The sequence below is a fragment of the Chryseobacterium turcicum genome (genome assembly GCF_021010565.1).
Lineage (GTDB): Bacteria > Bacteroidota > Bacteroidia > Flavobacteriales > Weeksellaceae > Chryseobacterium > Chryseobacterium turcicum.
The window spans coordinates 910,001-967,671 of the sequence record NZ_JAJNAY010000001.1; the positions used below are offsets into that span (position 1 = coordinate 910,001).

Annotated in this window: 48 protein-coding genes, 2 tRNA genes and 1 pseudogene (2 of these 51 running past the window's edge); 35 read left to right on the forward strand and 16 right to left on the reverse strand. The window is 33.4% G+C overall.

Features of this window, described 5'->3' with window-relative positions:
• Positions 1–266: the 5' end (the start) of an acyl-CoA carboxylase subunit beta gene (locus LO744_RS04255; protein ID WP_230667341.1), read on the reverse strand. Its footprint begins 1,363 nt before the window's first position; 266 of the gene's 1,629 nt are visible here — the first part of the coding sequence; its start codon is at positions 264–266; its stop codon lies off the left edge, out of view.
• A 466-nt stretch (positions 267–732) separates the two neighbouring features.
• Between LO744_RS04255 and LO744_RS04260 the strand changes: the two genes are divergently transcribed.
• The 4 genes from LO744_RS04260 to LO744_RS04275 are packed head-to-tail and all read left to right on the forward strand — an operon-like array spanning position 733 to position 4,479.
• Entirely contained in the window at positions 733–1,674 is a 942-nt protein-coding gene (locus LO744_RS04260) for a hypothetical protein (RefSeq protein ID WP_230667342.1), read from the forward strand.
• Positions 1,675–1,726: 52 nt separating this feature from the next.
• Positions 1,727–2,605: a DMT family transporter gene (locus LO744_RS04265; protein ID WP_230667343.1), complete on the forward strand. Its 879-nt coding sequence runs from the start codon at positions 1,727–1,729 to the stop codon at positions 2,603–2,605.
• Between the two features lie 14 nt (positions 2,606–2,619).
• On the forward strand, positions 2,620–3,702 hold the full coding sequence (locus LO744_RS04270) for a putative type IX sorting system protein PorV2 (RefSeq protein WP_394799507.1): 1,083 nt from the start codon (positions 2,620–2,622) through the stop codon (positions 3,700–3,702).
• Positions 3,703–3,723: 21 nt separating this feature from the next.
• A complete protein-coding gene (locus LO744_RS04275; RefSeq protein WP_230667345.1) occupies positions 3,724–4,479 on the forward strand; it encodes a hypothetical protein in 756 nt (251 codons plus the stop codon).
• Between the two features lie 86 nt (positions 4,480–4,565).
• On the opposite strand, the gene LO744_RS04280 is transcribed toward LO744_RS04275, so the two are convergent.
• Positions 4,566–5,135: a fasciclin domain-containing protein gene (locus LO744_RS04280; RefSeq protein WP_230667346.1), complete on the reverse strand. Its 570-nt coding sequence runs from the start codon at positions 5,133–5,135 to the stop codon at positions 4,566–4,568.
• Between the two features lie 251 nt (positions 5,136–5,386).
• Here LO744_RS04280 and LO744_RS04285 point away from each other — a divergent pair, with 251 nt between their 5' ends.
• Together LO744_RS04285 and LO744_RS04290 are read left to right on the forward strand one after the other, a co-directional pair.
• Complete coding sequence (locus LO744_RS04285; protein ID WP_230667347.1) at positions 5,387–5,896, forward strand: RNA polymerase sigma factor; 510 nt, start codon at positions 5,387–5,389, stop codon at positions 5,894–5,896.
• Between the two features lies 1 nt (position 5,897).
• On the forward strand, positions 5,898–6,722 hold the full coding sequence (locus LO744_RS04290) for an anti-sigma factor (RefSeq protein ID WP_230667348.1): 825 nt from the start codon (positions 5,898–5,900) through the stop codon (positions 6,720–6,722).
• Between the two features lie 61 nt (positions 6,723–6,783).
• On the opposite strand, the pseudogene LO744_RS04295 reads toward LO744_RS04290, so the two are convergent.
• The 4 genes and pseudogenes from LO744_RS04295 to LO744_RS04310 form a co-directional block, all read right to left on the reverse strand.
• A pseudogene (locus tag LO744_RS04295) lies at positions 6,784–7,104 on the reverse strand (helix-hairpin-helix domain-containing protein); the annotation flags it as partial.
• Positions 7,105–7,651: 547 nt separating this feature from the next.
• On the reverse strand, positions 7,652–8,338 hold the full coding sequence (locus LO744_RS04300; RefSeq protein WP_230667349.1) for a hypothetical protein: 687 nt from the start codon (positions 8,336–8,338) through the stop codon (positions 7,652–7,654).
• A 44-nt stretch (positions 8,339–8,382) separates the two neighbouring features.
• A complete protein-coding gene (gene uvrC, locus LO744_RS04305) occupies positions 8,383–10,176 on the reverse strand; it encodes an excinuclease ABC subunit UvrC (RefSeq protein WP_230667350.1) in 1,794 nt (597 codons plus the stop codon).
• An 88-nt stretch (positions 10,177–10,264) separates the two neighbouring features.
• Complete coding sequence (locus tag LO744_RS04310) at positions 10,265–11,026, reverse strand: hypothetical protein (RefSeq protein ID WP_230667351.1); 762 nt, start codon at positions 11,024–11,026, stop codon at positions 10,265–10,267.
• A 126-nt stretch (positions 11,027–11,152) separates the two neighbouring features.
• Between LO744_RS04310 and hutH the strand changes: the two genes are divergently transcribed.
• Both hutH and LO744_RS04320 read left to right on the forward strand, forming a co-directional pair.
• A complete protein-coding gene (gene hutH / locus LO744_RS04315; RefSeq protein ID WP_230667352.1) occupies positions 11,153–12,643 on the forward strand; it encodes a histidine ammonia-lyase in 1,491 nt (496 codons plus the stop codon).
• A gap of 89 nt (positions 12,644–12,732) precedes the next feature.
• Positions 12,733–13,179 (forward strand): GNAT family N-acetyltransferase, encoded by a 447-nt coding sequence (locus LO744_RS04320; protein WP_230667353.1) that lies wholly within the window; start codon positions 12,733–12,735, stop codon positions 13,177–13,179.
• 59 nt (positions 13,180–13,238) lie between these two features.
• Here LO744_RS04320 and LO744_RS04325 read toward each other — a convergent pair whose 3' ends face one another.
• The 3 genes from LO744_RS04325 to LO744_RS04335 all read right to left on the reverse strand — a co-directional run bounded on the left by LO744_RS04325 (position 13,239) and on the right by LO744_RS04335 (position 15,802).
• Positions 13,239–13,997 carry a TIGR03915 family putative DNA repair protein gene (locus tag LO744_RS04325; protein WP_230667354.1) on the reverse strand — a complete coding sequence of 253 codons (759 nt, stop codon included), beginning with the start codon at positions 13,995–13,997 and terminating at the stop codon, positions 13,239–13,241.
• Between the two features lie 70 nt (positions 13,998–14,067).
• On the reverse strand, positions 14,068–14,466 hold the full coding sequence (locus tag LO744_RS04330) for a DUF6678 family protein (RefSeq protein WP_230667355.1): 399 nt from the start codon (positions 14,464–14,466) through the stop codon (positions 14,068–14,070).
• Positions 14,467–14,545: 79 nt separating this feature from the next.
• Complete coding sequence (locus tag LO744_RS04335; protein ID WP_230667356.1) at positions 14,546–15,802, reverse strand: putative DNA modification/repair radical SAM protein; 1,257 nt, start codon at positions 15,800–15,802, stop codon at positions 14,546–14,548.
• A 197-nt stretch (positions 15,803–15,999) separates the two neighbouring features.
• On the opposite strand from LO744_RS04335, the gene LO744_RS04340 reads away from it, so the two are divergent.
• The 15 genes from LO744_RS04340 to LO744_RS04410 all read left to right on the forward strand — a co-directional run bounded on the left by LO744_RS04340 (position 16,000) and on the right by LO744_RS04410 (position 33,275).
• The gene (locus tag LO744_RS04340; protein WP_230667357.1) at positions 16,000–17,328 is read left to right on the forward strand and encodes a hydroxymethylglutaryl-CoA reductase, degradative; all 1,329 of its coding nucleotides are present in this window, start codon (positions 16,000–16,002) and stop codon (positions 17,326–17,328) included.
• Positions 17,328–17,495 (forward strand): hypothetical protein, encoded by a 168-nt coding sequence (locus tag LO744_RS04345; protein WP_230667358.1) that lies wholly within the window; start codon positions 17,328–17,330, stop codon positions 17,493–17,495. Before LO744_RS04340 ends, LO744_RS04345 begins: the two co-directional genes overlap by 1 nt.
• Positions 17,495–18,565 carry a hypothetical protein gene (locus LO744_RS04350; RefSeq protein WP_230667359.1) on the forward strand — a complete coding sequence of 357 codons (1,071 nt, stop codon included), beginning with the start codon at positions 17,495–17,497 and terminating at the stop codon, positions 18,563–18,565. Before LO744_RS04345 ends, LO744_RS04350 begins: the two co-directional genes overlap by 1 nt.
• A 1-nt stretch (position 18,566) precedes the next feature.
• Positions 18,567–18,953: a DUF423 domain-containing protein gene (locus LO744_RS04355; protein WP_230667360.1), complete on the forward strand. Its 387-nt coding sequence runs from the start codon at positions 18,567–18,569 to the stop codon at positions 18,951–18,953.
• A gap of 69 nt (positions 18,954–19,022) precedes the next feature.
• Entirely contained in the window at positions 19,023–19,706 is a 684-nt protein-coding gene (locus LO744_RS04360) for a hypothetical protein (RefSeq protein WP_230667361.1), read from the forward strand.
• Positions 19,707–19,945: 239 nt separating this feature from the next.
• Positions 19,946–21,223, forward strand: a complete 1,278-nt coding sequence (locus LO744_RS04365) for a chloride channel protein (protein WP_230667362.1) — start codon at positions 19,946–19,948, stop codon at positions 21,221–21,223.
• A gap of 131 nt (positions 21,224–21,354) precedes the next feature.
• Positions 21,355–22,545 (forward strand): ADP-forming succinate--CoA ligase subunit beta, encoded by a 1,191-nt coding sequence (gene sucC / locus LO744_RS04370; protein WP_066680541.1) that lies wholly within the window; start codon positions 21,355–21,357, stop codon positions 22,543–22,545.
• 311 nt (positions 22,546–22,856) lie between these two features.
• A complete protein-coding gene (locus LO744_RS04375) occupies positions 22,857–23,357 on the forward strand; it encodes a hypothetical protein (RefSeq protein WP_230667363.1) in 501 nt (166 codons plus the stop codon).
• A 245-nt stretch (positions 23,358–23,602) separates the two neighbouring features.
• Entirely contained in the window at positions 23,603–24,799 is a 1,197-nt protein-coding gene (locus LO744_RS04380; protein ID WP_230670479.1) for an oxygenase MpaB family protein, read from the forward strand.
• Positions 24,800–25,135: 336 nt separating this feature from the next.
• On the forward strand, positions 25,136–26,143 hold the full coding sequence (gene recA, locus LO744_RS04385) for a recombinase RecA (protein WP_230667364.1): 1,008 nt from the start codon (positions 25,136–25,138) through the stop codon (positions 26,141–26,143).
• A gap of 256 nt (positions 26,144–26,399) precedes the next feature.
• Complete coding sequence (locus LO744_RS04390) at positions 26,400–26,945, forward strand: phosphodiester glycosidase family protein (RefSeq protein ID WP_230667365.1); 546 nt, start codon at positions 26,400–26,402, stop codon at positions 26,943–26,945.
• 95 nt (positions 26,946–27,040) lie between these two features.
• On the forward strand, positions 27,041–28,933 hold the full coding sequence (gene htpG / locus LO744_RS04395) for a molecular chaperone HtpG (RefSeq protein WP_230667366.1): 1,893 nt from the start codon (positions 27,041–27,043) through the stop codon (positions 28,931–28,933).
• Between the two features lie 103 nt (positions 28,934–29,036).
• On the forward strand, positions 29,037–30,173 hold the full coding sequence (locus tag LO744_RS04400; RefSeq protein ID WP_230667367.1) for a helix-turn-helix domain-containing protein: 1,137 nt from the start codon (positions 29,037–29,039) through the stop codon (positions 30,171–30,173).
• Positions 30,174–30,285: 112 nt separating this feature from the next.
• On the forward strand, positions 30,286–31,698 hold the full coding sequence (locus LO744_RS04405) for a serine hydrolase (RefSeq protein ID WP_230667368.1): 1,413 nt from the start codon (positions 30,286–30,288) through the stop codon (positions 31,696–31,698).
• Between the two features lie 74 nt (positions 31,699–31,772).
• Positions 31,773–33,275: a serine hydrolase gene (locus LO744_RS04410; protein ID WP_230667369.1), complete on the forward strand. Its 1,503-nt coding sequence runs from the start codon at positions 31,773–31,775 to the stop codon at positions 33,273–33,275.
• Positions 33,276–33,357: 82 nt separating this feature from the next.
• Here LO744_RS04410 and LO744_RS04415 read toward each other — a convergent pair whose 3' ends face one another.
• The gene (locus LO744_RS04415) at positions 33,358–34,155 is read right to left on the reverse strand and encodes an alpha/beta hydrolase (RefSeq protein ID WP_230667370.1); all 798 of its coding nucleotides are present in this window, start codon (positions 34,153–34,155) and stop codon (positions 33,358–33,360) included.
• 165 nt (positions 34,156–34,320) lie between these two features.
• On the opposite strand from LO744_RS04415, the gene LO744_RS04420 reads away from it, so the two are divergent.
• Genes LO744_RS04420 through LO744_RS04435 form a run of 4 tightly spaced genes read left to right on the forward strand, consistent with a single transcriptional unit; the run spans position 34,321 to position 37,120 of the window.
• Entirely contained in the window at positions 34,321–35,400 is a 1,080-nt protein-coding gene (locus LO744_RS04420) for a hypothetical protein (RefSeq protein ID WP_230667371.1), read from the forward strand.
• A 12-nt stretch (positions 35,401–35,412) separates the two neighbouring features.
• Positions 35,413–35,967: a LemA family protein gene (locus LO744_RS04425; RefSeq protein WP_230667372.1), complete on the forward strand. Its 555-nt coding sequence runs from the start codon at positions 35,413–35,415 to the stop codon at positions 35,965–35,967.
• A gap of 11 nt (positions 35,968–35,978) precedes the next feature.
• The gene (locus LO744_RS04430; protein ID WP_230667373.1) at positions 35,979–36,335 is read left to right on the forward strand and encodes a hypothetical protein; all 357 of its coding nucleotides are present in this window, start codon (positions 35,979–35,981) and stop codon (positions 36,333–36,335) included.
• A gap of 2 nt (positions 36,336–36,337) precedes the next feature.
• A complete protein-coding gene (locus LO744_RS04435; protein ID WP_230667374.1) occupies positions 36,338–37,120 on the forward strand; it encodes a hypothetical protein in 783 nt (260 codons plus the stop codon).
• On the opposite strand, the gene LO744_RS04440 is transcribed toward LO744_RS04435, so the two are convergent.
• Entirely contained in the window at positions 37,091–37,387 is a 297-nt protein-coding gene (locus LO744_RS04440; RefSeq protein WP_230667375.1) for an MGMT family protein, read from the reverse strand. The genes LO744_RS04435 and LO744_RS04440 overlap by 30 nt on opposite strands.
• 195 nt (positions 37,388–37,582) lie before the next feature.
• Between LO744_RS04440 and LO744_RS04445 the strand changes: the two genes are divergently transcribed.
• Entirely contained in the window at positions 37,583–37,729 is a 147-nt protein-coding gene (locus LO744_RS04445) for a hypothetical protein (protein ID WP_230667376.1), read from the forward strand.
• Between the two features lie 159 nt (positions 37,730–37,888).
• Here the strand turns inward: LO744_RS04445 and LO744_RS04450 are convergent, their stop codons facing one another.
• From LO744_RS04450 to LO744_RS04470, 5 genes are all read right to left on the reverse strand, one after another.
• Positions 37,889–38,980, reverse strand: coding sequence for an acyltransferase family protein (locus tag LO744_RS04450; RefSeq protein WP_230667377.1), 1,092 nt, complete (start codon positions 38,978–38,980; stop codon positions 37,889–37,891).
• Positions 38,981–39,260: 280 nt separating this feature from the next.
• Entirely contained in the window at positions 39,261–40,232 is a 972-nt protein-coding gene (locus LO744_RS04455; protein WP_230667378.1) for a deoxyhypusine synthase family protein, read from the reverse strand.
• Positions 40,233–40,260: 28 nt separating this feature from the next.
• Positions 40,261–40,905 (reverse strand): hypothetical protein, encoded by a 645-nt coding sequence (locus LO744_RS04460; RefSeq protein WP_230667379.1) that lies wholly within the window; start codon positions 40,903–40,905, stop codon positions 40,261–40,263.
• A gap of 57 nt (positions 40,906–40,962) precedes the next feature.
• Positions 40,963–41,355, reverse strand: coding sequence for an alternative ribosome rescue aminoacyl-tRNA hydrolase ArfB (arfB, locus tag LO744_RS04465; protein WP_230667380.1), 393 nt, complete (start codon positions 41,353–41,355; stop codon positions 40,963–40,965).
• A 14-nt stretch (positions 41,356–41,369) separates the two neighbouring features.
• Positions 41,370–42,401 (reverse strand): AMP-binding protein, encoded by a 1,032-nt coding sequence (locus LO744_RS04470; protein ID WP_230667381.1) that lies wholly within the window; start codon positions 42,399–42,401, stop codon positions 41,370–41,372.
• 98 nt (positions 42,402–42,499) lie between these two features.
• On the opposite strand from LO744_RS04470, the gene LO744_RS04475 reads away from it, so the two are divergent.
• The 7 genes from LO744_RS04475 to LO744_RS04505 all read left to right on the forward strand — a co-directional run.
• Positions 42,500–42,570: transfer RNA gene (locus tag LO744_RS04475), tRNA-Gln, on the forward strand.
• A 340-nt stretch (positions 42,571–42,910) separates the two neighbouring features.
• The gene (locus tag LO744_RS04480) at positions 42,911–44,200 is read left to right on the forward strand and encodes a DUF389 domain-containing protein (protein ID WP_230670483.1); all 1,290 of its coding nucleotides are present in this window, start codon (positions 42,911–42,913) and stop codon (positions 44,198–44,200) included.
• Between the two features lie 852 nt (positions 44,201–45,052).
• Entirely contained in the window at positions 45,053–54,409 is a 9,357-nt protein-coding gene (locus LO744_RS04485; protein ID WP_230667382.1) for a discoidin domain-containing protein, read from the forward strand.
• Between the two features lie 24 nt (positions 54,410–54,433).
• The gene (locus LO744_RS04490; RefSeq protein WP_230667383.1) at positions 54,434–54,982 is read left to right on the forward strand and encodes a hypothetical protein; all 549 of its coding nucleotides are present in this window, start codon (positions 54,434–54,436) and stop codon (positions 54,980–54,982) included.
• Between the two features lie 240 nt (positions 54,983–55,222).
• Positions 55,223–55,293: transfer RNA gene (locus tag LO744_RS04495), tRNA-Gln, on the forward strand.
• Positions 55,294–55,700: 407 nt separating this feature from the next.
• On the forward strand, positions 55,701–56,705 hold the full coding sequence (locus LO744_RS04500; protein ID WP_230667384.1) for a helix-turn-helix transcriptional regulator: 1,005 nt from the start codon (positions 55,701–55,703) through the stop codon (positions 56,703–56,705).
• 376 nt (positions 56,706–57,081) lie between these two features.
• Positions 57,082–57,671, forward strand: the beginning of a protein-coding gene (locus LO744_RS04505) for an autotransporter outer membrane beta-barrel domain-containing protein (RefSeq protein ID WP_230667385.1). It continues 1,189 nt past the right edge of the window; only the first 590 of its 1,779 coding nucleotides appear in the window; its start codon is at positions 57,082–57,084; its stop codon lies beyond the right edge, outside the window.

The window sequence follows — 57,671 nt, forward strand, 5'->3', positions numbered from 1 at the left end:
TAACCCATTACCACGACAACACCACCACTTGGGCAGCCACCATGTTCCTCATACATTTCGTAGCCTGCAAAAGCACCAATTTCTATGGAATCTGAATTTTTATCAAGAAGATATTCTATTCTTTCTCTGGCTGTCATTTTCCCTTCGTCACGAAGTTTCTGAAGTTTTTTTTCACCGCCTCCTTTTTTTATTTCGGTCAGCAAACGGTTTATTTCAGATAATTTTAATTTATTTTGATCTTCTCTTTTGTTAAATTCAATATCCATGAAATTTATATTTTAATCTGGCTAAAGATACTATTTTTAAAAAAAGTAATAAAATATGTTTATTTTGTTTTAATCGATTGATTATTAGAAAATTATGAATTTTTTAACAAATAAGCTGTTTTTTTTGGTGCATATTTTGCTAACTTTACAATAGAGTAGTAGAAATGAAAGTTTCTATATAAATACTCAATTCCTAGTTTATTTTTTTAATAGTTTATTATTTGAAGGCCCTGAAAGTTGCATAAGTTTTCAGGGTTTTTAGATTTTATACCTTTCTATTTTATGTTTATTGTTTAGAATTTCATTAATAAGCTAATTAACGGCTTAAATTTTTTGACTGAATCAGCAGCTTAGAATTATCATTAGAAATAATAATCGTAATCTGATATTTTTTTAAATTTAATGAAAAGCTATTTGTAAATTTGTATGTTTATATTAAAAACATTAAATAAGTGACAAACCTATAATGAAGAGCTATTTCGGAATTATTTTTTCAACTTTTTATGCACTAATTTTTAGAATTTTAGTTGAATTTGGTATTCTTGATATTAATTCATGGACGTACATTATTCTTGTACCATTCGTGATGGGATATATTCCGTTTTTGTTTGATAAAAAGGCTTTTATGGAAAGTAGATTAAAATCTGTATTCTTTCCATTATTAAGTGTTACATTATTTCTATTTATTGCATTTATCACAAGGCTGGAAGATTTGGGATGTTTTATTCTTCTGTTTCCACCATACGTATTTTTTTCGGTGATACTTAGTTTCATTTTCAGGCACCTTTTGAATGCAGATGATTCAAATTTTTCAAATAAACTTAACAAAAATAGCTTACTGATTTTAGTGTTGCCTATACTGTTGGGAAATATTGAAAAGCATATCGTTAAAAAAGAATCTCAGCTTACCGTTTCTCAAAAAAATATAATTAATGCTCCAAAAGAAAAAATTTGGAATCATTTATTTTCTGTTCCTGATCTTACACATTATGTAGAAAAGTCTACATTTAATTATTTTGGATTTCCAAATCCTATTAAATCTGAATATGATCAACAATCAAATACAAGATTAGGATATTTCAGTAATGGAATTATTTTGAATGAAAGTGTTGTAGAGTCAAAGCATCTGGAAGAATTGAGTTTTAAAATAAATGTTGAAAAATCTAACCTCAAAAGCAGTCAGACTTTCAATCATATTCTAAGAAATAAGAATTTAATTTTCGATAATATCACATACAAATTGAGAAGTTTAGATGAAAATACAACTGAGCTTACTTTGGTTTGTGATTATAAAGTGAAGTCTAATATTCCGTTTTATGGAGAGTTTTGGTCAAAAAATATTATTCTAGATTTTGAGCATAAACTTTTGAATGCCCTGAAAAGGCAAAATGAAATCCAAATCCATTAAAAAAGTATCTTAAAAAAACAAATTCAACAATTTAATTAGGTTAGACATTACCATGCAGAAATTAGCACTTTTCAGATTACATTTAATCGTTTTTTTATGGGGTTTTACAGCAATTTTAGGAAAGCTGATTACCGCCAATGCCCATATTCTTGTTTTCTACAGAATGCTATTTGCTGCCATATTTCTTTATGCATTTATAAGGATTTATAAAAAAGAAAGCATTAAAGTTTCAAAAAAACTATTCTTTCAATTATCAGGAGTTGGTTTTTTTATGGCGCTGCACTGGTATTGCTTTTTTTATTCGATAAAAGTTTCTAATGTTTCTATTGCTTTAAGTTGTCTCTCGTTATCTACTTTGTTTGCTTCGGTTTTGGAGCCTATTGTTTTTAAAAGGAAAATTGATATTTCAGAAGTGGTAATGGGAACGGTGATTGTAGCCTGCATCTTGCTTATTTTCAAAACAGAATTTCAATATAAAGAAGGAATTTTTTATGGCGTTCTGTGCGCTATTTTCGGAACCGTATTTTCAGTTTTTAATGGGAAACTTTTCGGTAAAACCAGTTCTGGAAATATTATTTTTTACGAAATTTTCTCAGGATGGTTTATTTTGATGTTATTTTACCTCGTGACGGGACAAATGATGCAGATGAAGGAAATAAATTATAGAGATCTTGCGTTAATAGGCTTATTGGCAAGTGTATTTACAGCGTATCCTATGTTTGAATCTGTGAAGCTGATGAAATATATTTCGCCTTTCACTTTAATTTTAACAGTTAATTTAGAACCAGTTTACGGAATTATACTAGCTTTTTTTATCTTTGGAGAATCAGAACACATGAGCCCAGTATTTTATGTTGCATCTTTGGTTATGATTTTGGCTATTGTGGTAAACGCACTGATAAAAACTAGAAAACAAAAAAACATTAACTAAGTATCCATTTCTACATGATGAAAAAATATCTATTATTAGTATTTTCCCTTTTATTTGGGTTTTCTCAATCTCAGATTATCAGAAAATATTCCAACGAATTTTTAAATATAGGAGCCGGCGCCCGAGGAATCGGTATGGGTGGTGCTGTGATGACTAGTCAGGATGATGTATATTCACCGATGTGGAATCCCGCAGGTTTAAACGGTATTACCCGAGATTGGCAAGGGGCGGCAATGCACGCAGAATATTTTGAATCTATCGCTAAATATGATTATTTGGCTTACGCAAAAGTTTTAGAAACAGGTGTTTTCGGAGTTTCTGTAGTTCGTTTAGGAGTTGATAATATTTTAAATACAACTCAGCTAATCGATACGGAAGGAAATATCGATTATGATAAAATTACTAAATTCTCACAATCAGATTATGCAGGAATTATTTCTTACGCATTCAATCCTGGTGGAAATCCGAAATTGGATGTCGGTGTAAATGCTAAAATTGTTTACAGAAATGTAGGAAAATTTGCAAGCGGATATGGTTTTGGTTTTGATGTTGGAGCTATTTATAAAGCTGATAATGGCTGGAAATTCGGTGGTGTTCTTCGTGACGCTACCACAACAGTCAACTTCTGGAGTGTAAATCAAAAAGAATTGTCTACCATTGTCAATGGTGAAGAATTTAACCCTGCTCCAACCGATAAAATGGAATTAACAATGCCGAAGCTAAATGCAGGAGCAAGTAAATTATTCAATATAAACAGCAGTTTGTATGTTTTACCAGAAGCCGGAATTAATGTAGATTTTGCTAAAACGGCGGCTCTTCTTTCAACAGATTTTGCAAGTATCACACCATATGCCGGAGCTGAATTAGGATATCAGAAAATGATTTTTGTGAGATTGGGAGTCAACAGATTTCAGTCGATTACAGATATTGAAGATCTTCAGCGAAAAGTTTCTTTTCAGCCAAGTGCAGGTATTGGAATCCGTTACAGAGGTTTAACGCTTGACTATGCGATCAGTAATTCTGGAATCGGAGGTTCTAATTTTTATTCTAATTTCTTCTCATTAAAACTAGATATGGGAGAATTTAGAAATGACTAATTTTAGGTTTAAATAAATTTTATGAAAAAGTTATCGATTATAATATCATCTTTTTGTGTCATGCTATCGTATGCACAGAAAGTATCAGATTATAAATATGTAGTAGTTCCAAGTTCGTTTGAAGGTTTTAAAAAGAATAATTATGGGCTTAGTGCATTTCTAACTAAAAATATGAAAGCTAAGAAATATGTTGTGATTTCTGAAAACAGAGGGCAATGGCCGGAAGAAGCCAATGTGAATCCTTGTAGTGTCTTAAACGCTGACGTTATTAACGATAGTAACTTTCTTAGAAACAAAATTATTTTAGAATTTAAAGATTGTAATAATAAAGTTATTTCTTCACAAAAAGGAATTACGTCTATTAAAGAATACGAAGAAGGCTTTAAAGATGCTTTATCTGAAACTTTTGCGAGGATTCCGGTTGCTAGCCCTATTGAAAATACAGAGTATAAAAAAGAAATTAAAGTTATAGAAGCTGTGCCGCAAATACCTCAAGTAAACGAACAAAAGCCTCAAACTTTAAGAGCTGTAAAATACAGTAATGGAAAATTAAACCTTCAGAAAATTCAGATTGATGCTGCTCAGTTTATTCTAGTAGACGGAAACAGCTCTGTTCCTTTTGCTACTTTCAAGGAAACGACTAAAAAAGACGTTTTCAGAGTTAAACTTAGTTCAGGTGAATCTACCACAGGTTATTATGAAAATGGAAATTTAGTGATTGAAATTCCAAGAAGTAATGATGAGTATTCTAAAGAAGTGTTTGCTCCTGTAAAATAATTAAAAAACTTTTCCACAAAAAATAAAAAGCCTTACCCGAAAATTTCAGGTAAGGCTTCCTTAAAATAAACCATAAAAAACTAAAATTAAGGCATCAATACCGTGTCAATTACATGTATTACACCATTTGATTGATTCACGTCTGCAATGGTAACTTTTGCTTTGTTACCTTTTGCATCGGTTACATATAAATCTTTTCCTTTCGTCCAGAAAGTTAATTGTTCTCCTTGTACTGTTTTCATCATTGCTTTACCATTTCCTGCTTTCACGGCTGCCCAAACTTGTTTAGCACTGTACTTTCCAGGTAAAACGTGGTACGTTAAAATCTTTGTAAGCATTGCCTTATTCTCAGGTTTTACCAGATTCTCTACTGTTCCTTTAGGTAATTTTGCGAATGCAGCATCGGTAGGAGCGAAAACGGTAAACGGACCTTTACTTTGCAATGTTTCTACTAAACCAGCTGCTTTTACTGCGGCAACCAAAGTTTTATGATCTTTAGAATTTACTGCATTTTCAATAATGTTTTTCGAAGGATACATTGCTGCACCACCTACCATTACTGTTTTTTCTTTCATTTGCTGTGCAGCTGCATTTCCACTGAATGCGAATGATAAAGCCACCATTCCGAATACTGCGATTTTTGATCTTGTGTTCATTTCCTTAATTTTTTTTAATTATTATTGAGTAAGTATTTTTGTTTGTTATCATCATCTACGAAGATCAAATTGTTTTAGATTTAAGAATTTTAATTTTAACAAAAATTAACTGTAATTGATTATTTTTTAATCAATTCTGTGTGGTATGTAATTTTTAAAAGTTTTTTCTCATTGTTTACTTTATTTCATTACATTTGGAATGAAATAAAATCACTATTAAAACAAAATATTCTGAAGACGAACTTATCGTTTTGTTGAGACAGCAAAATGAATCTGGTTTTCATCACTTGTATGATAACTATTCGGGTGCATTATATGGTGTAATCCTCAGAATTGTTCAGTCTAAAGAATATACAGAAGAAATTATTCAGGATGTTTTTGTGAAAATCTGGAATTCTATTCATCAATATGATGCTGCGAAAGGAAGATTTTATACTTGGATGATTAATATCGCCAGAAATACGGCCATTGATTATCTTAAATCTAAAAGTTTCCAAAACCAACTTAAAAACCAACCTTTACCAGATTTCGTATATGAGAATGCGGAACTTTCAACTACCAATAATTCAGATTTTATTGGGTTTAATAAAGTGCTCGAAAGTTTGGAATCTGATAAGCAAGAACTCATTGATCTTGCCTACTATCAAGGGTTTACGCAGAGTGAAATATCAGAAAAACTGAATATGCCTTTAGGTACTGTTAAGACAAAAATGCGAAATGCATTGATTAAATTAAAAGACTTGTTAAAAGATTATCAATAAATTGGATAGTAAAGAATACATATCATCCGGAATTCTAGAATCGTACATTCTAGGTCTTGCTTCTCCCGAGGAAGCAGGTATTTTGGAGTGTGTGATGAAGAATAATGCAGAAGTGAAAGCCGCTTATGAAGAAGCGCAGCAAACTTTTGAATTGCTTGCAACGGCGCAGGCGGTGACACCACCCAACGATTTAAAATCAAAAATCTGGGATAAAATTCAACTTGAACAAAAAGTTGTCGATGAAAAACCAATAATTCCAATCCATAATGTTGAGCCTAAAACAGAATCTCAACAGGCAACGCAGGAAATAAAAGTAGAAAAGAATAACAACTGGAAAAACTTTGCAGTCGCAGCGTCTGTTTTATTTCTAGTAAGTATCGGAGGCAATTTGTATTGGATGAATAGCCAAAGTGATATTAAAAAAGAACTGGCAGATTTAAAATCTGATAAGCAGTCTCAAAATCTTGCGATGCAGAATCTTGAGCAAAAACTGAAGATTACTTCAAACCCAAATATGCTTAAAATTGTTTTGGCAGGAGTTGAAAAACATCCTGAATCCAACGCAGTAGTCTATTGGGACAAAACGTCCAAAGATGTTTATTTAACGGCAAATAGTCTACCAAAAGCTCCGGAAGGAATGCAATATCAGCTTTGGGCAATTGCAGATGGAAAACCTGTAAGTGCAGGAATGTACACCGACGAAAAAGATGCTAAAATAGCTTTGTCAACCATTCCAAAGGCAGAAGCTTTTGCTATTACTTTGGAAAAAGAAGGCGGAAGTACAGTTCCTACCATGGAAAATATGTATGTAATGGGAGGGGTTTAATTTCCTTTTAAACAATAATAAAATGAAAATCTCTTATCATATCGATAAGAGATTTTTTATTCTATTTAGCATTAAAAAATTCCCAAATCACTTTCGCTTTAGATTTTCCTAAAATTTCTTCTAACGTTTCAAGGTTAGCTTCTTTGATTCTTTTTACTGATTTTAATTTAGATAAAAGCAACTCAATTGTTTTTTCACCAACCCCCGGAATTTCCTCCAGCTCAGATTTTATGGTAGAATTGGTGCGTCTTGCTCTGTGATGTTTTCCCCCAAAGCGGTGCGCTTCATCACGCACTTGCTGTAAAATTTTAAGAGTTTCAGATTTTTTATCAAGGTATAAAGGAATAGGGTCTTCGGGAAAGAAAATTTCTTCCAGTCTTTTGCCACTCTAACAACGACTTTTTTTGAATTTTCAGGCATAAAAAAAGTTTATAGAAACAAAGTTCAATAAACTTTCTGTATCATTCGTAATAATCGGCATTACAAATAATTTTACCAACTATCTTTGACTATTAGATTGAAAACAGATTCAGTCATAATTAATTATGAATGTCCGTTTTCAGTCATACGCCTGTAACACCTATTATTACAAGGTTATCGACGATTTTATTGCAATATATGTCTGATTTAATCTGTGAAATGAGTTCATTAAGGTGTAATTTAAGATATTTTCGTTTGATTTCAGGGTGAAATCTTAAAAAATAAACAACGTATCTTGTTGAATTATAGGGTAGTAGTCAGTAAATTGATTAATTACGGATATACATATAATTAATAATAGTTAAATGATGATTGAGTAATTTATTTTGAGCTTGTTTCAAAATACAGATTATTCAGTGTGTTTTTAATTTAGCAATGAAATAAAATTACGAAAATAAAAATCAAATTTATCCGATATAATAGTGAGTAAAATTTAAATAGAGATTTAATTATTGATTAAGAAATAATATTAATTTAACCAAACTTTCTTCTCTGTTGAATTTTATTTTATTACTGTCGAAAAAAGAATTGAGTTCGCTGTTTTTTTCAGGATATAATTCTAATATTTCTTTTTTCCCTTTTAAAAGTTTATAATTTCCTTTTTCAGTTTTCACATAATATGTCGGTTCATTTTCTTTGAAACTAATTATTTTATCCTTTTTACCAAAAGAATTTTTTTTAGAATCTGAAAAAGATTCGACTTTAATAGATTGTTTTTTAAGAAGAGAGTTTTTCCCATCTACAAGTAGAAAATAATAACCAGGCTTATTGTCATTATTTACATCAGCTAAAACAAGAGTTTTATTAATAGGGTTTTCAAAAATAATTTTAGAATAGGGCTCTTGTTTTAATAAAGTATAATTTATATTATCTTTCTGATACTGGATTTCGTCAGTATAAATATCGTACCTCATGAGAGAAGATTCATTACAGCAAGTAGATTTAGCTATTACAAAATCTTTTGTAAGAAAAGGAGAGCCTTCAATTGCATTATAATCTAAAGTCTCTTCTTTTACTCCTGTAAAAGTATTTGCTTCTAGTGCCACACCAGGACGTACACCTGCTTCTAGGCTTGCAATTTGTGAATGAAAAATATTAATAGAACAAAAAAAGGAAAGTACAAGTGATTTTTTCATAATTAATTTTTATCAAACAAATATAATATTTTTTTTAATTCTAATTAGTTACAATTAAAAAATTCCCAAATTACTTTCGCTTTAGATTTTCCTAAAATTTCTTCTAAAGTTTCAAGGTTAGATTCTTTGATTCTTTTTACTGATTTTAATTTTGATAAAAGAAGTTCAATTGTTTTTTCACCAACCCCCGGAATTTCTTCAAGCTCAGATTTTATAGTAGAATTGGTACGTCTTGCTCTGTGATGTTTTACCCCAAAACGATGCGCTTCGTCACGTACCTGCTGTAAAATTTTAAGAGTTTCAGATTTTTTATCAAGGTATAAGGGAATAGGGTCTTCGGGAAAGAAAATTTCTTCCAGCCTTTTGGCAATTCCTACAATGGTAATTTTTCCGTAAAGACCAAGTAGTTTTAAACTTTTTACTGCAGAAGAAAGCTGTCCTTTTCCACCGTCAATCAAAATTAACTGGGGTAAACTTTCGCCTTCCTCCAGCATTCTTTTATAACGTCTGAAAATTACTTCTTCCATTGTTTTAAAATCATCGGGGCCAACAACTGTTTTTGGATGAAAAATCCTGTAGTCAGCTTTACTAGGTTTTCCATTTTTAAAAACAACACACGCCGAAACAGGATTTGTTCCCTGAATGTTTGAGTTGTCAAAACCTTCAATATGTCTAGGTTCAACAGGCATTCTTAGTAATTTCTGCATCTCCGCCATAATTCTGTTAGAATGTCTTTCTGGGTCTACAATCTGTACCTGTTTTAGTTTTTCAATTCTGTATTCTTTGGCATTTTTCTCTGAAAGCTCCACAATTCTTTTCTTGTCACCTACTTTTGGAACAATCAGCTTTACATTTGGAATTTCAACACTTAAGTGAAATGGAAGCAAAACTTCTTTAGAATCAGAATCAAATTTCTGACGAATTTCAATCAATGCTTCTTCCATGATTTCTTCATCGGTTTCTTCAAGCATTTTTTTGATTTCGGTCGTAAAACTCTGTATGATATTTCCGTTTCTGATTTTAAAATAGTTAACGTATGCCGCCGTTTCATCACTCGTCATTCCGAAAACATCTACATCATCAATATCCGGATTTACGACCGTATGTTTTACCTGATAGTCTTCTAAAATATCCAGTCTTTCTTTAATTATCTGAGCATTTTCAAACTGAAGATTAGATGCATATTTCGTCATTTGATTGATGAGATATTCTTTTGCTCTTCGGAAATCACCTTTTACAATTCCACGAATAGCATCAATTTTTTCGTCATAATCTTCCTTGCTTTCCAAATCTTCGCAAGGTCCTTCACAGTTTTTAATATGAAATTCGAGACAAACTTTGTATTTTCCTTCCTCAATTTTTTTTGGAGATAAATTTAAATTACAGGTACGAAGTTTATAAATATGCTTAATGGTATCTAATAAAATCTTTGCCGGACGTACTTTTGCGTAAGGCCCGAAATATTCAGAACCGTCTTTTATTTTATTTCTTGTAAGGAAAATTCTAGGAAAATCTTCATTTTTTATACAAATCCAGGGGTAGGTTTTGTCGTCTTTCAACATCACATTGTAGAAAGGCTGATGTTCCTTAATCAGATTATTTTCTAATAAAAGAGCGTCATATTCGCTGTTGACTATTGTAGTTTCCAGACGGTTTATTTTTCCGACCATTATTCTGGTGCGGTATCCAGAAAGGGTTTTGTTGAAATAAGAAAGTACCCTTTTCTTTAGATTTTTTGCTTTTCCCACATACAGCAGATTTTCGTTTTTATCATAATATCGATAAACACCGGGTTCTGAAGGTAAAGTTTTAAGCTGTAATTCTAAAGAAGGATTCATAAGACAAAAATAAGCATTCTCAATATATTTAAAACAACAAAAAAAGCTGCAGAAAATTCTACAGCTTCAGATTTATAGTTCAATAATTTTATCCGTTTGTCATTTCGGTATATTTACTTACCAAAAAGCTAAAATAATCCCATTCTGCTGATTTTTTAGGATACTTTTTCATGAATTCTGCATTGTCACCAAATAGGAAATCATAGTTGTCTTCAAAATCATCTTTGTGAAGCCACATTACTTTATCCCCTTTTTTTACGTAAAAAGATTTGATAACGCCACCTCCTAATTGAGGTCCACCAAAAGAAACACCTCCAGTTTCTTTAGCTCTCGGATCATGATAAACAGAGATGATATCGCTAAATTCAGGGTTAATAAGTTGCATCAAAAATTCTTTATCTTCTTTTTTATTCTTTAAAGAAACAGTTTGATTGACAAAGTGAATATTTTCGCCGGTTGTATTTTTGGTCAATTTTTTGGTTCCAAAATTTCTGATATTTCCAAAATATTTTCCAACTTTTGCAATCTTCTCAGCATTACTTGGATAGATGTACATTTCACTTACATTTTCTGCATTAAAAGTCATTTGCTTTTTTGTTGCGCTGTCTTTAATGGCAATTTCGTAAATCTGTCCTTTTTTAGAGTCTACTTTGCTGCAGTATCCTTTGTTTATCGTGCCATCTTTCATAATAATGGTAGATATTTTCTTTGGTGATGGGATATTGAATCCTTCATTGAAAAGATACGTTTCCATTTTTTTGATGTCTTCCTTAGAATACTTCACCTTGTCTTGGGCAAATGAGAATGCACTTGTCAGCGAAAGTGCCAATAATAGAGCTTTAAATTTCATATAGATTAGTTTTAAAATGGCGATAAAAATAAGAAAATAATTGTCTGTTTCTGAAAAAAAAATTCCTTGAAAGATGACTTTTTATGTATGATTCAAAATGTGTACTTTTAGGCAAATTTTTTAAAAATGATTTACGGTATAGATACTTTCAGTTTCCATGATGTTTTAGAAATCTGTAAAGACCCCAATAAAGCGCAGTTGAATGATGCGGCGAAAGAACAGATTATAAAATCTCAGAATAATGTAAAACAGATTGTAGAATCAGACAGAACGGTTTATGGCATCAATACAGGTTTTGGACCACTTTGTGATGTGAAAATTTCTGAGGAAGAAACAGCGCAACTTCAGTACAATTTAATTATTTCTCACGCAGTAGGCGTTGGGAAACCTATTGATAAAGAATTTTCAAAAATCATGATGATTGCGAAGGTTCATGCTTTGTCTAAAGGTTTTTCGGGAGTTTCTTTGGAAGTAATCGAAAGATTTATTTTAATGCTTGAAAAAGATATTATTCCTGTAGTTCCAGAGCAAGGTTCTGTAGGTGCTTCAGGAGATTTGGCGCCTCTTTCTCATTTGGTTTTACCTCTTCTAGGACTTGGGCAAGTTTGGGTAGGAAACGAAATCTTTGAAACGGCTGAAATTTTAGAGAAAAATAATATTGAGCCTTTGGTTTTAGGACCAAAAGAAGGCTTAGGATTGATCAACGGAACTCAGTTTATTCTGGCTCACGCGATAAAAGGTTTAGAAAAGTTTGAATATTTATTAGACTTAGCAGATATGACTGCTGCAATGAGTCTTGAGGCGTACAGAGGTTCTGCAAGCCCGTTTAAAAAAGAGCTTCACGACATCAGACCATTTGAAGGAAGCAAAAAAGTAGCCGCAAGAATGGTGAAATTTTTAAAGAATTCTGAAAATTTAAAAGCTCATGAAGAGTGCGAAAGAGTACAGGATCCTTATTCGATGAGATGTGTTCCGCAGGTGCATGGTGCAAGTAGAAATGCTTTCGAACATCTTAAAATGATGGCAGAAACTGAGCTTAATTCAGTGACAGACAATCCAATTGTATTGAGTGCTGAAGAATCTATTTCGGGAGGTAATTTCCATGGACAATTGATGGCGATGCCTTTAGATTACGCAACTTTGGCGGTGGCTGAATTAGGAAATATTTCAGACAGAAGATCTTATTTATTATTAGAAGGAAAATACGGTTTACCAAGATTATTAACAGAAAGCTCAGGATTAAATTCAGGGTTTATGATCCCGCAATATACTTCTGCAGCTTTGGTAACTGAAAATAAAACGCTTTGTTTTCCGGCTTCGGCAGATTCTATTCCTACAAGCTTGGGTCAGGAAGATCATGTTTCGATGGGAAGTATTTCTGGTAGAAAATTTAATCAGGTTCTTGGGAATTTAGTAAATATTTTAGCCGTTGAATTAATGTTTGCAGCACAAGGTTTAGAATTCAGAAGACCAGCAAAGTGCTCTCAAATTATTGAAGAAAACTTCTCTATTCTACGTTCAAAAGTAGCAAAATTGGAAGACGACCGATTGATTGGAAAAGATATGTTGGCCATTGCTGAGTTGATTAATGATAGAAAGTTTGTTGTCAATTTTTAAATGAAATCTCTCGCAGACTAAACAGATTGAGCTGGCTTTATGATCAGCGAAATTTGCTAAATCTGCGAGAAAAATTTTAATACGAATAAATGCAAATCCTCAGAACAACTTCCGAGAATCCCGAATTTCAAAATCTTGTAAAAAAGCTGGATGTCTATTTAGCTTTTATGGATGGCGAAGATCATGCTTTTTATGATCAGTTTAATAAAATCGACATGCTGAAAAATTGTGTGGTGGTATTTGAAAACGATGAAGCGGTTTCTTGTGGCGCTATTAAAGCGCTTGATGAAGATTCTATGGAGGTAAAAAGAATGTTTAAACTTCCTGATTATCGCGGAAAAGGTCTTGCAGTTTCCGTTTTAAAAGAACTCGAAGTTTGGGCTAAAGAATTAGAATACAAAAAAACAGTTTTGGAAACAGGAAAACTTCAGGTTGAAGCTGTCGCACTATATAAAAAATGTGGCTATGAAATGATTCCAAATTACGGTCAGTATATAGGAATTGAAAACAGTATTTGTTTCGATAAAATTTTATAAAATATCAATAGGGTCGGGCTTTAGCCCGACTTCTTGTTTTAGCCAAAACTTAATTGCAATTACCATTTCTCTGTCAAATATTTCCAATATCGTTTCGGAACCTGCTGAATGTGGAGTTTTGTATTTTTCCTTTCTTTAATATTGGTTTTCGTAAAATAACTTTGCCAAAGCGTTTGATATTTCTTTTCTTCCTCGTGAAATTTCTGCTGATATTGGTTTAAATCTAATTTTTCACCAGGATAAAAGAATTCACAGTTTTCTAAATCATAAAACAAACCGTAATGTCTTCTCAAATCATAAATCATCCATTTTTGGTCTGCATATCGGTCTTTAAAATGTTTTCTAATTAAAGGTAAAACATTAAAATCAGGGTCGATTTTCGCAAAATAAATATCATCCTGCAGTTTTTCAAACCGTACAAAAGCAGTCATCCGATGTCTTTCACGGCTTACAGATTTGCAAATTTTTGAGATTTTCAACATATCAGAATCAACAAAATTCTGCAGAATATTTTCTTCAGGATGTTTGATTGATTGTTTTACAGTAGATAAAATCAGATTTTCCATTTCTTGGTCTTCCGATAAAAAAACTTTTAGGAGTTGATTAATTCCTGATTTGCCAATATTTTGCTCTAATTTATTTAAAACTCGCTCCGACTTTTCTTCTTGGGTAATCACTTCTTGAATTTCCGCAAACATATTTTCTTGCTGAAAATTTTCTCTATTAAAAATTTCTACATCTTTATATCGATACTCGAAAACTTCAAATATCGCTGTGAAAAGTCCATCGAAACTGCCATCATAGAGGAGCGTAGTCATTTTTTGAGTGGGAGGGTTTTAGAGTTTGAGTATTTGTGTTATTTGTGAAAAATATTTGTGGAGTTTGAGTTTACTCTTTATAACAAATTAGTTTTAGGTTATCTTCATTTAGTTCTATGGAAAAATGCCCAATTTTTTCTATAATTAATTGAATTTCTTCTAAATTTTGAATAACATTTTTTGAATCAATTATTTTAGGGAAAATTAAATATTCAATTTCTCTGAATTCCAGCCATTCTCCGAAAGAATTATTTCCTTTAAAACCACTATGCCAATAATCGTGTTCATAAATTGTATTTTCATCCAAAAATAACTCACCGATTTTATCATTTTGAATTTTTTTAAATTGAATTTTCCTTATTTGTTCAATATTATCAACTAACCCATCAATCAATCTTACCCATTTTGAATTTGACATCAAACGCTGTGAGAACTGTGAAATTGCACTGTCAATTTTTTGAATCTGCAATTGATCATGGATGAATGCTTTCTTGGTTCTCATATTTTAAGGTTGTGTAGTTTGTGAAAAATATTTGTGCAATTTGCTTTTAAAAAAGCGTCAATTGCTGTGAAAATTGATTCTGAAATTTCGACTGACTTCCACCAATAATTAGTTTTCTTAAATTCAAATCTGTTAAATGTTTCAAGAAAGGGTTACCATAAGTAAAATCAATAAAATACTTTGCTCTGTTTACCGCAGCTCCCAATTTTTTAATATGGTCAATATTCAAAACCTGAAAACGTCTTGCACTCACAATTTTCTGTGCAGTTTTTACGCCAATTCCAGGGATTCTAAGAATCATTTTGTAGTCTGCAGTTTGCAAATTAACAGGAAATTGGTCGAGATGTCTCAATGCCCAACTTAGTTTTGGGTCAACTTCCAAATCAAGAAATGGAATATTAGAATCTAAAATTTCATCGGCTTTAAAACCATAAAAACGCATCAGCCAATCTGATTGATATAAGCGGTTTTCTCGTAAAACAGGAACTTCCGCCGTAATTGCCGGTAAACGATTATCGACTGTCACAGGAATGTAACCCGAATAATAAACCCGTTTCATTCCGTAATTTTTGTAAAAATGGTCGGCAACTTTAATGATTTGTAAATCGTTTTCATTGGTAGCCCCCACAATCATCTGAGTAGATTGTCCAGCTGGAGCAAATCTAGGAACACTTTTGATGAGTTTTTTCTCATCTTTATATTGCTGAATTCCCTTTTGAACAATCCGCATCGGCTGAAGCATATCTTCACGATTTTTATCAGGAGCCAATAATTTCAAACCAGATTCTGTTGGAATTTCAAGATTGACAGAAAGTCGGTCTGCATACAGCGCTGCTTCATTCATCAAATCATCACTCGCTCCGGGAATTGATTTCAAATGAATATACCCGTTGAAATTGTGCTCGGTTCTTAGTTTTTTTGCAACACGCACCAAACGTTCCATCGTGGTATCTGCATCTTTGAAAATTCCTGAACTTAAAAATAAACCTTCAATATAATTTCTGCGGTAAAAACTAATGGTTAAATCGACCACTTCTTCCACCGTAAAAGCAGCACGTTTGATGTCATTTGATTTTCGGGAAACGCAATAAATGCAATCGTAAATGCAATGATTGGTCAAAAGAATTTTGAGAAGCGAAACACAACGACCGTCTTCTGTATACGTATGACATATTCCACTTGCTGAGCTGTCACCTAAACCGCCATTGTTTTTTCTTTTTCCACCGCTTGAAGAGCACGAAACATCATACTTTGCAGCATCTGCAAGTATTTCCAGCTTTTCTTTTACACGGTCAAAATTCATTTTATTTTAGATTTAAATGTGATTGAGATATTTATTTTCTTTAGCAAAATTAAGTCCAAAATTGAGAAAAGTCAGGCTTTTTAACGCAAACTTATCCACATATTTCCAAAGCAAAATTAGTATATTTACGGTCATCAAATTTATGAGTGAAATCGTAAAAATTACGATTAACGATATAAAAAATAAATAGTATCCATATGAATCATAAACCGGTAGAAGGTTTTTCTAAATTAACCAAACAGGGAAAGATTGACTGGCTAGTTAACGAATATCTCGAAGGAAACCAGGATTATCAAAATATACTCAATCAATATTGGAACGAAAATGCAGATTTACAGAAGCTTCACGACGAGTTTTCTGAAAACACAATTTCCAACTTTTATATGCCTTACGGAATTGCGCCTAATTTTTTAATCAACGGAAAATTATTCGCATTGCCAATGGCAGTAGAAGAGAGTTCGGTTGTTGCGGCAGCTTCAAAAGCAGCAAAATTTTGGATTGATAAAGGAGGTTTTAAAACAACCATTATCAACACCGAAAAATTGGGACACACGCATTTTATTATTGATGTTGAATCTCACAAACTGCAGCATTTTTTTAATTTCAATTTAAAGAAAAAACTGTTTGAGGCAACAGAAGCGATTACAGCAAACATGAGAAATCGTGGTGGTGGAATTTTAGATATAAAATTGATTGACAAGACTTCCGAAATGCCCAATTACTATCAATTGAAGGCAAGTTTTGATACGGTAGATTCTATGGGAGCTAACTTTATTAATTCTTGTTTGGAGCAGTTTGGGAAAACATTAAAACAGGAAATCGTCATCAGTGAAGATTTTACACAGGAAGAGAAAAATTCTTTGCAGATTGTGATGAATATTCTTTCCAATTTCACTCCGGATTGTGTGGTTAGAGCCGAAGTTTCTTGTAAGATAGAAGATTTAAAAGATGATAGCGGAATTTCAAACGAAGAATTTGCAAGAAAATTCAAACAGGCGGTTACGATTGCTGAAATTGAACCTTTCCGTGCAACCACACACAACAAAGGAATTATGAATGGCGTAGATGCGGTAGTAATTGCAACCGGAAATGATTTCAGAGCAACCGAAGCTTGTGCGCATGCTTATGCTGCAAAAGACGGAAAATATTCTTCGTTGACGCACTGTACAATTGATAACGGAGTTTTCAGATTCTGGATTGACCTTCCTATTTCTGTAGGTGTTGTGGGCGGTTTAACGAATCTGCATCCTTTGGTGAAATTCTCTTTGGCACTTCTTGGTAAGCCTTCTGCTCAGGAATTGATGAGTATTTTGGCTGTTTCAGGATTGGCTCAGAATTTTGGGGCACTTCGTTCTTTGGTAACAACAGGAATTCAGAAAGGTCATATGAAAATGCATTTGCTGAATATTTTAAACCAAATGGGCGCAACGGAAGAAGAAAAACAACATTTCGTAACCTATTTTAAAGATAAAACGGTTACGCATCATGAAGTTATTAATGAATTTAACAGATTAAGAGAAAAATAATGATACAGATTATTTTGGCTGTTTTATTCATGGTATTTGGAGTCTTTCTTAAACAATCTAATCATCCTGGTCTTAGAAATTCTAAAAAGTTTTGGAAAATGTTTATTATTCTGGGAGTTGTGATATTGATTAGCAGATTGGTTGCATCATTTTTAAGTCCATTGTAGTGAAAAAGAAAATTCTATTTTTCCTGTTAATTTCCGGTTTAAGTTTTTCGCAACAGAAAAATTTAAAAATAACTGATTTGCAACCGAAGTCTGAAGATTTTGCTTTTCCAAAAGTTTCTTATGCTGAAAAACCTTTGGTTGAAAATAAAATAAATACCTATTTGCAGGTCAGTCAGCTTGAATATATTCCCGGGTCAGAAGGGAAACCTTCTCAATTGGTATCTGCAGGAAAAACTTCGTATTCCAACTACGTATATTTTTACAGTTGGGAAAAACTGGAAACTCCGAAAAATATCTTGAGTATTGCCATTAGTGGTGAAGCTTCTGGAGCTTATCCTGAAGGTTTTGATATTTGGAAGAATTTTGATTTGAGAACAGGGAATTTAATCAATGCTAAAGATTTATTTCAGCCTAATGCTATAAAAACAGTTGAGAATTTAATTAAGAAAAGGATTAAAACAGAAATTAATGATTATCTCACAGAATTAAAGTCAGAAAAAAAACCTTCGGAAGAAGTTTTAGACCAAATTGCTATTTATGAAGGCTGCTTTACCGATTTTACTTTAGATGGGATTGAATATTATTTTGCGAAAAATAAAATCAGATTTATTGCCGGAAGATGTTCTAATCATGCGATGAGAGCGTTGGATGAATTGGGTAGTCATGTTGTGGAATTTCAGTATAAAGATTTGGAAAAGTATTGGAATTCGTACGCAAAGAATTTATTGTCAGATTCCGAAAAAGTTGATAAAACAAGCATTAATAATAAACTGTATAAAGGAAAAATCGATGGTAAATATCCTATCACTGTTTTGATAGATAAAGTATATGAAGACGGTTCTTTTTCTGCAAAATATTGGTACGATAAAAATAAAAAACTAATCGAGTGGAACGGGAAATTGAATGGGAATCATCTGTCGATTATTGAGAATGATTACTATAGTGAAGAAACGAATCAGTGGATTTTTAGAGCTTTGATAGAAGCCGATTTACAAGGGAGTAAAATCTCAGGTACCTGGCAGGATTATAAAACAAAGAAATATTTAAAACTAGAATTAGAAGAATTATAAAATGAAAACAATTACTTTAGTCTTCGGTGCCGCATATGGAATGTTATCCGTTATTTTAGGTGCTTTCGGAGCGCATGCTTTAAAGAAAATTTTATCTGTGGAAAGACTGGAAAGTTTTGAAACAGGTGTAAGATATCAAATGTACGCTGCTTTCTTTTTGCTGATTGCAGGATATATTTTAAAATTTGACACTTCATCTCAAAAATGGATTTCTATTTTGATGATTGCCGGAACGATGCTGTTTTCTTTCAGCATTTATTTTTTAAGTCTGCAGGATTATTTGGGAATGAATCTTAAATTTTTAGGTCCGATTACACCACTTGGAGGTTTGTTTATGATTTTAGCTTGGCTGATGCTGATTTTTTATTTTGTGAAGAATAAAATTTAATCAATGCGATTGAAGCTAAAAGTAAAAACTGCGATATTTTGTGTAGATTGTCTACTGAAAAATCACACTATGAATCAGCGGTCTATATTATTTTTTGTAATCCTTATTATTTCTTTTTTTAGTGTTTCGAAAATAAATGCTCAGGAGAAGAGAAAATTAATGAATAGGGGGATTTTAACAGAAATTAAAAATATTCAAAATCGTTTTTCTGATAGTGTTAAACATTACGATTACAAGAAGGATGCAGCTTTATATGGACAAAAGTATAAAAGCTTTTATGGTGAAAAATTAAATAGCCTAAAAGAACTGTATCAAAGCATTTATGACAAAGAAGGGGTGGTTGGAAAAATAGATTCAAGTCTTTCGTTTAAAACAACAAATGCAATACAAGCCGAAAAAAACACTCAAACCGGAATCACTTCTTCGGAAGAAATAAAAAATAAATCTATTGATATTACCGAGGTTGAAAACTTCCAACAACTTCAAGAGTTACAAAAACAATTGACGCTTAATTTTCCTACTTATTTAGTAGAAGAGCTTGATGAAGGAGTTTATCGTTGTAAATTGACTTTTATAATCGATGTGGACGGGAAATTCAAAAAAGTAAAATACAGTGAAGCATCTAAGGCCGAATTTGGAATTATCAGTGCATTATTCCTTTATGCAATCGGAGGTTTAGAGAAACCTTTGCTATATAATCAAAAACCAATTGTACAAAATTTTACACAACCTATCGTTTTAAGATTTGAATAACAACAACCTTTTTAGGCTATTTCTTATTTTAAACATTAAGATTATTTAGTTTTTAAGAATACAAACGATTCAGTTTTTTTAAGATTTACTAAAGTAAAAAGTAAGAGGATTGCTTAAGTCAATTTCATTGATTCTTAAAAAATATTCACTTTTTAATTAGCCTTAGTGGTTTAAAAATGCTGTATTTCAAAAAGATATATTATAACAAATGATGATGGTAATTTTAAAAATAAATTAAAATGAAAATCAACAGAAGACGTCGCTTAATACGAACTTTTAATCTTTTGGATCAGCCGATGAGGTTTAATCCTTTCGTATTCAGTCGTTCTTTTTTTATGTGGGCAATCACCGGTTTAGTGGGCGGAATTATCGCCGGATTATACTGGATTGTTCTTGAGCATTTCACGGAGTTTTTACATCAATTCCAAGGTTGGATGGTGATTCCAACGATGGCAATTTCTGGTCTTTTGGCAGGTTTGGTCATTCATTTTATTGGCGACCCGGGAGAAATCCATTTAATTGTCAATAATATCCGTTTTAATAAAGGGAAATTAGACCCGAAGAATAATCCTTCCATGATTTTGTCATCACTATTTTGTGTGGCATCGGGAGGAAGTTTAGGTCCTGAAGCGCCTTTGGTTCAGGTTACCGGTTCTACAGGAACTTATTTGGGGAAACTTTTTAGGCTGAAAGGAGAAGAATTGCGTTCTTTAAGTATTGCCGGAATGGCTTCGGGTTTTACAGCACTTTTCGGAGCTCCACTTGGAGGAAGTTTATTTTCTCTTGAAATTCTGCATCATAAACACGCTGTAGAATATTATAAAGCGATTATTCCGGCTTTGGTGGCGAGTTGTTTCAGTTATCTGATGTTTGCGTTGATTATTCATCTGGGAATTGGGGCGACATGGGATTTGAAAGCTTATCATTACACCGGAGTTTACGATTTTGCGTACGCAACAGCTTTTGGAATTGTAGGAACTTTATTTGGCTGGATTTTCATTTTTGTCGTTAAATTTTTCAAAAAAGCTTTCGAATACAGAAAATTTCCTATTTACATCAAGACTTTGGTGGGCGGAATTTTATTAGGAGTTATTGCGTTTTATTTTCCATTGACAAGATATTTCGGGCATCATGAAATAAATGAATTAATTAACGGAGAGTACACGCTGAATTTTTTAATAATCATTTTAGTTTTTAAAATTTTAGCCATTGCCATTACTGTAACTTCAGGATGGAGAGGTGGTTTTATCATTCCGTTGTTTTTTGTGGGAACGACTTTAGGATTGATTATTCATCATTTATTTCCAACGGTCGATACCACTTTAGCGATTGTAAGCTGTATGGCGGCAATTAATGCTTGTGTCACAAGAACGCCAATGAGTACAACAATTATTTTGGGAACTTTAACCGGATTTACCTATTTCGTTCCGATACTTTTTGCAAGTTTGACGGGATATTTCTTGGCTCCCAAAATTCCATTTATCGGTTCGCAGTCGGAAAAATTAACTGAAGAATAGAAATATTTGAGGCAAAAAGTAAATGAAAGAAGAAATATCATCTTAATTTTTAGTCTAATAAACTTGGACTTCCGTGTCTTTTTATTAAATTTGTCAACCTTTAAATATTAAAATAAAATAATAAAAATAATATGAATCTTCACGAGTATCAATCAAAAGAGATTTTATCAAAGTATGGAGTAGCTATCCAACGTGGTCACGTAGCAAACACTGTTGAAGAAGCAGTAGCTGCTGCTGAAAAATTAACTGCTGAAACAGGAGCTCAGGCTTGGGTTGTAAAAGCACAAATTCACGCAGGTGGTCGTGGTAAAGGTGGTGGTGTAAAGTTCTCTCCAAACATGGATAAACTTAAAGAAAACGCTACAAACATCCTAGGAATGCAATTGATTACGCCTCAGACTTCTGCTGAAGGTAAATTGGTAAATTCTGTGTTGGTTGCTGAGGATGTATATTATCCTGGAGAATCTGAAACTAAAGAATTTTATGTTTCTATTCTTTTAGACAGAGCTGAAGGTAAAAATACAATCGTATATTCTACTGAAGGAGGTATGGATATTGAGCACGTTGCAGAAGTAACGCCTCACTTAATCCACAACGAATTAATCGATGCTACTTTGGGTCTTCAAGGTTTCCAGGCTAGAAAAATTGCTTTCAATTTAGGTCTTGAAGGAAATGCGTTCAAAGAATTTACAAAATTCATCTCATCTCTTTACAATGCTTACGTAGGAATTGATGCATCTCTTTTCGAAATCAACCCGGTTTTGAAAACTTCAGATAACAAAATTATCGCGGTAGATGCTAAAGTAACTTTAGATGGTAACTCATTGTTCCGTCACAAAGACTTAGCTGAACTTAGAGATACAAGAGAAGAAGATCCTTTGGATGTTGAAGCTGGTGAAGCAGGGCTTAACTTCGTAAAACTAGACGGTAACGTTGCTTGTATGGTAAACGGAGCTGGTCTTGCAATGGCGACTATGGATATCATCAAATTATCTGGTGGTAACCCAGCTAACTTCCTAGACGTTGGAGGTACTGCAGATGCTGCAAGAGTACAGACTGCTTTCGAAATCGTTTTGAGAGATCCAAACGTAAAAGCTATTTTGATCAACATCTTCGGAGGTATCGTAAGATGTGACAGAGTTGCTCAGGGTGTTGTAGATGCTTACAAAGCAATGGGAAGCCTTCCTGTTCCATTAATCGTAAGATTACAAGGTACTAATGCTGTAGAAGCTAAAAAATTAATTGACGAGTCTGGTCTTCCGGTACACTCTGCAATTACTTTAGAAGAAGCTGCAAACAAAGTAAAAGAAGTTTTAGCTTAATTCTAAAATTTTTATATAAATTTAAACCGTTCCATTTTTTGGAGCGGTTTTTTTATAGATTAATTATTATGAATGTCCGTTTTCAGTCATACGCCTGTAACACCTATTATTACAAGGTTATTGACGATTTTATTGCAATATATGTCTGATTTAATCTGTGAAATGAGTTCATCAAGGCGTAATTGAAGATATTTCCGTTTGATTTCAGGGTGAAATCTTAAAAAACAAACAATATATCTTGTTGAATTACAAACTAGTATTTGACAACTTGATTAATTACGGATATACATATTAATTATTAAGACTAAATGATGAAAAATATACAGATTCCAAATCCGTGTTCTGAAAACTGGGAAATAATGTCTCCTCAGGAAAAAGGTAGATTTTGCGAAGTCTGCAGTAAATGTGTGATAGATTTTACACAAAAACAGCCTGAAGAAATTCATCAGATTTTCATAGAAAATAAAAATACAAGCATTTGTGGAAGGTTTTATAATCATCAATTATCCGATAATAGAAAAAATAATATCGATCAGATAAAAAGAAGTTTCTTTAAATATATTCCTTCTTATTTTCAGAATAACAGAATTATCCTGACTGTTTTGTCTTTTATCTTATTTTTGACAGGATGCTCGAAACAAAAAGAAGAATCCTGTATAACAACCACAGGCGTAGTTTTTGAAGATATAGAAATGGATACACTTACAAATAAAAATTTTGAAATGGGAGAAGCTGTTTTAATTGATAATGACTCAGTCGCTAAAATCCATAAAAAAGAAGATGACTTTAAAAGAAAGAAATCTCCAAAATAATTTTTTCAATATTAAAATATTCATCCAATAAATCTTTCAATCTGCTTTTTGTAAGGTAAAACTTGTTACTCTTAAATCATTTAGTCAAACGACTAACTATCAACTATTCTTACAATTTTGTAAACTTTTGAATTTCTCTTTTCTTAATCATTTCATTCTTTTACGGTGAAAAATATCATCTACTAAATGATAACTGACAAATCTCACAACCCATTTTTGATCTAAAACTTGTACCTTTATCATTGATGGAAGACTACATTTTACAACCAAGATTTAAAGATGCTCCTCATTTCAAAGATTTTTGGACGAAAGGAAACGGAAAACAGCTGATTGATTTTTCCGGTGCAGAAGTGAGTTTTAAAGATTTCGAAAAATTTGCTCCTTTCTTTTATCATGTAGATGAAATAGGAGATGAAGTTGTGAAAGAGGTTTATTTTACCAAAAAATACAGTGAAGCGTCACGAGAAATCGAGCAGTACATAAGAAATGGATTTTCAGAAAATGAAAATGTCCCCGAAAGTGTAAAAAAGCTTTTTACTCAAACTCAAAAACTTCCTGATTGGCTTGATTATAACTTAATAAAAGCCGGTGCTGAACTTTGCATGCGAAGCAATCTCGATTCTTTAATTTCGCTCAGAGATTATTGTTTAATTGGCGGTTACGATTATGCTTATCTCAACAAACCGTTGGTGGCAACAGAAGCGCTTAAAAAAGGAGCCGTAAAAAGACTTTCTGAAACACTAGATTTTTGGGTGAATGTAACAAGATATGATGCTTTGGAAATTCATAAAAAAGGATATGAGTTTGCGATAAAAACAAGACTTATCCATTCCTATGCAAGGCTTTCAATTAAAAAGCATTACAAAAATTGGGATACCGAAAATTGGGGTCAACCCATCAATTCTTGGGATATGATGGCAACGTATATTGGCTTCAGTCTTGTTTTTTTGCACAGTCTTCATAAATTTGGAAATACTTTTTCAGAAGAGGAAGAAAAAGGGCTTTTTCACCTTTGGAAGTACGTAGGATACTTGCTGGGAATTCCTGAAAACCTGCTTCCCAACGATAAAAAACAGGCAACAGAGTATTTTTATTTATGGACCTCCGTTCAGCCGTCTTCAGATAAAGATTCTATTCTGTTAGCGCATTCTTTACTAAACGAATCTTTAGAAAATCCGATTTTGAAATATGAGTTTCAAAGAAAGAATCTGCGTTATCTGCATATTTGCTGCACTTGGTTTTTATTGGATGATGACGTCTGCAAAAGACTTCAAATTCCTGACGTACCTTTCAAAAAAGGATTTCCTATTACAAAAAGAATCATTAATAAAATATACGATTCTACGGTAAGCCGAGAAGCCAGAATTAAAAAAGGAAATAAAGACCAGATGAAAGTGTTGGAAGACTATTTGAGAATTACACAGAACTCAAATTTCCATTAATGGATTATTCATTACCCCATTACTTATTACCTATACTTTGTGAGTAATCTTTCTTAATAGCCGCGATTGTAGCGACATCCTTTTTCTGAATAAAGATTGTTAAAAAGCGTTGGCGAAAAAGATACAGCGGAAAGCGGGATAAAGCTCTTGAGAAAATGTATTTTAGAAAAAAAAAGATATCTATTTTCTGAAATTCTAATCGTTTCAACATTGACTTTTCTTTTTTAATTGGAGTGAAATTTATTATTTTTTTAACGCAAAAAACAAATTCCGAGGACAAATAATATGAACTTTTAAAATTTAATTATGTATTTTTGATAAATTATTTAATACGATATGAGCAACATAGATGATAAGAAAAAAGCACTTGCCTTGGTGCTTGATAAGCTAGATAAAACATACGGAAAGGGAACTGTAATGACGTTGGGAGATAGTGAAATCGATACTACGATTGAGGTTATTCCTTCAGGGTCATTAGGGCTAGACATCGCTTTAGGCGTTGGTGGATATCCAAGAGGTAGAATCATTGAAATCTACGGACCTGAATCTTCTGGTAAAACAACTTTAACGCTTCATGCAATTGCAGAAGCTCAAAAAGCGGGCGGAATTGCTGCTTTTATTGATGCAGAGCACGCTTTCGACAGAGGGTATGCAGCAAAATTAGGAATCGACTTAGAAAACCTTATTATTTCTCAGCCAGACAATGGTGAACAAGCTTTGGAAATTGCTGATAACTTGATTCGTTCAGGAGCAATTGATATTGTAGTAATTGACTCAGTGGCTGCATTGACTCCAAAAGCAGAGATTGAAGGGGAAATGGGAGATTCTAAAATGGGTCTTCATGCAAGATTGATGTCTCAGGCATTAAGAAAATTGACTGCGACTATTAACAGAACAAAATGTACGGTAATTTTCATCAACCAGTTGAGAGAAAAAATCGGAGTAATGTTCGGAAACCCTGAAACAACAACTGGGGGTAACGCTTTGAAATTTTACGCTTCGGTAAGATTAGATATCAGAAAAGCAAGTGCACCGATTAAGAACGGTGATGAAGCTGTTGGAAGCCGTGTGAAAGTGAAAGTTGTAAAAAACAAAGTTGCTCCACCTTTCAAAATGGCAGAATTTGACATTATGTATGGTGAAGGTGTTTCTAAAACCGGTGAAATTTTAGATACTGCAGTTGATATGGGAGTTGTGAAGAAAAGCGGTTCTTGGTTCAGCTACGGTGAAACTAAGCTAGGACAAGGTCGTGATGCTGTTAGAGATTTGTTGAAAGACAATCCTGAATTGGCTGAAGAGCTTGAAAACAAAGTAAAAGAAGAAATCATCAACAACAAAAAGTAATTTGTTTTGATTAAAATACAAAAAAAGACAGCTGAAAGGCTGTCTTTTTTTGTATTTTGAAAAATAGTAAATTCAGATGATGAGAAATAGATTGTATAGCCTCTTGACCATGTTGGTATTTGTTTTTTTATTTTCCTGTAAAAAAGAGAACCCGATAAACTCTGATTTTATTATTTATCAGACCAATTCGAAAAATGATAAGGTTACCTTATTTTGGAAAAATAACAAAAATGAACCTTTAAAAAGTTTCAAAAACTTGAAAGAACTTACTGATTCTAAAAATGAAACTTTAAAATTTGCAATGAATGGTGGAATGTTTATTAAAAATAATATGCCCAAAGGTCTTTATATTGAAAACTACCAAAAATTAAATGAAATTGATACCTTGTCTGGTGAAGGGAATTTTTATCTTAAACCAAACGGTATTTTTTATATCACTACATCGAATGATTATAAAATTCTAACTAGTGAAAATTTTCGCTTCAATTCAGAAATAAAATATGCTACTCAATCTGGGCCCATGCTCATTGTCGACGGGAAAGTAAATTCAATTTTTCAAAAAAAATCAAAAAATTTAAACATTAGAAATGGTGTAGGAATTTTGAAAAACGGAGAGGTTGTTTTTGCAATGTCAAAAAAAGAAATTAACTTTTATGATTTTGCCGAATTGTTTAAAAATTTAGGTTGCCAAAATGCATTATATCTTGATGGCTTTGTTTCTAGGTCGTATTTTCCTCAAGAGAAATGGATTCAGGAGGATGGTGATTTTGGAGTAATGATTGGCGTTACAAATAAAAATTAAATATAAATTCTTATTCAATTAGTGTCAATCTGTCACTTTCTTTTCAATGGTATTTTTTTTGAGATTTGAAAACCATATTTAAAAAATAAAATAAAATGACAAAAGGAAATATTAATGTTTCGGTGGAAAATATTTTCCCGCTAATTAAGAAGTTTTTATACAGCGACCACGAAATATTTTTGAGAGAATTAATCTCTAATGCAACAGATGCAACTTTAAAATTAAAACATTTAACATCAATCGGAGAAGCGAAAGTAGATTACGGAAATCCGAAAATAGAAGTTAGAATAGATAAAGAAAATAAAAAGCTCCACATCATCGACCAAGGTTTGGGGATGACAGCTGAAGAGGTTGAAAAATACATCAATCAGGTTGCTTTTTCAGGAGCTGAAGAGTTTTTAGAGAAATATAAAGATTCTGCAAAAGATTCAGGGATTATCGGTCATTTCGGACTTGGTTTTTACTCTGCATTTATGGTAGCAGAAAAAGTAGAAATTATCACAAAGTCTTTCAAAGACGAACCGGCAGTTCATTGGATTTGCGATGGGAGCCCAGAATTTACTTTAGAAGAAACAACGGCAAAAACCGATAGAGGAACAGAAATCGTTCTTCATATCGCTGAAGATTCTTTAGAATTTTTAGAAGAAAATAAAATCCGTGAATTGTTGACGAAATACAACAAATTCATGCCGGTTCCTATTAAATTTGGAACAAAAACAGAAACACTTCCTTTACCTGAAGCAGCTGCAGAAGATGCTGTTGCAGAAACTGTAGAAGTTGATAATATTATCAACAACCCAACTCCGGCGTGGACGAAAGCGCCAAGTGAGTTGAAAGATGAAGATTACAAAGCGTTTTACCACGAATTGTACCCGATGCAGTTTGAGGAGCCCTTGTTTAATATTCATTTGAATGTTGATTATCCGTTTAATTTAACGGGGATTTTATTCTTCCCTAAATTGGCGAATAATTTAAATATTGAAAAAGATAAAATTCAATTATATCAAAATCAAGTTTTCGTAACCGATGAGGTGAAAGGAATTGTACCAGATTTCCTAATGTTATTAAGAGGAGTTATTGATTCTCCGGATATTCCGTTGAATGTTTCACGTTCTTATTTGCAGGCTGATGGTGCGGTGAAGAAAATTTCGTCTTACATCACTAAAAAGGTTGCCGATAAAATGGCTTCTTTAATCAACGAAAACCGTGAAGATTACGATAAAAAATGGAACGACATAAAAATCGTTATAGAATACGGAATGATTTCGGAAGATAAATTCTTCGAAAAGTCTGACAAATTTGCGCTTTACCCAACAACTGGCGGTAAATATTTCCTTTGGAATGAATTAGAAGAAAAAATTAAGCTTAATCAAACCGACAAAGACGGAAATTTGGTTATTCTTTATGCTACGAATGCCGATGAGCAACATTCTTACATTCAGTCTGCGGAAGATAAAGGCTATGAAGTTTTATTGTTAGATTCACCGATTGTTCCGCATTTAATTCAAAAACTGGAAACTTCAAAAGAGAAAATTTCTTTTGTAAGAGTAGATGCAGACCACATCAATAACTTGATTAAAAAAGACGAACCGGCAATTTCTAAATTAAATGAAACTGAAAAAGAATCATTGAAGAAAAATGTTGAAGAATCTATTAATGATAAAAAATTCACGGTTCAGTTGGAAGATTTAGACAGCAATGATGCTCCGTTTACGATTACTCAGCCAGAATTTATGCGTAGAATGAAAGATATGCAGGCAACCGGCGGTGGCGGAATGTTTGGAATGGGTGGTTTCCCCGAAATGTACAATTTGGTAGTGAATTCAAACAGTGAGTTTGCTACTAAAATTTTGGCTAACGAAAATTCAGACGAGAAAAGTTCTCAAATCAAACACGCTTTAGACTTGGCTAAGCTTTCTCAAAATTTATTGAAAGGGAAGGAGTTGACAGACTTTATTCAGAGAAGTTATAAGCAACTGGAGAAATAATTTAGACTAATTTATATTGTAAAACCGGAACGACTTTGTTGTTTCGGTTTTTTTATGAAAAAATTATCTCAGAAATACTAAATTTGGCTTTGCTTAAAAAAATATGGACAAGTTCGACTTTTTACATCTGGTTTCCTCTATTGGGATTTTCATGGTGCTTTTGCTTGCCCTGTTTTTGATTACCGTAAAAACAAAACACAGACTTTCAAATTGGCTTCTTGCCTTTTTTCTTTTTACAAATGCCGTAGATGCATTCAAATTTTTGCAACGGGAATTTCCTGTTAATCATATCAACCTCGAAGCTTTTCGTTGGAGTATTGTCTATTTGGTTCCGGCATCTTTTTATCTTTATGTATTGTCGGTTTGTTACACTAATTTTCGACTAAAACCGAAACATATATTGCATGTAATTCCTTTTCTTGCTTACAATTTATATTTAGCTTGGGGGATTTATTTTGTAGATAGAGACTCCAAAATAGAGTTTATAAATGGCATATATGAAATGCCTATAACACAGTTTTTTTACTTTCTTTTCGAATTTTTGTTTCAAATTTATTTTATTGCTTCATTTTTGGTGATTAGAAAGTCCAAAACGGTCTATCTTGAGAATTACGCAAACCCTAATATTTCTAATCTTAACGCACTTTATAAAATAACAATTCTGTATTATGCCATACATTTTATAGTTCTGATAAGATGGCTGGTTACTTTTATTTTTGGCCCAGGGGAAATCCGGGCCTGGATTGTAACTCTTGATGGGTTTGCCTTTTTATTTTGTACGTGTTGGTATCTGTTTACTGCGTTAAACAATCCTGAGTTTTTCCGAGGTGTGAATTCTAATCTAAAACCTATTACAGAAACTGTTCCTAAACAAAAAGCTTCTCCTGTAATTGATGACGAAAAAAATAGGCAAATAGAATTTTTGAAAAAGTTTATGATTGAAAAAGAACCTTATCTGGATTCTTCATTAACCATTCAGGATTTAGCGGAGCAAGTAAACATGCCCGTTAAAGATTTATCTACTTTGATTAATTTGTATATGGATAAACACTTTTTCGATTTCGTCAATGAATATCGAATTGAAAAGGCTAAAGAAATACTGAAAAATCCTCTACAGAAAGAATTAACAATTTTGGAAATTCTCTATGAGGTCGGTTTCAATTCCAAATCATCATTTAGTACTTCTTTCAAAAAACATACAGGAAAAACCCCGACGGATTTTCGTAAAAGTTCATTTTAAGTATCGAATTTATTGAAAAATGCGTTCGACTTTTTTTAATCGGTCGCGTATTAATGTGTTCTGACGCATTTTTGCAGCAAAATTAAAATGTTTTTTTAAGAAATTAAACTTTATGAAAATATACAATCTTGCAAAGAATATCGGTTACTTTTTAGTTTTATTGATCGTATTTAGCTGTAATTCTAGAAATTTTAAAGCAAAAGAAAATCCTACTTCTATCAATAAAATTGATTCCTTAATGGCAAAATCCTACGAAAGAGGTTTATTCAATGGGAATTTTCTTATCGCTAAAAATAATAAAATTATTTATCAAAAATCGTTTGGTTTTACTGATGAGACGAGACAAACTGCTTTAAATAATCAATCAATATTTAACATCGGTTCTATTGCAAAAGAATTTAATGCGGTTTCCATCATGATTTTAGTGGAACGTGGTCTGCTTAATTTGGATGATAATATATCTAAATTTAATTTAGGATTACCAAAATGGTCAGAAAAAGTGACCATAAGACAGCTTATCAATTATGCGAGTGGCATTCCCAGTATTGAGCCATCACTACCAGAAAATGACACAGAAGCTTGGGGGATTTTGAGAAATACTGATAATCTGTTATTTGAGCCCGGAACTAGCTACAGCTATAATAACAGCAATGTATTTTTGCAAAGAAGAATTATTGAAAAGGTAACTGGAATATCATTTCAAGAGTTTGTTACTAAAAATATAATAGAGCCGTTGAAAATGACAAATTCGGTATTTGACCCAAAATTTGGGTATAAAAACCGAACATCTTGCTATGATTTTGACAATGTAAAATGCCAAGAATTGAAATTTATAAGCGGATGGCTTTGGGTGGACATCAATGATTTATATAAATGGATTGAAGCGATGAACTCTAATCGTTTGATATCAAAAGAATCCTTTCAAATTTTATTAAACAATCCATACGCAAAAGATGAAGGCGGGTCACTTGGGAGATATTTTGAAAAAGATGAATTGCAAAGACACAATGGAGTATCGTATAAATTTGAATCCATCTTTTTAAATGATTTTAAAAATAATATTACAATCATTCTATTGTCTAATAACCTCAATAGAGTATGGGATTTAGGACATAGTATTCATAACCTATTGTTAGGAAAAGATTACGAAATTCCAAAAAAATCTATTTACCTGACGATAAGAAAAGAAGCTCTAAAAGACATAAATACAGCTATAGAAACATATCATTTACTCAAAGAAAATTACAAACAAGAATACAGTTTTGAAAATCCAAACGAACTGAATAAATTAGGATATGAACTATTAAGGCTTGGGAAAAACAGTGAGTCAATAGAAATATTTAAACTGGCTATAAATGAGTTCCCTAACAATGCTAATCTATTCGATAGTTATGGAGAAGCTTTACATCAATTTGGCAAAAAAGATGAGGCGATAATCATGTATCAAAAATCTATTAAATTAAATCCTAATAATGAAAACGGAAAACAAATGCTGTTGAAAATTGAAAAAGAAAATGATAAGTAAGATTCTACCGAGTGTAACAAAACTCTTGTATTAACTGTCCTATTATAGAAAATCATAAATTTAATTATTCCAAAATGAAAAAACTAGCCCTCATCATCATCTTTTTATCGCTTAATACCTTTGCGCAAAATGTAAATGATAAAATCAAATTATTCGAAACCAATCTCAATCATTGGGACAAAACGAAAAAAAAGTTTACTTTAAAAGATAGAATGGCATTTTATAATGCGAATGCGGTAAGCATTGCCGTCATCAAAGATTACAAAATAGAATGGGTGAAATCTTACGGCCTTGCAGATGTTTCAGAAAAGAGAATGGTAACACCTCAAACCCTTTTTCAAGCGGCTTCCATTAGTAAGTCTATCAATAGTTTGGGGATTTTGAAGTTAGTTGAAGAGGGAAAATTAGGATTGGATGATGACATTAATAATTATCTTAAAACCTGGAAGTTTCCTTATGATGAGACTTCAAAAGGTAAAAAAATTACCATTGCTAATTTGCTGTCCCACAAAGCCGGGCTGTCTGTACATGGTTTCGGAGGGTATGAAAAAGGAGTAGAATTACCAACAATAACACAGATTTTGGATGGGCAAAAACCGTCCAATTCAAAGGCTGTTCGTTCCATTTTTGAGCCAGGTTCTAAATTTGAATATTCTGGCGGTGGAACGACAATCAGTCAATTAATTCTTGAAAATACGACTGGGGAAAAGTATGAAGATTACATGCTGAAAAATATATTAATTCCGTTGGGAATGACGAATAGTTCTTTCAATCAGCCTCCTGCAAAAGATAAAGAAAATTTGCTTGCAACAGCTTATATCAATGGGAGAGAAGTGAAAGGGAAATACCATGTTTATCCTGAAAAAGCGGCAGCCGGTTTATGGACAAACCCCACAGATTTAGCAAATTATATTATCGAAACTCAATTGTCTTTAGTAGGAAAATCAAATAAAATTTTGTCTAAAGAAATGTCTGTAAAAAGAATAAATAATAATCTTGGAGTATTTTTGAATGATTTCAATGGTACAAAATATTTTGGACACAGTGGTGGAAACGAAGGCTTTGTTTGTCACTATATAGGCAGTTTAGAAGATGGAAATGGCATCGTTGTAATGACAAATGGGAGCAATATGAAAATTGTGGAAGAAGTTGTTTCTAGTATTGCAAGCTTGAATCAATGGAAAAACTATCCTTTAGAACCGATTAAAGAATCAATTGCTTTAACCATCAAAAAAGAATGCGAAAAGAATATCGATAAAGGAATTGAGCTTTACAAAAAGCTGAAGAAAACTCAACCTGATAATTATAATTTCTCTAATGAAGGCGAACTAAATACGCTTGGCTATGAGTTTTTGAATAGCAATACTATAGATTCTGCCATCAAAATTTTCACTTTAAATATTAATGAATTTCCAAAATCGGCAAATGTTTACGATAGTCGTGGCGAAGCTTATTTTAATAAAAAAGAATATGCATTATCTAAAGCCGATTATCAAAAAGTGATAGATTTAGACCCTTCAAATCAGAATGCAAAAGAAATGCTTGTGAAAATTGAAGAGATTTTGAAAAATAAATAAGCTGAAAAAACTCTTGATTAAGAGTGATATATTTCAATAATTTGGGCAGAGTCTTTGGCTCTGCCCAAATTATTTTAAGATTTTATTTAATTAAAGCTTCAATAGCTTTTACGACATCGGCAGGTTTTTCAGTTACTGCACTCAAGTGGTCATCGGTAAACTCAAAAAACTGTTTAGGTTCTGCAGCATTTTTGTACATTTCTTCTCCCTGAGAAAACGGAACAGTATTATCATTTTTACTGTACATAAAAAGCTTTGGAAGACCTTCTGTTGCTTTGATATCTTCTTTTGCAGAGTAAACTGATGCTAACATTTTTGCCAGAGCATTTTTAAACTGAGGAGCAAAAACGGCTGCAATATCTGCAAATGAAGACATTCCGCCATCGATGACCAACCCTGAAATTTTAGCTTTATTATTTTTAGCTAAATGGGTGGCAACCTGAGAACCGAGAGAAGCCCCATAGATTAAAATCTTGGTGTTTTTAATGTCTTTACGGTTGAGCATCGTGTCAAAAAACTTTTGTCCGTCTGCTGCAACATTGAGGTGAGTAGGAGTTCCTGTAGATTTTCCGTATCCTTGGAAATCGACCATGGCAACCTGAAATCCGGCTTCCACTAATGGTTTAATCATAAAAACATAGGTTGAAACATTTCCAGCTGCTCCGTGGAAAAACAGAATCGTTGCTTTAGGTTTTGCTGTATTTGGTTTTAATAAAATAGCTGTAATGGTATCTTTCTCAACCGGAGTTGAAATATTTTCAAATTTTAAATCAATTGGTTTCATTTCTTTGCTGGGTTGATAAAATTTATCATCAATCTGAGCCTGAAAAAGTTGAGTGAAAATAATAAATAGAAATGTAATAGTCGCTTTAGCTTTCATAATATTGTTTTTAAATGATGAAGCAAATATAGTTACTATAAAGTTTTTTTTAATAAATTAAATCACCGAACCGTTACTTTTGACTACTGAACTGTTAGTTTTAAATAATATAAAATAAAATGTGATTCTGAAAAATATTATATTTGTAAAAGACACCAATAGCAAATGTTTGAAATCACTATTCAAATGCTTCCTTTTCTGGTTTTATTCAGTTTAGGAATCGCACTTTTTCATACTTTAATTTTATCTGCTCTGCTTGAAATAAAGCTCAAACCGGGCTGGATTATGTTTTTAATCGATCCTTTGATTATCACTGGAGGATATTTTTTATTTCCGAAATACTCGGGTTTGATATTTATAGGATTGTTTCTTTCAGTTTTCGCATTGGCAATTATTGCTATCATCACGAAAGGAATTAGAGGAATAATTGATAGTTTTCGAGAGGCGAGAGCTGCAAAAAAGCCTTTGTGGAAAATTGTTTTGAGCGGTTTCGGTATTTTGTTGGCATATTTGGGATTCTTTTATTTCGGAATTTATTCCATATTCATTATTGCTTTTGTAATTATTATTGGTTCGATTTTACCCAACAATAAAAACCGATTCTTCTTTTATCAGCGGAATCTTCCTACCTCAAAAATTCAGAGCGTTGCAATGGGGTTAGCTGAAATTTGTGGAAAAGCAAAAGCTTTGAAAACGGTTGTTTCACCACTTTCTTACACGGTTTGCGTTGGCTATATTTATACAGTAGATGAAGTGAGTGAAAGTAGAGATGATGATGGAAGAACAAGCAAATCGTATCGTGAAATTCAAAGAAAACAAGAACTTCACAGGTTTCTTTTGAAAGATGAAACCGGGAGTATTGAAGTGGAACCCGAAAAACTCAACTGGATTAGTTTTTATCCTGAAAAAGAAACAGAAACCGGAAGTCGCCGTTACCGTGAATATATTCTCAATGAAAAAACTGAAATTCTAATTATTGGGCAGGCTTTTTATGAAGATGCCAAAACAATTTTCAGGTACGATGAAAATAAACAAGTCTTCGGAATGGCGCCTCTGGAATGGGTGAGTTTTGCCAATAAATGGAGACCCTTAAAAATAAAGTCTGTAGCTACGATTTTGTGTATTGCTCTTTTTTCTGCATTTGTAATGATTGCTCCAATGAAAATCAACGGTAGTAAAATTACCATAGAACCTATCAACTGGAAAGAGAAATTCTCAAAGAATCCTTTTGATTTTTTTAATTAAAAAATTTTGTAAATGCTTATTCCGCTATTTGTTTTAATCATCGTAATCGTTGCTGTTGGTGCTTTTTTTATAAGAGCATATAATCAGATTGTACTGACGAGAAATAATGTTGATAAATCTTTTTCAAATATTGATGTGATTTTAAAACAGCGCGCCGATGAGATTCCCAATTTGGTTGAAACGGTGAAAGCGACCGCTCTGTATGAAAATAATGTATTAACTCAACTGGTAAAACTTCGTTACCAATATTCACAGACAGAAAATATCAATGAAAAAATAAAAATTGCCGGAGAACTTGATGGGAATTTAAAATCTTTATTGATTTCCATTGAAAATTATCCGGAAATAAAAGCAACTCAATCTTTTTTGCAGCTTCAGAAAAGATTAACAGAACTGGAAAATATGATTGCTGACAGGAGGGAATATTTCAATGAATCGGTCAATTTATACAACACCGGAATTCAGGTTTTCCCGGATGTTATTTTTGCTAAAATGATGAATTATAAAAAGATGCAAATGCTGAATTTTGCTGAAAAAGAAAAACAACTTAAACCCGTACAACTTTAAAAACATTAAAAATGGAAATAGATTTAGGTGCTTTTGGAGATTTCGTGATGTCCCGAAGATTTTGGGGAAGTTTGGCCATTGGTTTTCCTGTGGTTACAATCGGGCTTTTTGTTTTGTACAGTTTAGTGCGGAAAGTTCACTTTCTGAAAATGATTGTTCAGTACATTCTCCTCACTTTTGGATTGTCTGTCATCGTTTTTGCTCCAATTCTGTTTTTCTCAGCATTTATTGAAGCCGAAAAACTCAAATTGGCTTTGGTTTTCCTGATTATTGTATTTTTTGTAGCGATTTATACCTTGTTTAATCAACGGGAGATTATTTTGTTTTTTAAAGATTTTTCAAAATTAAAAAACCTCAATAAATCTTAATTATGTACACCTTGATTATTTCAGCAATTATTTTGGTTTTACTGTTTCTGAAAAATAGAAGGAGTAGGGGAAATATTTCTGCAGCATCATTTGTTTTGCCCACTCTTGCAACACTTTTCGTTGTTGCAATGTTTATTTTCCTCGCAGAAATTGTTGGAACTTATACGTATGCTTATTTTTTTGGCGAAAAATATCAAGCTAAAGTCGTAAGATATGATTATACAGATGGTGATTCAGAATCGGAGCCGACAAGTATTGCGATTGTAGAGTTTAAAAATAATAAAAATCAAACTGTTCAGAAATCTTTAGGCTACGGAACAAGCATCCCTATCGAATTGGGAAAAACGATTCTTATTTCTTATGATGAAGGGGATAAAAATGTAAAAAACTTAAGTTTTTGGGAACAGAAAACAATTACCGGGCTAGTTGTTTTTTTCTTTGCCGTTTTTGCATTGGCATTTCTTGGAATTCTGTTGTATGCTCTCGGCAGAGATATTTCTTTTATCTGGAAAATTCTCTTAGGTTTTGTGAGCTACATTGTTTTTCCGGGAGCAATGCTGTTTTTTATTATTGTGCTTTCTTGGGTAATCTGGGAATATTTTGAGGGGAGAAGAGATGATATGCCAATTTGGGCATTGGGAATCTGTAGTCTTTTTGTTACTCTTCTTATTCCTGCCTTGATAGGCTATTTTAAAATGATTTTTGAGAAAAAAATTGTGTTGAACAAAAACTCAAAAAGAATAGATTCTCGAAAGTCAAAGTTCAGTAAGCGGATTCCAAAATAGATTTTTGAAATTTTTTACTCTGAAATTATCAACGATAATTCCTTCTGCTTCTAGTTTTGACTGAAATTCAGGTACTGATAAAGTTCCCGAACTGGAAATCACCCGATGCGCTGGAACATCTTTCGGACAACCGCCCATCGCTTTTCCTACATGACGAGAATGGTTGGGAAAACCAACCGCTTTTGCAATCGCTCCATAACTTGTTACTCTTCCTTTGGGAACTAGTTTGGTGATTTCCCAGACTTGCTGTTTGAAAATTTCGTTCATTTTTTTAATTCAAATATGAATCAAATGTAAGGAATAAATAATGTGTTTTTTACATTTTCGAACTTTGAAACCAACTTTGACAATGTTTATAGGTAAGAATTAAATTTTAATGATGATTGTTTGAGAGAATAATTTCTTTGATTTCAAAACCGCACAATTTTTGAATAATAAAAGTAACCCCTAAAATAGTCTGTTATGAAAAAGTCAATTTTCAGAATTTTGAATACAATAAATAAAGCTGTTTTACCGAAATTGAGTGATAAAGACCCTTTGAAACTGACAAAGTTTCAAAAAGGAATTTTGGCCTATCGTTATTTTGTCCTGACCAATTCTTTAGATTAAATATTTTCCACAAATTTCACAGATTTTTTTCTTTGATTTTAAGTTTAATGACTGTATTAAATCCAATGTGTTGATTCTTAAAACTGTGCGGGATTTTGCTTAAAATTTTAATGTTTTAAAATCTGCATCATCCGCTAAATCCGCGAGAGATTATCAAAACTAATTAATTTTAGAAATCAACTTCCTGCAAAGCTCATACAAAGGTTTTTCAATTAAAAGATAAATGATAATCGAGCAAATCCAAAGCAAAACAAAATTCTTGTCAGGCAGATAGATGTATGATTTGAGTTTCATGTTGAAATAACTCAAATGTATCAGATAAAAAACAAATGATGCATTTCCTAAAAGAATAAAAAATTTCGTCGAAAGTATTCTTGAAACCCAAGTTTTTTCGGTTATCAATCCCCAAAAGAAAATAATAATTGCAACGGGCAAAAATAATTCGTGAATCAAGCGACCTTCCCATCTTTCAATACCGTGAACGAAATTATTTCTGGCAAAAAATCTGATACAAATAATTAAAATTAAAATCGAAATTCCACCCCAAAGTGTAGGTTTTTTAATCTTGTTTAAAAATTGAATTCCTTTTTCTTTTTTCATTAAATAAGCGAGTAACATTCCGAAGAAAAACTCAAGACTTCGCCCGAAAAATGTACTCCCAATCATAAACTGTAAAGGATATAGAAAGCCTTTAGGGTTTCCGTTAAATTCTTTTAAACCCATTCCAATTCCCCAACCTAAAAAGAAAAATCCAATTAAAAACAGTATGCAGTATTTCCAGCTTTTCTTTAATAATAGAAATAAAAACGGAGCCAGAATATAAAAGAAAAACTCAACGGTCAATGACCAAGCCTGAACAATTCCAGACACAGAATATCTTTCAAAAAGTGAATAAAATAAAGAGTATTGCAGAAAATAAGTATCAACACCTTTGGAATATGAGGTGTCGAGAAAATAAAAACTCAATAAAATCCAATACAATGGGAATATTCTTGCGATACGAAGGAGAATATATTTTAAATATGATTTTTTTGATTCTAAAGGCTTCTCTTCATAGCGATAGGCTAGTAAAAATCCGCTTAACACAAAAAATACAGTTACGCCAATATGCCATTCACTGATGAAACGCATGATTTCAAAAGGTAAATCGTGGCGCCAATATTTTCGGTTGTGATATACAAAAACCATGATAGCAGCAATGGCACGCATTCCGGTTAAAGCATCGAATTTATTTTTTTGAAGAGTTTCCAATTAGAGTAAATATATAAATGTATTGGTTTTTTGAACACAAAGTTCACAGAGTTTTTTATCATCTAAAACTGTTTTGTCTCACAAAGCCGCTTCGCTTATAAAAGATGAAAAAGTTTAACATTTATTAAATGATACTTTGTGGTCTTATAGAAGCAGAGCGTCTCTGTGAACCTTGAAAGATTTATTTTTTTAAAAAACTTTGTGAACTCTGTGTTCATTTAAAAAAACAAAAAGGCTTATTGCTAAGCCTTTTAAGTATAATTAAATTTAATTGTAAAATTTAGTTTTCCAAAATGTAAGAGAACATCAATGGTGCACAAATCGTAGCATCACTTTCAACGATAAATTTCGGTGTAGTAATGTCTAATTTCCCCCAAGTAATTTTCTCATTCGGAACTGCTCCAGAATATGAACCATAAGAAGTTGTAGAATCTGAAATCTGACAGAAATACGACCAGAACGGAATATCATGCATTTCCATATCCTGATACAACATCGGAACCACACAAATTGGGAAATCTCCTGCGATACCTCCACCAATCTGGAAGAAACCAACACCTTTTCCAGCTGAGTTTTTAGTGTACCAATCTGCCAAATAGGTCATGTATTCGATACCAGATTTTGTAGTTGTAGCCGTTAATTCACCTTTAATACAGTAAGAAGCAAAGATGTTACCCATGGTAGAATCTTCCCATCCTGGAACTACAATTGGTAAGTTTTTTTCAGCCGCTGCAATCATCCAAGAGTTTTCTCTTGGAATCTCATAATACTGCTCCAAAACTCCTGAAAGAATCATTTTATACATGAATTCATGCGGGAAATATCTTTCACCTTTCGCTTCAGCATCTTTCCAGATTTCAACGATGTGTTTTTGCAATCTTCTGAAAGCTTCTTCTTCAGGAATACAAGTGTCTGTAACTCTGTTTAAACCTCTTTCCAAAAGAGCCCATTCGTCTTGAGCTGTTAAATCTCTGTAATGAGGAACTCTTTCGTAATGAGAGTGCGCTACAAGATTCATCAAATCTTCTTCAAGATTGGCACCTGTACAAGAAATGAAATCTACTTTATCCTGACGAATCATTTCTGCTAGAATTTTTCCTAATTCAGCAGTAGACATTGCGCCTGCAAGTGTAATCATCATTTTTCCACCATCATTAAGGTGTGCAACATATCCTTTTGATGCATCTACCAAAGCTGCTGCGTTGAAGTGTAGATAATATTTTTCGATGAACTCAGTAATCGGTTTGCTCATTATTTTAAAATTTTCACAAAGATAAAACTTAAAAACGGAATGTAGCGGATGCTGCTAAAGAAACTCTGCTTAAACCTTCTCTGTTTTCTTCTCCCAAATCAATAACCTGTCCGTTATAGGAGATTTTTCTAAGTGCTCCTCCAGAAAGTCCAACCTTAGGACCAATTAAAAGATGTTTGTTGACTTGGTATTGATAAGCAAAATCTACTTCTGCACCTAATGTAGTCCCTTTTCCTTTTACGTCTCCAGTCTTTGTCGTGTAGCTCATTGCTCCTAATGCAGCATCAAAAAGAAATTTATGCTTTGTGGGCTGTTCATAATTAGTAACTGTGAAAGATGGACCATAAAAATTAATCGCATCTTTGGTGCTTACCACAGCACTCACAATATTCCCCATATTGTCACTTGCGCTGAATCTTCCTGTGTGAGAAGCGCTGTAATTGGAATATTTAAAACCAATGTGCATTCCATTCTTCACTTCATAACGCAGGGCAACATCGAAATTAGTTCCGCTTTTAAGACCTTTGATGTAGCTGCGCTCTTGTGGTGATAATGAAGGTGAGATTTTATTGATTCTCCATGCATATCCAAAAGAGGGAGCGATAGAAATTTTTTGGGCAAATGACATTATAGATATTGAGAATAATCCTAATGCAAATATTTTTTTAATCATTCAGAAAAATTTTTCGCAAAAATAATGTTTTTCTATAAATGGAGATTTAAAATGCCGTTAATATTTAAAACGTCGGTCTTCTTTCTTGTCTGAAAGCTTTTTTTTCGAGTCGAGCCTTTTTTGAACTTTGGCTTTTGATGGTTTAGTTTTAAATCGGGTTTTAGGAATAATTATAGAATCATTTACGATTTCCAATATCTTCTCGGTGGCAATTTTCTTATTTTGTAATTGTGTTCTCGATTCTGAAACCGTTAATTGCAGAATTCCCTCCAGATTAATTCTGTTTTTAAGCTTGTTGTAAATTAATTCTTTTTGAAAATTATTAAAAAATTCAGAATCTGATACTTTCCACATCACGGTAACTGCAGTTTCCACTTTGTTCACGTTTTGTCCGCCTGCACCGCTGCTGCGAGATGTTTTGTAAGTAAGTTCTGGGGTAAATTTTTTCATAATTAATAGTTTACTTATTCAAAAATACTTTTTAATTCTAACCTATTTACTTTTCCATTCGGCGTTCTCGGAATTTTATCCACAAAAATAATTTCTTTAGGCTTATGAAATTTTTGTTGATAGTTGATGGTTGATAGTTGGTTGTTTAATAATTCAGATTCTTTGCCCTCAATAATTAAAATCAATTTTTGACCTAAACTTTCATCTTTTATCCCTAAAAACACCACTTCATTTGGGATTTCTTTTTTTACTAATCCCTCAAGCTGTTCAGGAAATATTTTTGCTCCACCAGAATTAATCACATTATCAATTCTCCCTAAAAACTTAAATTGATTAGAACTGGAATTTTTAATTTCAATCAAATCATTCGTTTGTAATATTTCTGAATTAAGTTGTGGAGCATAAATTTTCAGGCAATTTCTCTCATCCGTGGAAATTTCAATACTATTGAAAACATTAAAATATTCATCAGGAGTAGGGTAGGTTTCCTTTAAAGCAATATGAGAAAGGGTTTCAGACATTCCATAAGTTTCATAGATTTTAGTTGGAGTGTCTGAGAGTCTGAGCGTTTGAGCGATTTTATTTTTTAAAGATGCTGAAACAGCGGCACCACCAATAATCAGATTTTTTATAAAATGAATTTTATCTAATGAGTTTTCAACCTGTAAAGGGGTCATCGCACAAAAATCAATTTTCTGATTGAGATTTTCTAAAGGTTTTAACGAAGGGTCTGAAATAATGAGTTTAAGCTTTCTGGTTATGGCTCTTACAACCATCATTTTTCCTGAAATATACTCTATAGGCAGACAGACCAAGGCAGTATCTCCTTCTTTTAGATTTAAAAAATCGCAGGTCATTTTTGCAGAATTAATCATTTTTTCCTTTTCAATTTCAATAATCTTCGGAACGCCCGTAGACCCAGAAGTCTGTACTTTTACTGTTTTAGAATCCGAAAACCATTCTTCAAGAAAAAAAAACACTTTTTTCTCAAAATCAGTTTCAGCATGTAAATTATTAGTTTCGAGATTATTGAAGTCGAGAAGCATATTCTAAGGGTTAATTTGTAAGTGTAAATTTAAAGAAAAATTCAAAAATGATTTGCAAATAAAGAAAAAAGCTTTAAATTTGCATCACCAAAATAAAGAGACCCATAGTGTAACGGTAGCACTCCGGTTTTTGGTACCGTCAGTTGGGGTTCGAATCCCTGTGGGTCTACATTTTGAAAGCAATCTTCTGATTATCAGTTGATTGCTTTTTTTATTCTTTAATAATGTAGTTCTTAATTGAGGCCAGAATCATCAAATTTCAAATATTTACATCATTTTTTACTCTTTATCAGATAGCTTTACGCAGAAACTTGCTGAATATCTTTCCCTTTAAAAATATATCTTTTTAAAATAAGAGATTATGAAAACGTTTAGTTCTGTGTGTTTTACAAAATTTCATCAAATTCTGATTGGAATATTTTATAGGTCTTGAGATTTTAAAATAATAGTTTTTTTTAATAGAGTATATGATTAAAAAACTTACATTTATTATTCAAAAACCAAAAATAATGATGAATAGCTTTTTTAATTTTATTGATCTTCACAATGGTGAAGAGAAAAGAGAGAAAGTTCTAGAAAACGTAATTTCTAATATCTCATTTAGGGGTTCTAATCTTTGGATTCTTGCCTGCGCTATAATTATTGCATCGGTTGGGCTGAATGTCAATTCTACAGCCGTAATCATTGGGGCAATGCTTATTTCTCCATTAATGGGTCCGATTGTAGGAGCTGGGTTTGCGCTAGGAACGTATAATTTTCCGTTGCTGAAAAAATCAATGAAAAATCTGTTGATTGCTACCGTGGTAAGCCTCACTGTTTCTGCGTTTTATTTTTATATTAGCCCGTTCAAAGATGTTCAGTCGGAGTTATTGGCAAGAACTTCTCCGAATATTTATGATGTTTTGATTGCTTTTTTTGGAGGTTTGGTTGGTATTATTGCCATTACAAGGGTTGAAAAAGGAAATCCTATTCCGGGGGTTGCTATTGCGACGGCTTTGATGCCGCCATTGTGTACTGCAGGTTTCGGGTTGGCAACGTCTAATTATTCTTATTTTTTCGGTGCTTTCTATCTTTATATTATTAATTGCTTCTTCATTTGTATCGCTACATTTTTCGTTGTAAAATACCTTAAATATCCTTCTGTAATAATTGATAGTGTATATGAAAAAAGAATAAGATATGGTATTTCAGCTTTGATTCTGGTCATGATTGTTCCTAGTTTTTATTTAGCGTACAATTTATTTAATGAAAAGAAATTTATCAAAACGGCAGAACTTTTTATTCAAAAAGAATTTGATAATAAAGGATATACAATTGTTTATAAAAAACTTAATTATAACTCGAGTCCTAAGTCTATCGACCTTGCTTTTTTAAATAAAAAATTTAATCCACAAGAGATTGCGTCTTATAATAAAATTCTTGTTGATAATGGGCTTTCGGATACTAAATTTATTGTAAGACAAAGTTCTGAAGATGTAAAGTCGGAAATCCTTAATGAGATAAATAAAAATATTGTGAATGTCTCGGCAAAAGATATTGCGATATCTAAACTACGTCAGGAGCTCGACGGATATAAGATTTCTGATTCTACGCTGTTGTACGAAATTAAAGCTATTTACCCTTCTGTACATAATATTTCCTATGGTAAAATTGAAGAATATCCCAAAACAGATAGCGCAAGGCTGAGTTTTGTGCTTATGTATTCGGGGAAAATGGCGAATAAAGAGCAATTTAAAAATTGGCTGGAAATAAGACTGCACGAAAAAGACGTTAAGCTTATTGAAAATCCTAAAGAATAAAAGTTACCTCAGCTCTCCATTCATTTAACGCATTCTATGCGATTTTCATACCTCACATTAGCAGGAAATTTAATACGATTAGATTTCCTGTTTTTCTGTGAAATCCTTTTAAGAACTAAAGATTCTAAACTTTTCTCAATCGATGATTTTTTGTTGTTTAATTACTCTTTTGAAAGAGGAGTGGAGGATAACTATTCTTTTATTGGTCAATAATTTTTCAAAGCTATTAATTCTAGCTCACGACTTTTTTCTTTTCATTCAGTTTGTTTTTAAATTAAATTCTACGGGCTAGGAAATAAACTTTTTTTGAAATATTAATTTATCACTTGTAATGGATATTTTTTAATTTATAATTAAATCAAAATAACGGAATTTTTTGTTGTTTGATCTGAAAGTTGATATTAATTAGTTTTTTTTATATAAAAGTAGTTAAAATGCATAAATAATCGCAAGTAGGGATTGGTTTTATTGATTATATGTGGTATATTTTCATAAATACTTAGTTATTAATATTTAATTTTTAATAAAAATAATAGAAGGTTAATGTTTTTAATGTTGAAAGTTTAATTTTTACAATACTGGTTTACAGGTTATTATGTATTTTGTATTATGTGTTGTTTAAATAAGGTTAATTTCATTTAACATAAATTAACATAATTTAATATCCTTCTCTAAATAATTTCAATACCTTAGTAAACCAAACTATATTGAATTATATCATTCTAAAACGCAGTGATTTACATTGTATTGTGATATAATTCAAGTGCTGATTAAGCCTAATCTTAAAAATTAGTCATCATTTAAGATTTTAAATGTGATTTTTAAGATTATTAGATTTATTAAAACTTAGCCATGATAAAAAAAAACTATCTCTGGCGGTTTTTGCTCTGTCATTTGCTGCTCATGCTTTCTGCATCCTTTAATCTCATTTCTGCACAGACAGGTCCTAATGACGACTTCGATAGCGATGGTATCATTAATTCCATCGATATTGATGATGACAATGACGGGGTGCCCGACGCGGTGGAAAGTCCGTCGTGTTATTACTCTGCTAGTGAATGGAATACCATTGCTAAACCGACAACGAATGCTGTTGCAATAACCTCAGCGTTAACGACTACATTAGGTAACTTCGGCCAGCTCTTAGATAATGTGCCTGCTACATCAGCGGTTACATTTACTGCAGGGCAGGCTATTCAGAATGCTAATGTGTATTTATTTACATTTGCTCAGCCTGTAAGATTAGATGCATTGTATTTAAAATTCAATATTACGAGTCAGTTTGCAAATACGACTAAGATTCAGGGGTCGAATACTAACAATGGCAGTGACTGGGTAGATTTATCAGGGAGTATTGCGGCAGCAGCAGGAACTAATATTACTGCTAATGGTTTGTTAGAGGTAACCAACTCTATTAAATACCCCGTTACCTTAAATACTTCGACGGCCTATAAATATATACGCATAACCGGTGTTGCAGTATCAAATATAGCGGCACAGAATGCTTCAGAAGTGTATTTTGATTTTAATATAGCCAATTATGTGGCATCTTATTATCCCAAAGCAACATGTACGGATGCCAATATAGATGGAGATGGGATTCTTCCACAGTTTGATTTAGATAGCGATGGAGATGGTTGTAGTGATGCTTATGAGGCGGGTGCAACAACCAGCCTTGCAACCAACTATCAATTTACCGGAGCGGTAGGTGTTAACGGATTAGATAATACTTTAGAAACTTTAGATAATGGTATTGTTAATTATACATCAACTTATTATGTGTATGCACAAAATAGTGCAATGCAGGTATGTAAAGATACGGATGGTGATGGTATTTTAGATATCAATGATATCGATGATGATAATGATGGAGTGCTGGATACCTCGGAACAGGTTTTAGAAACTTGTTCTGGTGTTTTTACCGCAGCCTCCAGAGTGGTTTGGAATTCTGCCTTTACGAACTCAAGTACGACAGCAACTGGTAATGCTACAATAAACGGAACACCAGTTACAGTAACAGCTACTACAACCAAGGTGTTTCAAAATCTAATGAATGACCATTGGCATATTGTTTCGGCACCATATGTTGGTTGCCCAGATGTGACGACAGTTGTTAATAATTCTGTAATAAACATTTTTAATAATGATTATACGGTAACCTATACATTTAGTCGCCCTGTAAGGAATCCATCTTTATCATTTTCTTCATTTAATGGAACAGCTGTTCTTTTCCCTCATCCGGTGTATGTTTCCGGTCTTCAGGGGGCGGTTTCGGGTGTCAGCAGTAACACTTACATTACGAGCTTTCCTGCAACTGAAAATATAGTAGCTGTTGTTTATAATGGGGTATTCAATTCGATAAGCTTTAGAGTGGCGGGTTCAGATAATCAAGGATCTGTTTTGCTTAATATACCGTATGTTCTTGATGCAGGTTCACTTACTTATACCTTAACGTCTGGTAGCCCTTTCGGTTATTTAGATATGGATACAGATGGGGATGGTGTTGTAAATCGATTAGATTTAGATTCTGATGGTGATGGTTGTCCGGATGCTAGAGAAGCGAGCGTTTCCTCTAATGCTGGAGCATCGGCTTCGATGTCTGCAAGTGGGGGTGTAATCTATACGGGTGGTATTCCTTCAGGAACAGCTAACGCTTATGTAGGAAACGGAACACCTTCTCAATATGGTGCGAACGGTTTTTTTAACGGAATAGAAACGGTTGCAGAAAGTGGAGTTTATAACGGAACTTATACCTATAACCAATATGCATTAATCAAAGCTTTAAATCTTTGTACTGATACTGACAATGATGGTGTTGTTGATTTTACTGATATTGATGACGATAATGATGGAGTTGTAGATGCAGTAGAGAGTCCTGCTTGTTTCTATACTGCGAATGAATGGAATACAGGGACTAAACCTATCTATGGTGTTACAATCTCTTCAGCGCTAACAACTACTGCCGCTAATTTCAATCAATTAATTGATGGGGTAGGCGGAACTACGGCAGTTGCATTTTCTGCGTCACCAACTCAGGCGATTCAAAATTCGAATGTGTACCTGTTTAATTTTGTTCAGCCTGTAAAACTTGATGCTTTATATCTTCAGTTTAATATAGGAACGCAGTTTGCCGGAACGACAAAGATTCAAGGCTCTAATACCAACAACGGCTCTGACTGGGTAAACTTATCAGCGGACATTGCTGCCACAGCAGCTACTAACACTACAGTTAATGGAGGAGTAAGTGTTACAAATTCTATTAAATATCCTGTGACGCTGAATACGGCTACAGCATATAAATATATTAGAATTACAGGAGGAGCAACTGCGTCAAACATTGTAGCAGCCAATGCTTCGGAAGTTTATTTTGATTTTAATAATGCAGCTTATGTCGCATCGTCTTATCCGAAAGCGATTACTTGCGGCAATGATACCGATAACGATACAATCCCGAATCACAGAGATCTTGATAGTGATGGTGACGGTTGTCCAGATGCAAAAGAATCTGGTGTTTCTGTAAACGCTGGAGCGGTAGCTTCAATGTCTGCTAGTGGTGGGTCAATCTACACGGGAGGTATTCCTTCAGGTACGGCTAATGCTTATGTAGGTAACGGAACGCCTTCTCAATATGGTGCTAATGGTTTCTTTAACGGAATCGAAACAGTTGCAGACAATGGTCTTTATAATGGAACTTACACCTATCAGTTTGCTAATAATAATGCGCTGAATGCTTGTATTGATACCGATGGTGATGGGGTAGGTGATTTAATTGATATTGATGATGATAACGATGGTATTTTGGATATCTTAGAGCAAAACTGTCCTAATGGTAGTAAAACAGGGGTAATCGTAACGAAGCCTGCTACGATTAATTATAGTTTTGATGGCTCTCAAACATTAGCCAATCTGGTAGACGGAACAGATGCTAATGATTATATTATAAATGGCCCTACGGGAACATTGAATAATGCAGAATGGTTCAGGGTAGAGTTTCCATATGCAAGAATACTTTCTTCTTGGGAAGTAGGGCAATATTCAGGGCAGACCTTATTTGCTACCACAAGTACCTATAAAGTACAGGGTAGTAATGATGCGAGTGCTTGGACAGACCTTACGGGAACGTTAACCTACTCTAATGCTCAAAGCGGACAAAGTACGCAACCTAATTCAAACATAGCCAACTTTCCTTCTAATCAAACTGCTTATAAATACTACAGATATTATGGTATCTCTGGTACTACAGGAGGTGGCTGGGCAACAGAATTTTATTTCCAAGACGGAGGCTGTGTCGATATGGATACAGATAATGATGGCATCCCGAATCATTTAGATTTAGATAGCGATGGTGATGGTTGTCCGGATGCATTAGAAGCAGGTGTTTCTGCAAACTCTGGCGCATCAGCTTCAATGTCTGCAAGTGGTGGTAGCGTTTATACTGGAGGTATTCCTTCAGGAACTGCCAATGCTTATGTAGGAAATGGTACACCATCTCAATATGGTGCTAACGGTTTCTTTAATGGAATTGAAACAGTTGCAGATAACGGGATCTATAATGGAGTGTACACTTATGTATTTGCAATAGGCAATAACATTAGTGCATGTGCAGACACAGATGGAGATGGCATCAATGATATCATTGATATTGATGATGATAATGATGGGGTTCCGGATGCGGTAGAAAGCCCGGCGTGTTATTACACTGCTTCAGAATGGAACATGCTAGCAAAACCTTCTTACGGAGTTACTGTTTCTTCAGCATTAACGACAACAACGGCTAATTTTAGTCAGTTGTTAGATGGTCTTGGCACTACAACAGCAGTTGCATTTTCAGCTTCGCCTACTCAGGCTATCCAGAATGCTAATGTTTACTTATTTAATTTTGCACAACCAGCAAGATTAGATGCTTTGTATTTGAAATTCAATACCGCAACACAATTTGCAGGAACAACTAAGATTCAGGGTTCTAATACCAACAATGGTTCAGACTGGGTAGATTTGTCAGTTGCAGTAGCTGCAGGGGCTGGAAATAATACAACAGCAAATGGTCTCATAAGTGTAACAAATTCTATTAAATATCCGGTAACGCTAAATGCAACAACGGCTTATAAATATATAAGAATTACAGGAGTTGCTGCAAGTAATATTGTTGCAGCCAATGCTTCCGAAGTTTATTTTGATTTTAATAATGCGGCGTACGTGGCTTCAAGGTATCCAAAAGCAGTTTGTGCTACTGATGCAGATTCAGACGGTATTTTAAATCATCACGATTTAGATTCAGATGGAGATGGTTGTAGTGATGCGCTGGAGTCTGGGGCAACAACTAACACGACAGTCAATTATCAATTCCCTAATGTTGATTCTAACGGAGATGGTTTGGTAACGGCGGTTGATCCTGAAGGGGATGGTATTGTAAATTACACCTCTACCTATAATGCTTACGGATTAGTGAAAAGTCTTAATGCGTGTTTAGATACTGATGGTGATGGTGTAAATGATGTTGTAGATATTGATGATGATAATGATGGAGTGTTAGATACTGATGAAGGTTTGCTTTGCCCATCTCTTAATATAAGTTGTGAAACTGCAACTACAAGCTATCGTGCGGTAAACTGGACTTCTTTCAATGCGACTACGAATACTGCGGTAGGGTCTGTTGTTTTAGTGAATGGAGAAACGGTAACCGTTAATTATTCGGGTGATGTAAGAAGTTTACAGGCTGCGACTTCATTAGCCTCGACTGCAGAATATTGTCCTACTTCTACAACATCTGGTGCTACCAATATGATTCAAACTTTTAGTGGAGTTGGGGTAGTGCATAGATTTGTATTTTCTAAACCAGTACTGAATCCTGTTTTCCAAATTTGGTCATTAGGCCAATCTGGTGTTCCTGTTACTTATCAGTTTACAACACCTGTAAGTATTTTAAAATCGAATGCAGCGTTAACCCAGCCTAATGCCAATACAATTGTTGGTGCAGAAGGTGACGGGTCTGTCGTTTTTGCAGGAGCTCAAAATGAAATCAGTTTTGTAGCCAATGCATTAGAAAACTGGTCTGGGCTTACATTGGCATTTGGGTTTACTACTGAAGAGGTTGGAGCGTGTACTTCTATAGATACCGATGGCGATGGTATTCCTAATCATTTAGATTTAGATTCTGATGGTGATGGTTGTCCAGATGCTAGAGAGGCAGGGGTTTCTACAAACTCTGGAGCGTCGGCTTCTATGTCTACAAGTGGTGGAGCGATTTATACTGGCGGTATTCCTTCGGGAACAGCTAATGCTTATGTAGGAAATGGTACGCCTTCTCAATATAATGCTAACGGATTCTTTAATGGAATAGAAACGGCTCCAGAAAGTGGAGTTTATAATAGTACTTATACCTATCAATATGCAATAGGCTCTAATTATAGTATTTGTACAGATACAGATGGAGACGGTATTAATGACGTTGATGATATCGATGATGATAATGATGGGATCTTAGATGCAGTAGAAAGCCCAGCTTGTTACTACACGCAAACCGAGGCTGTAGCCATCACGTCAGTAAGTTCTCAACTAGCTTCTTATTCTACATATGTTCCGGCTAATACAATAGATAACAATGCGGCAACGCTTAATGCATTCAACGGAGCTCTTAACTGGGTTGGTTTAGAATTGTATAAACTTAGACCTGCAACACCGATCGCGATTAGCTCTATGCAGCTTGATCTTACTACATGGGCGCTGTCATCTACAGCGGCAATGACCTTTAAATTACAAGGTTCTGTTAATGGTGCATCTTGGACTGATCTTTCAGGTGCTGTTTCATCGGTTACAACTAGCGGAACACTTACGGTTAACAATACATTATTGCCTAACAATGTGTATGGGTATTATCGTTTGGTAGGTGTAGCGGGTACTTCATACTATGGAGGTGTTACAGAGATACGATTAGTCCCTAATAATTATATCGCTTCTGCACACCCAAAACCTACTTGTACCAATGATACTGATGGGGATGGAATTCCGAATCATCATGATTTAGATTCTGATGGCGATGGCTGTAGTGATGCTCAGGAAGGTGGAGCTACTAGTAACTTAACGGCTAATTATCAATTTACCGGAGCGGTAGGTGTTAATGGATTAAATAATACGTTAGAAACTCTGGATAATGGAATTGTAAATTATACATCAACATACGGTCTTTATGGAATTAACGCTTCTATTAAAGCTTGTGTTGATACTGATGGTGATGGTGTTGTAGATGTTATAGATATTGATGATGATAACGATGGGGTATTAGATGTTAATGAGACAATTAGTTGCCCTGTTGTGGATAGTTCACCAAGATCAATTGTTTGGGACATCGAATCAGAAAAAATGACGGCTGCAAATTTAGCTTATTTTACTGTAAAACCTCAAATGGTAGTGTCGGGAACTGGTGCTACGATTGTAGGGGCAGGCGGTGCTTGGAACTTGACTGGGCTTAATAATGATTCTTCACTTTCTGATGCTATTACTAAAGGAGATTATCAGCAGGGGCAATTTAAAACTGCTAATAACTACATATATATCGACGGCTTTTTATATTATACCATGAGTACATTGATTAATGTTGGTGTTTTGATAGATGATGACCCGTCTTTCGCTGACCCTATTGTTGTTAATAATCCAGTTTCTGCTCCTTCAAATTCAGGAACTGTAGACTTGTGGCAGAAAATGAATGTTTCTAATCCGACAATGCTTAAGCCTAATACAATGTATTATGTTAGATTTTACGATTTAACAACGTTAACATCTATAACACATGATTTGGTAGGATTAAGCTTTCAGGTAGGGTCGGCAGGTAATATAATTTGTGGTGCAGACATTGATACCGATAACGATGGGATTCCGAATCGTTTAGATCTTGATAGTGATGGCGACGGTTGTCCAGATACCAAAGAAGCAATTCTTTATAACCATATAACCGAGGCTTCAATAACGGCTAATGTGCAAAATGGAAGTGGAGGCGCAGTAACTTCTACAGTATCTACCCCTAATGCAATGGTTCCTGGTCCTTACGGAAGCAATGGTTTTGCTGATGCTTTGCAATTGGCAAGTAATCCTGATGCTTACAAATATGTTTATACATATGCCTTTGTTGCAGATAATATGAATGTGAGTTCCTGTAGTAATAAGTTTCTGTTTGATATCGATTCTGATGATGATGGTATTCCAGATGCAGTAGAGTCTCCATCTTGTTTCTATACCGAGGTACAGGCTATGGATATTACAGAAGGAGTAACTTCAGATTTTGGATGGGCAACAGCCAATCCACTTACTAATACTTATGATGATAATACAACAAGCTATGGCGCAGTAAATTCTACAGCTAGTATTCAGAATAAAGCATTAATTACGTTTGATTTACCGGTGATTGACGCTTGGTTTATCAATAATGTAAAACTGAATGTTGGTGCTACTTTTGGTGCAGGAAAATGGAAGTTACAAGGTTTAGATATGGTGTCTAATACCTGGACAGATCTTTCTGTGGTAGCCGGTCAGGCTTTGAGTGCTGGTATAATTACATTTAATAATACATTGCAGCCTACTGTAAGATATCATACGTATAGAATTATAGGAGTTGATAATGTGAATATTGTTAATGCAGCACGATTAATAGAATTCAGTATTCAGTATAATAATTATAACCCATCGTTCCACCGTACCAAAATGGGCTGTAGCTCTGATGCAGATGGTGATGGCGTACCTAATTATATTGATAGAGATAGTGATGGTGATGGCTGTCCAGATGCGGTAGAAGCGGGTATTCCTCTTTCATTGTTAGGTCCTGCGAGCTTCTTTAATATTGGAGGACAAGTTTCTGGAGATCATGTTATCGTTACTGGTGCTTATGGCGCTAATGGTATGGGAGATTCGGTAGAAACTACACCAGATAGCGGTATCGTTAATTATACTTCTACATATACTGTCTATGCTAACAATAAATCGCTCAACTTCTGTACCGATACAGATGGTGATGGTGTTTCGGATCTTACGGATCTTGATGATGATAATGATGGGGTGCTAGATCTTACAGAATGTGCTTATCCGGCTGCAGGAAGTGTCGCGAATAATAACAATAGATTTGTATATTGGGATAATACAGGAGCAAGTGCACAAGGAGTTAATTCGGTTCCTGCTTATATTGCAAGCATTGGGGCTTGGACGGCAGGTAGCGGTCTAGTAGCATCGAACACTCCTGGTTATATCAATGTGGCTAATGTCAATGGTAATACCTTAGCAGATGCTTTTGCAAGTAATGAATACTTAGAGCATCCATTTACCACTACGGCTGATAACTACAACTTTTTGTATGATATAAGAACATCTGCTATTAATGCTACTAATTATCATTCGGCAGTCCTAATTTCAGATGATAATTTTGTGACCTATACCATTTTAAATATCGATATGGCTAGAGCTGCAAGTGGTAATATTGTTTATGATATTAGTGATTATCAACTGAATCCATCTACATCTTATAAAGTGAGAACCTATTTTTGGGGTGCTACGACATTTACTTTTGATGATTTTACACTCTTTGGATATAGCGAATGTGATACCGATAATGACGGGGTTCCTAACCGTTTAGATTTAGATAGTGATGGCGATGGTTGTACCGATGCTTCAGAATCAGGAACGGTAGCCTATGCATTAGCGCAGACGGGTGGCCAGACATCAGCTGCAACGGTGGTTAATACAAGCGGTACTATTACAGGTGTTGCTAATGCAATTGTAGGAAATAATACCCCTTCTGATTATAGTGCTAACGGTTTCTATAATAAGATAGAGTCAAATGATCTAGCGAATGCTACTTATAACGGAACTTATACGTACTCTAATGCAATCAATGCATTAATTGCAACTTGTCCAATACTTTGTTACAAGCCTGCAGTTACGGTGGGAATTGTTTTAGATACCAAACAAGGGATTACTTCATTACAAAGAGCGGGTACAGATAATGACAATTGGCCAATGGTAAGAAAAGGAGCTTGGACAGCACTTGAATCTAAAACCAAAGGATTTGTACCAAATAGATTAACGATAGCACAAATCAACAGTATTCCTGCGACTAATCTTGTAGAAGGAATGATGGTGTACAATATTACTTCAGACTGTTTATATATTAATACGGACGGAACTGCAACAGGTTGGAAGTGCTTTAATACACAAACGTGTCCTTAAAATAATTAATAACACTTGAAAAATATGAACACAATAAAAAACATAATCACTGCAGCAGTACTCTTCATGGGTACGCTGCAGATTTCAGGTCAGGTGGCGATAGGAAAATCTCCTACGGTGAATCCTTCTATATCTTTAGAGTTCGGAAATGAAAACCGTGGAATTATTTTACCCTGGGTGACCAATACAGGAGCGGTTACAGGAGCGGTAAACGGAACCATGGTGTATGACCTTTCTGATCATAAAGTAAAAACAAAATATTCAGGAGGCTGGAAAGATCTTTCCGTTGATGCTACAGGTGTTACTGTAGATCCCAACACAGCGGCAGACGGTGTTGTTATACAGAATTCACATGACGAGAATACCAATGCAAAAGTTTCTGTAGGAACTACTCAAACCTCAGATGCCGGAATTTTAGTTTTGGAAGATACAGACAAAGCGATGGTTTTGCCGAAAGTGGCAAGTCCGCATCTTAACATTATCAATCCTGCTCCAGGAATGATGGTTTACGATACTACAGCAAAGCAGCTTGCCGTGTTCAACGGTACGGTCTGGAGTTTTTGGAAACCGTAATAAGCATTGTTTTATACTATTTTGCTCTTCGGCATTATAATATAAAGATAAAATTAGAATGGATTGAAGTATCGCTTCAATCCATTTTTTTATGCTAAAAAAAATAAAACATAGCCCAAATACCTGCGTAATGATGGTGTAGGTGAGAATAATCTGAAGAAAGAAAGAAAAAATAAAAAAAATCTAAAAATGATTTGGAAATAAAGAAAAAAGCTTTAAATTTGCATCACCAAAATAAAGAGACCCATAGTGTAACGGTAGCACTCCGGTTTTTGGTACCGTCAGTTGGGGTTCGAATCCCTGTGGGTCTACATTTTGAAGCAATCTTTTGATAATCAGAAGATTGCTTTTTTTTTGTTTCATTCTTTAATAATTTGTAATTCTTTAGTTAATCCAAGAATTGCCAAATTTCAAATATTCCCTTCATTTTATCCAATATTTTTCATCATTTTTTATTCAAAGTGATTGTGTGGTTTCGGAATGAGTTGACAACCAGTGTTTTTTTTGATGAAAATTATGGTTTAAAAAGCATTTTACAGCAATGATTTTTAATCATTTTACCACTATTTATTTTTTCTAATTTGCTCTAAAAAAACATTAAAATTATTTTAAAAGTAATGCTAAAAAGAGGTTTTCAGAGAAAGAGTACAATAAAATTTTGTAGATTTAAGCTTACCAAAAATCATAGCCTGAATTTTAACCTGTAATTTTTTAACGGATGCTAAGTCTTATAAAATCTAAAATCATTAAATTATATCAGTTTATTTCTTATCATGGGTTAGATGATTCAGATACAAATAGAGATAAGGATTTTACGATTATGCTTAATCAATATTTCTTTCTACTATGCGTCATCTTTTTATTTCAAGGCTTTATAACGTATTTATTAATAGGACTAGAATTTAATGTATTTTTTTTAGGAATAACTGCATTGATAATTGCTCTATCTAGCTTTTTCTTTAAAAAATTTATTAAAAGCAGATACTTTATATTTTCAGTTTTTATCTATTTAACGTTAGTTGTTACTTATTACGCATCGATTACTGGCGTAGAGAGTGGCTGTTATATATATTATTTTTCAATACTCGCTGCGGTACCTATTTTTTTTAGTGTGAAAAAAGATACCGTTTTTGTGCTGTCAATATTTTTATTTGTGGTGGTTTGTCTATATGTTTCTGCATTCAATAATTTTCAATTATGGGGAGTAGAAGCACAATTTTCTCACAAAGGATTAGAGCATGGTTTTTTACTTCTAAATTTAACGTGTAAACTTCTTTTACTTGGTGTTAATTATTTCTTTTTAGAAGAAAAAAGAAATGATTACTATAAAGCACTTCATCGAAATACTTTAAAAAGAGAAAAAATAGACAATCTAAATACTGAAATAAAAGCATTAAGAGAACTTTTTAATACAGAAGAACTCTCGGATGAAAATTTCAAAGATTTATTAATTTCTATTTCCTTGAATGATGTTGTATTTCTTGAAAAATTTCAACGAATATTTCCTTACTTTAAGAAAAATCTATTTGATAATACTGGAGTTTCACTTTCTACTTCAGAACTTACCTTGTGTGCTATAATGAAATTAGGACTTACGACTAAAGAGATTTCAATTCATACCGATGCTTCGTTAAAAGCCATCGAAGGAAGAAAATACCGATTAAGAAAAAAACTAAATATACCCTCCGATATTGATTTTACATTATGGTTTTCTAACTTTTAATGAATATTGAGTTATTTTATTTGTTGTTGATTTACAGTGTTTTATAAAATAGATTAGCCTTTTTTTTACTCGCGTGGGATAATGAGGGTTTGTATATGATAGGTCTCATTGATGATCCATCTATATTTGCATTAAACATTAATATGTGATTTATTTTTAAAAATATATCACTATTTCGACTCTACAATATTTGTCATTTTAACGCAAATTATAAGAAATTTTACCTTGTGTAAATAGCTTATAAGATGTCCGTTTTTATATTACTTTCCTATGTTTCTTTATTTAATATTAATACAAATTCTTTTAATGATAAGACCTCCTCCTTTGTTTTTTCAAAAGGAAGATTCAGCTTAATATAATAATGAAAAAAAAAATAATGAAAAAATATATATTACTATTGATGAGCTTTTTTTGTTTGTCATTAAATTTTGCGCAAGTAGGGATAAATACAGATAAACCAGCTTTGTATGCGGGTTTACATATTTCTGAGCGAATGGATCCCGCAAGTACAACTCCGGATAAATACAATGGAATTATTATTCCGCGCTATACCGAAACTCAACGAGATACAGAACTTACGCCGAATATGAACACGGCACAAAACAGCATGTTGATTTATAATATTACTGAGGATTGTTATAATTATTGGAATCATGCAGAGCAGGAATGGAAAAGCCTTTGTGGTGCTTTAGGAAAATCTCAGTTCACTTTTGATTGTGCGGCAATAGAAGTGAAAGGAAATTATGTAAGAGGAAAAGAGCTTGATTCTTCCAATTATCTAGCGGTTCCGGTAACAGTGACTAAGGCAGGCGAATATACATTTTATGCAACCACCACAAATGGATACAGCTTTTTTGTATCAGGAACTTTTCTTAAGCCAGGTTCTTACACTATACAAGCTGTCGGACAAGGAACTCCTGTTGTAGCACAGACCGATGATTTAGCAATTAATGCTAATGGTGTTGA

Bases quoted from the DNA above. Each gene is read 5' to 3' on its own strand.
- LO744_RS04310 (WP_230667351.1), bottom strand. From the start codon at position 11,026: ATGAAATTTAAAGCTCTATTATTGGCACTTTCGCTGACAAGTGCATTC.
- recA (WP_230667364.1), top strand. From the start codon at position 25,136: ATGAGCAACATAGATGATAAGAAAAAAGCACTTGCCTTGGTGCTTGAT.
- LO744_RS04335 (WP_230667356.1), bottom strand. From the start codon at position 15,802: ATGAATTTTGACCGTGTAAAAGAAAAGCTGGAAATACTTGCAGATGCT.
- LO744_RS04400 (WP_230667367.1), top strand. From the start codon at position 29,037: ATGGACAAGTTCGACTTTTTACATCTGGTTTCCTCTATTGGGATTTTC.
- LO744_RS04360 (WP_230667361.1), top strand. From the start codon at position 19,023: ATGAATCAGCGGTCTATATTATTTTTTGTAATCCTTATTATTTCTTTT.
- LO744_RS04345 (WP_230667358.1), top strand. From the start codon at position 17,328: ATGATACAGATTATTTTGGCTGTTTTATTCATGGTATTTGGAGTCTTT.
- LO744_RS04260 (WP_230667342.1), top strand. From the start codon at position 733: ATGAAGAGCTATTTCGGAATTATTTTTTCAACTTTTTATGCACTAATT.
- LO744_RS04410 (WP_230667369.1), top strand. From the start codon at position 31,773: ATGAAAAAACTAGCCCTCATCATCATCTTTTTATCGCTTAATACCTTT.
- LO744_RS04340 (WP_230667357.1), top strand. From the start codon at position 16,000: ATGAATCATAAACCGGTAGAAGGTTTTTCTAAATTAACCAAACAGGGA.
- LO744_RS04420 (WP_230667371.1), top strand. From the start codon at position 34,321: ATGTTTGAAATCACTATTCAAATGCTTCCTTTTCTGGTTTTATTCAGT.
- LO744_RS04405 (WP_230667368.1), top strand. From the start codon at position 30,286: ATGAAAATATACAATCTTGCAAAGAATATCGGTTACTTTTTAGTTTTA.
- LO744_RS04275 (WP_230667345.1), top strand. From the start codon at position 3,724: ATGAAAAAGTTATCGATTATAATATCATCTTTTTGTGTCATGCTATCG.
- LO744_RS04460 (WP_230667379.1), bottom strand. From the start codon at position 40,905: ATGATTAAAAAAATATTTGCATTAGGATTATTCTCAATATCTATAATG.
- LO744_RS04325 (WP_230667354.1), bottom strand. From the start codon at position 13,997: ATGACTACGCTCCTCTATGATGGCAGTTTCGATGGACTTTTCACAGCG.
- LO744_RS04470 (WP_230667381.1), bottom strand. From the start codon at position 42,401: ATGCTTCTCGACTTCAATAATCTCGAAACTAATAATTTACATGCTGAA.
- LO744_RS04375 (WP_230667363.1), top strand. From the start codon at position 22,857: ATGAAAAATATACAGATTCCAAATCCGTGTTCTGAAAACTGGGAAATA.
- LO744_RS04485 (WP_230667382.1), top strand. From the start codon at position 45,053: ATGATAAAAAAAAACTATCTCTGGCGGTTTTTGCTCTGTCATTTGCTG.
- LO744_RS04455 (WP_230667378.1), bottom strand. From the start codon at position 40,232: ATGAGCAAACCGATTACTGAGTTCATCGAAAAATATTATCTACACTTC.
- LO744_RS04425 (WP_230667372.1), top strand. From the start codon at position 35,413: ATGCTTATTCCGCTATTTGTTTTAATCATCGTAATCGTTGCTGTTGGT.
- LO744_RS04430 (WP_230667373.1), top strand. From the start codon at position 35,979: ATGGAAATAGATTTAGGTGCTTTTGGAGATTTCGTGATGTCCCGAAGA.
- LO744_RS04270 (WP_394799507.1), top strand. From the start codon at position 2,620: ATGATGAAAAAATATCTATTATTAGTATTTTCCCTTTTATTTGGGTTT.
- hutH (WP_230667352.1), top strand. From the start codon at position 11,153: ATGATTTACGGTATAGATACTTTCAGTTTCCATGATGTTTTAGAAATC.
- LO744_RS04490 (WP_230667383.1), top strand. From the start codon at position 54,434: ATGAACACAATAAAAAACATAATCACTGCAGCAGTACTCTTCATGGGT.
- LO744_RS04265 (WP_230667343.1), top strand. From the start codon at position 1,727: ATGCAGAAATTAGCACTTTTCAGATTACATTTAATCGTTTTTTTATGG.
- LO744_RS04435 (WP_230667374.1), top strand. From the start codon at position 36,338: ATGTACACCTTGATTATTTCAGCAATTATTTTGGTTTTACTGTTTCTG.
- LO744_RS04500 (WP_230667384.1), top strand. From the start codon at position 55,701: ATGCTAAGTCTTATAAAATCTAAAATCATTAAATTATATCAGTTTATT.
- sucC (WP_066680541.1), top strand. From the start codon at position 21,355: ATGAATCTTCACGAGTATCAATCAAAAGAGATTTTATCAAAGTATGGA.
- htpG (WP_230667366.1), top strand. From the start codon at position 27,041: ATGACAAAAGGAAATATTAATGTTTCGGTGGAAAATATTTTCCCGCTA.
- LO744_RS04280 (WP_230667346.1), bottom strand. From the start codon at position 5,135: ATGAACACAAGATCAAAAATCGCAGTATTCGGAATGGTGGCTTTATCA.
- arfB (WP_230667380.1), bottom strand. From the start codon at position 41,355: ATGAAAAAATTTACCCCAGAACTTACTTACAAAACATCTCGCAGCAGC.
- uvrC (WP_230667350.1), bottom strand. From the start codon at position 10,176: ATGAATCCTTCTTTAGAATTACAGCTTAAAACTTTACCTTCAGAACCC.
- LO744_RS04365 (WP_230667362.1), top strand. From the start codon at position 19,946: ATGAAAATCAACAGAAGACGTCGCTTAATACGAACTTTTAATCTTTTG.
- LO744_RS04480 (WP_230670483.1), top strand. From the start codon at position 42,911: ATGATGAATAGCTTTTTTAATTTTATTGATCTTCACAATGGTGAAGAG.
- LO744_RS04380 (WP_230670479.1), top strand. From the start codon at position 23,603: ATGGAAGACTACATTTTACAACCAAGATTTAAAGATGCTCCTCATTTC.
- LO744_RS04415 (WP_230667370.1), bottom strand. From the start codon at position 34,155: ATGAAAGCTAAAGCGACTATTACATTTCTATTTATTATTTTCACTCAA.
- LO744_RS04320 (WP_230667353.1), top strand. From the start codon at position 12,733: ATGCAAATCCTCAGAACAACTTCCGAGAATCCCGAATTTCAAAATCTT.
- LO744_RS04445 (WP_230667376.1), top strand. From the start codon at position 37,583: ATGAAAAAGTCAATTTTCAGAATTTTGAATACAATAAATAAAGCTGTT.
- LO744_RS04355 (WP_230667360.1), top strand. From the start codon at position 18,567: ATGAAAACAATTACTTTAGTCTTCGGTGCCGCATATGGAATGTTATCC.
- LO744_RS04440 (WP_230667375.1), bottom strand. From the start codon at position 37,387: ATGAACGAAATTTTCAAACAGCAAGTCTGGGAAATCACCAAACTAGTT.
- LO744_RS04300 (WP_230667349.1), bottom strand. From the start codon at position 8,338: ATGAAAAAATCACTTGTACTTTCCTTTTTTTGTTCTATTAATATTTTT.